At 67.6% G+C, this 54476-nt stretch carries 61 protein-coding genes and 1 riboswitch (1 of these 62 running past the window's edge); of the genes, 25 read left to right on the top strand and 36 right to left on the bottom strand.

All coding sequences use genetic code 11. From position 1 onward, the window contains the following. On the bottom strand, positions 1-361 hold the 5' end (the start) of the coding sequence (locus tag AC3IMC_RS04190) for an ATP-dependent helicase (protein ID WP_490917170.1). The gene continues 2939 nt to the left of window position 1, outside the view; only the first 361 of its 3300 coding nucleotides appear in the window; the start codon lies at positions 359-361; its stop codon lies off the left edge, out of view. Then, positions 358-774, bottom strand: coding sequence for an MGMT family protein (locus AC3IMC_RS04185; protein ID WP_490917169.1), 417 nt, complete (start codon positions 772-774; stop codon positions 358-360). Before AC3IMC_RS04185 ends, AC3IMC_RS04190 begins: the two co-directional genes overlap by 4 nt. A gap of 63 nt (positions 775-837) precedes the next feature. On the opposite strand from AC3IMC_RS04185, the gene AC3IMC_RS04180 reads away from it, so the two are divergent. The 4 genes from AC3IMC_RS04180 to AC3IMC_RS04165 all read left to right on the top strand — a co-directional run bounded on the left by AC3IMC_RS04180 (position 838) and on the right by AC3IMC_RS04165 (position 4343). Then, the gene (locus AC3IMC_RS04180) at positions 838-1548 is read left to right on the top strand and encodes a 3'-5' exonuclease (RefSeq protein WP_490917168.1); all 711 of its coding nucleotides are present in this window, start codon (positions 838-840) and stop codon (positions 1546-1548) included. A 333-nt stretch (positions 1549-1881) separates the two neighbouring features. Beyond that, the gene (locus tag AC3IMC_RS04175; RefSeq protein WP_454485092.1) at positions 1882-2832 is read left to right on the top strand and encodes an ABC transporter substrate-binding protein; all 951 of its coding nucleotides are present in this window, start codon (positions 1882-1884) and stop codon (positions 2830-2832) included. A 12-nt stretch (positions 2833-2844) separates the two neighbouring features. Then, positions 2845-3609 carry an amino acid ABC transporter permease gene (locus AC3IMC_RS04170; RefSeq protein ID WP_490917167.1) on the top strand — a complete coding sequence of 255 codons (765 nt, stop codon included), beginning with the start codon at positions 2845-2847 and terminating at the stop codon, positions 3607-3609. Continuing rightward, on the top strand, positions 3606-4343 hold the full coding sequence (locus tag AC3IMC_RS04165; RefSeq protein WP_490917166.1) for an amino acid ABC transporter ATP-binding protein: 738 nt from the start codon (positions 3606-3608) through the stop codon (positions 4341-4343). Before AC3IMC_RS04170 ends, AC3IMC_RS04165 begins: the two co-directional genes overlap by 4 nt. Positions 4344-4417: 74 nt before the next feature. Here the strand turns inward: AC3IMC_RS04165 and hemL are convergent, their stop codons facing one another. The 10 genes from hemL to hemE all read right to left on the bottom strand — a co-directional run bounded on the left by hemL (position 4418) and on the right by hemE (position 15378). Then, positions 4418-5749, bottom strand: a complete 1332-nt coding sequence (hemL, locus tag AC3IMC_RS04160; RefSeq protein ID WP_490917165.1) for a glutamate-1-semialdehyde 2,1-aminomutase — start codon at positions 5747-5749, stop codon at positions 4418-4420. A 35-nt stretch (positions 5750-5784) separates the two neighbouring features. Next, positions 5785-6858: an LLM class flavin-dependent oxidoreductase gene (locus AC3IMC_RS04155; protein WP_490917164.1), complete on the bottom strand. Its 1074-nt coding sequence runs from the start codon at positions 6856-6858 to the stop codon at positions 5785-5787. Beyond that, positions 6855-7838, bottom strand: coding sequence for a porphobilinogen synthase (hemB, locus tag AC3IMC_RS04150; protein ID WP_490917163.1), 984 nt, complete (start codon positions 7836-7838; stop codon positions 6855-6857). The genes AC3IMC_RS04155 and hemB overlap by 4 nt, the downstream gene beginning before the upstream one ends. Positions 7839-7902: 64 nt before the next feature. Then, a complete protein-coding gene (locus AC3IMC_RS04145) occupies positions 7903-8769 on the bottom strand; it encodes a uroporphyrinogen-III synthase (protein ID WP_490917162.1) in 867 nt (288 codons plus the stop codon). A gap of 7 nt (positions 8770-8776) precedes the next feature. Next, positions 8777-9775 carry a hydroxymethylbilane synthase gene (hemC, locus tag AC3IMC_RS04140; protein WP_490917161.1) on the bottom strand — a complete coding sequence of 333 codons (999 nt, stop codon included), beginning with the start codon at positions 9773-9775 and terminating at the stop codon, positions 8777-8779. Further along, positions 9772-11034 (bottom strand): ferrochelatase, encoded by a 1263-nt coding sequence (locus tag AC3IMC_RS04135; protein ID WP_490917160.1) that lies wholly within the window; start codon positions 11032-11034, stop codon positions 9772-9774. Before AC3IMC_RS04135 ends, hemC begins: the two co-directional genes overlap by 4 nt. Continuing rightward, entirely contained in the window at positions 11031-11732 is a 702-nt protein-coding gene (gene hemQ, locus AC3IMC_RS04130; protein ID WP_490917159.1) for a hydrogen peroxide-dependent heme synthase, read from the bottom strand. The genes AC3IMC_RS04135 and hemQ overlap by 4 nt, the downstream gene beginning before the upstream one ends. A 112-nt stretch (positions 11733-11844) precedes the next feature. Next, a complete protein-coding gene (locus tag AC3IMC_RS04125; protein ID WP_490917158.1) occupies positions 11845-12705 on the bottom strand; it encodes a hypothetical protein in 861 nt (286 codons plus the stop codon). Between the two features lie 113 nt (positions 12706-12818). After that, positions 12819-14279: a protoporphyrinogen oxidase gene (gene hemG, locus AC3IMC_RS04120; protein WP_490917157.1), complete on the bottom strand. Its 1461-nt coding sequence runs from the start codon at positions 14277-14279 to the stop codon at positions 12819-12821. A 4-nt stretch (positions 14280-14283) separates the two neighbouring features. Further along, a complete protein-coding gene (gene hemE / locus AC3IMC_RS04115) occupies positions 14284-15378 on the bottom strand; it encodes a uroporphyrinogen decarboxylase (protein ID WP_490917156.1) in 1095 nt (364 codons plus the stop codon). Between the two features lie 158 nt (positions 15379-15536). Between hemE and AC3IMC_RS04110 the strand changes: the two genes are divergently transcribed. Beyond that, the gene (locus AC3IMC_RS04110; protein ID WP_490917155.1) at positions 15537-16856 is read left to right on the top strand and encodes a glutamyl-tRNA reductase; all 1320 of its coding nucleotides are present in this window, start codon (positions 15537-15539) and stop codon (positions 16854-16856) included. Positions 16857-16929: 73 nt separating this feature from the next. On the opposite strand, the gene moeB is transcribed toward AC3IMC_RS04110, so the two are convergent. Beyond that, a complete protein-coding gene (moeB, locus tag AC3IMC_RS04105; protein WP_490917154.1) occupies positions 16930-18129 on the bottom strand; it encodes a molybdopterin-synthase adenylyltransferase MoeB in 1200 nt (399 codons plus the stop codon). Between the two features lie 84 nt (positions 18130-18213). On the opposite strand from moeB, the gene AC3IMC_RS04100 reads away from it, so the two are divergent. Genes AC3IMC_RS04100 through AC3IMC_RS04090 form a run of 3 tightly spaced genes read left to right on the top strand, consistent with a single transcriptional unit; the run spans position 18214 to position 19488 of the window. Then, complete coding sequence (locus AC3IMC_RS04100) at positions 18214-18879, top strand: TetR/AcrR family transcriptional regulator (protein WP_490917153.1); 666 nt, start codon at positions 18214-18216, stop codon at positions 18877-18879. A gap of 48 nt (positions 18880-18927) precedes the next feature. Next, entirely contained in the window at positions 18928-19152 is a 225-nt protein-coding gene (locus AC3IMC_RS04095) for a DUF3107 domain-containing protein (protein ID WP_490917152.1), read from the top strand. 33 nt (positions 19153-19185) lie between these two features. Next, a complete protein-coding gene (locus tag AC3IMC_RS04090) occupies positions 19186-19488 on the top strand; it encodes a hypothetical protein (protein ID WP_490917151.1) in 303 nt (100 codons plus the stop codon). Positions 19489-19551: 63 nt separating this feature from the next. Here the strand turns inward: AC3IMC_RS04090 and AC3IMC_RS04085 are convergent, their stop codons facing one another. From AC3IMC_RS04085 to thiO, 3 genes are all read right to left on the bottom strand, one after another. Then, a complete protein-coding gene (locus AC3IMC_RS04085; protein ID WP_490917150.1) occupies positions 19552-20367 on the bottom strand; it encodes a thiazole synthase in 816 nt (271 codons plus the stop codon). Positions 20368-20371: 4 nt separating this feature from the next. Continuing rightward, positions 20372-20608, bottom strand: coding sequence for a sulfur carrier protein ThiS (gene thiS / locus AC3IMC_RS04080; protein WP_490917149.1), 237 nt, complete (start codon positions 20606-20608; stop codon positions 20372-20374). Beyond that, positions 20605-21879 (bottom strand): glycine oxidase ThiO, encoded by a 1275-nt coding sequence (gene thiO, locus AC3IMC_RS04075; RefSeq protein ID WP_490917148.1) that lies wholly within the window; start codon positions 21877-21879, stop codon positions 20605-20607. The genes thiS and thiO overlap by 4 nt, the downstream gene beginning before the upstream one ends. Then, a riboswitch (TPP riboswitch) is annotated at positions 21872-21990 on the bottom strand. Its footprint overlaps the gene before it by 8 nt. A gap of 27 nt (positions 21991-22017) precedes the next feature. Between thiO and thiE the strand changes: the two genes are divergently transcribed. Both thiE and AC3IMC_RS04065 read left to right on the top strand, forming a co-directional pair. After that, a complete protein-coding gene (gene thiE, locus AC3IMC_RS04070) occupies positions 22018-22701 on the top strand; it encodes a thiamine phosphate synthase (RefSeq protein WP_490917147.1) in 684 nt (227 codons plus the stop codon). Between the two features lie 39 nt (positions 22702-22740). Further along, positions 22741-24213 (top strand): RNB domain-containing ribonuclease, encoded by a 1473-nt coding sequence (locus AC3IMC_RS04065; protein ID WP_490917146.1) that lies wholly within the window; start codon positions 22741-22743, stop codon positions 24211-24213. 4 nt (positions 24214-24217) lie between these two features. Here the strand turns inward: AC3IMC_RS04065 and AC3IMC_RS04060 are convergent, their stop codons facing one another. The 8 genes from AC3IMC_RS04060 to AC3IMC_RS04025 all read right to left on the bottom strand — a co-directional run bounded on the left by AC3IMC_RS04060 (position 24218) and on the right by AC3IMC_RS04025 (position 30024). Beyond that, the gene (locus AC3IMC_RS04060; protein WP_490917145.1) at positions 24218-25498 is read right to left on the bottom strand and encodes an MFS transporter; all 1281 of its coding nucleotides are present in this window, start codon (positions 25496-25498) and stop codon (positions 24218-24220) included. Positions 25499-25615: 117 nt separating this feature from the next. After that, positions 25616-27016, bottom strand: coding sequence for an MBL fold metallo-hydrolase (locus tag AC3IMC_RS04055; protein ID WP_490917144.1), 1401 nt, complete (start codon positions 27014-27016; stop codon positions 25616-25618). A gap of 98 nt (positions 27017-27114) precedes the next feature. Then, a complete protein-coding gene (locus tag AC3IMC_RS04050) occupies positions 27115-27489 on the bottom strand; it encodes a rhodanese-like domain-containing protein (protein ID WP_490917143.1) in 375 nt (124 codons plus the stop codon). 31 nt (positions 27490-27520) lie between these two features. Next, positions 27521-27883: a thioredoxin gene (gene trxA / locus AC3IMC_RS04045; protein ID WP_490917142.1), complete on the bottom strand. Its 363-nt coding sequence runs from the start codon at positions 27881-27883 to the stop codon at positions 27521-27523. Positions 27884-27943: 60 nt separating this feature from the next. Then, entirely contained in the window at positions 27944-28240 is a 297-nt protein-coding gene (locus AC3IMC_RS04040) for a rhodanese-like domain-containing protein (RefSeq protein WP_490917141.1), read from the bottom strand. A 47-nt stretch (positions 28241-28287) separates the two neighbouring features. After that, a complete protein-coding gene (locus tag AC3IMC_RS04035; protein WP_490917140.1) occupies positions 28288-28629 on the bottom strand; it encodes a rhodanese-like domain-containing protein in 342 nt (113 codons plus the stop codon). Between the two features lie 22 nt (positions 28630-28651). Continuing rightward, positions 28652-29410, bottom strand: a complete 759-nt coding sequence (locus tag AC3IMC_RS04030) for a sulfite exporter TauE/SafE family protein (RefSeq protein ID WP_490917139.1) — start codon at positions 29408-29410, stop codon at positions 28652-28654. Beyond that, positions 29407-30024: a rhodanese-like domain-containing protein gene (locus AC3IMC_RS04025; protein ID WP_490917138.1), complete on the bottom strand. Its 618-nt coding sequence runs from the start codon at positions 30022-30024 to the stop codon at positions 29407-29409. The genes AC3IMC_RS04030 and AC3IMC_RS04025 overlap by 4 nt, the downstream gene beginning before the upstream one ends. 122 nt (positions 30025-30146) lie before the next feature. On the opposite strand from AC3IMC_RS04025, the gene AC3IMC_RS04020 reads away from it, so the two are divergent. From AC3IMC_RS04020 to AC3IMC_RS04005, 4 genes are all read left to right on the top strand, one after another. Then, positions 30147-30404, top strand: a complete 258-nt coding sequence (locus AC3IMC_RS04020; protein WP_043452296.1) for a metal-sensitive transcriptional regulator — start codon at positions 30147-30149, stop codon at positions 30402-30404. Positions 30405-30486: 82 nt separating this feature from the next. Continuing rightward, entirely contained in the window at positions 30487-30894 is a 408-nt protein-coding gene (locus tag AC3IMC_RS04015) for a DUF302 domain-containing protein (protein WP_490917137.1), read from the top strand. Positions 30895-31226: 332 nt separating this feature from the next. Next, entirely contained in the window at positions 31227-32912 is a 1686-nt protein-coding gene (locus AC3IMC_RS04010; protein WP_490917136.1) for a DEAD/DEAH box helicase, read from the top strand. Between the two features lie 9 nt (positions 32913-32921). Continuing rightward, positions 32922-33794, top strand: coding sequence for a DNA-methyltransferase (locus tag AC3IMC_RS04005; RefSeq protein WP_490917135.1), 873 nt, complete (start codon positions 32922-32924; stop codon positions 33792-33794). Between the two features lie 12 nt (positions 33795-33806). Here the strand turns inward: AC3IMC_RS04005 and AC3IMC_RS04000 are convergent, their stop codons facing one another. After that, positions 33807-34655, bottom strand: coding sequence for a PHP domain-containing protein (locus AC3IMC_RS04000; RefSeq protein WP_490917134.1), 849 nt, complete (start codon positions 34653-34655; stop codon positions 33807-33809). 80 nt (positions 34656-34735) lie between these two features. On the opposite strand from AC3IMC_RS04000, the gene AC3IMC_RS03995 reads away from it, so the two are divergent. After that, the gene (locus tag AC3IMC_RS03995) at positions 34736-36310 is read left to right on the top strand and encodes an aminopeptidase P family protein (RefSeq protein ID WP_490917133.1); all 1575 of its coding nucleotides are present in this window, start codon (positions 34736-34738) and stop codon (positions 36308-36310) included. Between the two features lie 89 nt (positions 36311-36399). On the opposite strand, the gene AC3IMC_RS03990 is transcribed toward AC3IMC_RS03995, so the two are convergent. Then, complete coding sequence (locus AC3IMC_RS03990) at positions 36400-37383, bottom strand: YflT domain-containing protein (protein WP_490917132.1); 984 nt, start codon at positions 37381-37383, stop codon at positions 36400-36402. 77 nt (positions 37384-37460) lie between these two features. Between AC3IMC_RS03990 and AC3IMC_RS03985 the strand changes: the two genes are divergently transcribed. From AC3IMC_RS03985 to AC3IMC_RS03975, 3 genes are all read left to right on the top strand, one after another. Continuing rightward, positions 37461-38744 (top strand): magnesium transporter MgtE N-terminal domain-containing protein, encoded by a 1284-nt coding sequence (locus AC3IMC_RS03985; RefSeq protein WP_490917131.1) that lies wholly within the window; start codon positions 37461-37463, stop codon positions 38742-38744. After that, positions 38728-39426, top strand: a complete 699-nt coding sequence (locus AC3IMC_RS03980; RefSeq protein WP_490917130.1) for a DUF1003 domain-containing protein — start codon at positions 38728-38730, stop codon at positions 39424-39426. Before AC3IMC_RS03985 ends, AC3IMC_RS03980 begins: the two co-directional genes overlap by 17 nt. 61 nt (positions 39427-39487) lie before the next feature. Further along, on the top strand, positions 39488-40621 hold the full coding sequence (locus tag AC3IMC_RS03975) for an Mrp/NBP35 family ATP-binding protein (protein WP_490917129.1): 1134 nt from the start codon (positions 39488-39490) through the stop codon (positions 40619-40621). A gap of 6 nt (positions 40622-40627) precedes the next feature. Here the strand turns inward: AC3IMC_RS03975 and AC3IMC_RS03970 are convergent, their stop codons facing one another. The 3 genes from AC3IMC_RS03970 to sigE form a co-directional block, all read right to left on the bottom strand. Continuing rightward, entirely contained in the window at positions 40628-41029 is a 402-nt protein-coding gene (locus AC3IMC_RS03970) for a twin-arginine translocase TatA/TatE family subunit (RefSeq protein ID WP_490917128.1), read from the bottom strand. 69 nt (positions 41030-41098) lie between these two features. Beyond that, positions 41099-42001: an anti-sigma factor gene (locus AC3IMC_RS03965; protein WP_490917127.1), complete on the bottom strand. Its 903-nt coding sequence runs from the start codon at positions 41999-42001 to the stop codon at positions 41099-41101. 7 nt (positions 42002-42008) lie between these two features. Then, a complete protein-coding gene (gene sigE / locus AC3IMC_RS03960) occupies positions 42009-42623 on the bottom strand; it encodes an RNA polymerase sigma factor SigE (protein ID WP_454486670.1) in 615 nt (204 codons plus the stop codon). 228 nt (positions 42624-42851) lie between these two features. Between sigE and AC3IMC_RS03955 the strand changes: the two genes are divergently transcribed. Continuing rightward, a complete protein-coding gene (locus AC3IMC_RS03955; RefSeq protein ID WP_490917126.1) occupies positions 42852-43484 on the top strand; it encodes an O-methyltransferase in 633 nt (210 codons plus the stop codon). Positions 43485-43543: 59 nt separating this feature from the next. Here the strand turns inward: AC3IMC_RS03955 and AC3IMC_RS03950 are convergent, their stop codons facing one another. The 4 genes from AC3IMC_RS03950 to AC3IMC_RS03935 all read right to left on the bottom strand — a co-directional run bounded on the left by AC3IMC_RS03950 (position 43544) and on the right by AC3IMC_RS03935 (position 46451). Further along, a complete protein-coding gene (locus tag AC3IMC_RS03950) occupies positions 43544-43711 on the bottom strand; it encodes a DUF3117 domain-containing protein (RefSeq protein WP_102973820.1) in 168 nt (55 codons plus the stop codon). A gap of 232 nt (positions 43712-43943) precedes the next feature. Continuing rightward, the gene (locus tag AC3IMC_RS03945) at positions 43944-45203 is read right to left on the bottom strand and encodes a hypothetical protein (RefSeq protein ID WP_490917125.1); all 1260 of its coding nucleotides are present in this window, start codon (positions 45201-45203) and stop codon (positions 43944-43946) included. After that, entirely contained in the window at positions 45200-45637 is a 438-nt protein-coding gene (locus AC3IMC_RS03940) for a DivIVA domain-containing protein (RefSeq protein WP_490917124.1), read from the bottom strand. Before AC3IMC_RS03940 ends, AC3IMC_RS03945 begins: the two co-directional genes overlap by 4 nt. 31 nt (positions 45638-45668) lie before the next feature. Then, positions 45669-46451 carry an LOG family protein gene (locus tag AC3IMC_RS03935; protein ID WP_454486677.1) on the bottom strand — a complete coding sequence of 261 codons (783 nt, stop codon included), beginning with the start codon at positions 46449-46451 and terminating at the stop codon, positions 45669-45671. A 105-nt stretch (positions 46452-46556) separates the two neighbouring features. On the opposite strand from AC3IMC_RS03935, the gene AC3IMC_RS03930 reads away from it, so the two are divergent. The 4 genes from AC3IMC_RS03930 (at position 46557) to AC3IMC_RS03915 (ending at position 49839) form a co-directional block, all read left to right on the top strand. Next, on the top strand, positions 46557-47312 hold the full coding sequence (locus tag AC3IMC_RS03930; protein ID WP_026265670.1) for an amino acid ABC transporter ATP-binding protein: 756 nt from the start codon (positions 46557-46559) through the stop codon (positions 47310-47312). Between the two features lie 68 nt (positions 47313-47380). Then, a complete protein-coding gene (locus AC3IMC_RS03925) occupies positions 47381-48268 on the top strand; it encodes a glutamate ABC transporter substrate-binding protein (RefSeq protein ID WP_221386591.1) in 888 nt (295 codons plus the stop codon). Positions 48269-48352: 84 nt separating this feature from the next. Continuing rightward, a complete protein-coding gene (locus AC3IMC_RS03920; protein WP_221386590.1) occupies positions 48353-49003 on the top strand; it encodes an amino acid ABC transporter permease in 651 nt (216 codons plus the stop codon). Beyond that, complete coding sequence (locus AC3IMC_RS03915; protein ID WP_490917123.1) at positions 49000-49839, top strand: amino acid ABC transporter permease; 840 nt, start codon at positions 49000-49002, stop codon at positions 49837-49839. Before AC3IMC_RS03920 ends, AC3IMC_RS03915 begins: the two co-directional genes overlap by 4 nt. A 72-nt stretch (positions 49840-49911) precedes the next feature. Here the strand turns inward: AC3IMC_RS03915 and dapE are convergent, their stop codons facing one another. Further along, positions 49912-51048: a succinyl-diaminopimelate desuccinylase gene (dapE, locus tag AC3IMC_RS03910; RefSeq protein ID WP_490917122.1), complete on the bottom strand. Its 1137-nt coding sequence runs from the start codon at positions 51046-51048 to the stop codon at positions 49912-49914. A gap of 51 nt (positions 51049-51099) precedes the next feature. On the opposite strand from dapE, the gene dapD reads away from it, so the two are divergent. Beyond that, the gene (gene dapD, locus AC3IMC_RS03905) at positions 51100-52128 is read left to right on the top strand and encodes a 2,3,4,5-tetrahydropyridine-2,6-dicarboxylate N-succinyltransferase (RefSeq protein WP_490917121.1); all 1029 of its coding nucleotides are present in this window, start codon (positions 51100-51102) and stop codon (positions 52126-52128) included. A gap of 8 nt (positions 52129-52136) precedes the next feature. Next, complete coding sequence (locus tag AC3IMC_RS03900; RefSeq protein ID WP_490917120.1) at positions 52137-52994, top strand: transglycosylase SLT domain-containing protein; 858 nt, start codon at positions 52137-52139, stop codon at positions 52992-52994. A 29-nt stretch (positions 52995-53023) separates the two neighbouring features. Here AC3IMC_RS03900 and AC3IMC_RS03895 read toward each other — a convergent pair whose 3' ends face one another. Next, positions 53024-53635: a hypothetical protein gene (locus AC3IMC_RS03895; RefSeq protein WP_490917119.1), complete on the bottom strand. Its 612-nt coding sequence runs from the start codon at positions 53633-53635 to the stop codon at positions 53024-53026. A gap of 121 nt (positions 53636-53756) precedes the next feature. Beyond that, a complete protein-coding gene (locus AC3IMC_RS03890) occupies positions 53757-54365 on the bottom strand; it encodes a TetR/AcrR family transcriptional regulator (protein WP_490917408.1) in 609 nt (202 codons plus the stop codon). Between the last annotated feature and the right edge of the window lie 111 nt (positions 54366-54476).

Here is a 54476-nt window from a genome sequence, read left to right as displayed (position 1 = left end):
GGCTCCTGTCCAGGCGGGCGGTGAAACGGTCCCGCAGGAAATCCGCCGCAAGCCTGGTGGGCGCGAGGATCAGCATGCGTTCAGGGTCGACGCCGTCGCGGAAGACGCGCTGGACCGCTGCTTCGATCAGCACCGTGGTTTTTCCCGTTCCCGGCGCTCCGGGAACCATCACGGGGCCGGCGCCCTGGGGGACGTCAACGGCAGCCTGCTGGTCCGGCGTCAGCCTGACGCCCGCCGCATGGACCCGCCGCGGAGCCAGCAGCCGGAGGGCTGCTGCTGCTGTCCTCGCGCCCCCCGGGGTGGCAGGGCCGAAGGCCTGGTCCAGGTCCCGGGGACCTGTCAAAGGAAGAGTTACCGTCACAACGCCATTCCATCATCCGGCACCGACAATTGATGGAGCCCGCGCTCCAACCGGTCCGCTACCGCGTCGATACGGTCGAATTCATCGTCGGTGGGCGCCCAGCGTGCGGCTGCCAGGTCAACCCGCCACCTGCCTTCGCCCGTCCGGAGGCAAGACTCGAATGCACCCAGCAGCGGGGTGCCCTCATCAACGTACAGGAGCAGGGCCTGGGCTTCGTGTCCTTCGGGCGCATGGCCGCTCGCCTTCAGGACGCGCCACCAGGGGACACCGCCGCCGTAGTGGCTCATGACGGACCCCACCTGCCGGGGCCCCCCTGATCCCAGCAGCTCGGCAACATCCCCGTACGAGACCGCGGATCCCGCCGGTACCAGCCTCACAATGGCCAGGACCGCCTGCACGTACTCAATCCGCATTGATCCAATGTAGCCGCAGTGGCGTTCCCCGGAATTGTCGGAGCCTCCCCGTAGCGTGGAACCATGAGTACCTGGAACACCCTGCCACGAGCCGCATTCGACCTCGAAACCACGGGCCGGAACTCCCGCGCGGCGCGGATCGTCACCGCGTCGATCACAGTGGTGGACAACAGCGGTGAGGTTATCAAGGAGCACGAGTGGCTGGCAGATCCGGGCGTGGAAATTCCCACCGAAGCCAGCGACGTCCACGGCATCACCACTGAACAGGCAAGGCGGGACGGCCGGCCTGCCCAGGAGGTGACCGGTGAAGTTGCCGCCGTCCTCCAGGAGCTCTTCGACTCAGGCATCCCGGTGATCGCCTTCAATGCCAGCTACGACTTCACCGTCCTTGCCGCGGAGTCCGCGCGCTACGGCATTCCCCAGCTCACCCGGTTCCCGGTGCTGGATCCCTACATCATGAACAAGCAGGTGGACCGGTACCGGAAGGGCAAGCGCACCCTCACCGCGCTGTGCGAGGAATATGGTGTTGTCCTTGATAATGCGCATACGTCGGCGGCGGATGCCCTGGCCACGCTTCGGGTCCTGGACGCAATGGCCGGGAAGTTTCCCAAGCTGATGATGCCGGCCAGCCAGCTGCACCAGTTGCAGGTGGAATGGGCGGTCAGCCAGGCGGCGGATTTCCAGGGCTATCTGCGGAAGACCAAGCCGACGGCAGTGATTGAAGGGGACTGGCCCGTCCTTCCCCCGCAGGATGCCACCACCGGAGGGTTCTAGGTCCATCAGGGGCACCACGCCAGACATTGCGATGCATGTCACAGTCACGCTGCTTCACAAATAGTGCGCGAATCGCGCCACAGGGTTCGCCTCACAGCCCTACCACCTCCCGGTGCTGCATCCACAGTGGTCTTTTACGGAAGGATGTTCGCAAAAAGGCCGTGCACACCTCCTATGATTCGCAAATCGGCTGCAATTCACACTAGTGAGACAATAAAGTTTTGCGGTCGCCCCCTGCCCCCGGCCTGCTGGACCAGCGCCGGACAGGTGCCAGATGCCAGAGCGCAGCATTGCGGCCCGGTCGACTTATGACTCAATGAAAGTGACAAGCTGATGAAAATCAAAGCGTTGAAGTGGCTTACGACCGCTCCCGTTGCCCTGGCCCTCGCGGCATCCCTGGCAGCCTGCGGCGGCGGCTCCTCCCAGCCCAGCGGAACCCCCACCGACGCCCTCAAGGGCAGCGACCAGCAGACACTTGACAAGTACACCACCGCCGAGGTCACCCCGATCGACAAGATCGACAAGACCAAGCTCGGCCTCATCACCGAAGGCACCCTGCGCGTGGGCACCCTGTCCGACGCCCCGCCCAACATTTTCATCGATCCTTCCGGCAAATTCACCGGTTACGACAACGAGCTGCTGCGCGCCATCGGTGACAAGCTGGGCCTGAAGGTCGAGTTCGCCTCCACCGACTTCTCCGCACTGCTGTCCCAGGTCGCCAACAAGCAGTTCGACGTCGGATCCTCCTCGATCTCCACCACTGACGCCCGCCGCAAGACCGTTGGGTTCACTAACGGTTACGACTTCGGCTACATGGCGGTTGTCACCAAGAACGACGCGAAGGTCACCGGCTTTGCCGACCTCAAGGAAGGCGTCCGCATCGGCGTCGTCCAAGGCACGGTGCAGGACGACTACGTCACCAACACCCTCGGCCTGGAGCCCGTGCGTTTCCCCGACTACAACACCGTCTACGGGAACGTGAAGAACGGCCAGATCGATGCCTGGGTTGCCCCCTCGCAGCAGGCCACCGGCCAGGTCAAGGAAGGCGACAACACCAAGATCGCCGAAAAGGTCGTCAACACCCAGAACTTCACCGCCTACGCAGTGAACAAGGACAACCAGGCCCTGATCGATGCCCTGAACTCGGGCCTCGACGCAGTGATCGCGGACGGCACGTGGACCAAGCTGACCGCCGAGTGGTACAAGGACCGGCCCACCGCCGCCGAACAGACCCCGCAGGGCTGGAAGCCGGGCAGCAAGGCCGTCCAGATTCCCGCCAAGTAATCCCGGCGTTCCATGGATATCCTCAAGCAACTTGCTGACACCTTCCTCGACTGGAAGGCGATGGGCGAAGTCATCCCCAAGATGTTCGCCGTCGGTTTGCCGAACACCCTGGTGCTCGCCATCATTTCAGGAATCATCGGGACAGCCCTGGGAATGCTGCTCGCCCTGATGGGGATTTCCCGGAACGCAGCAGCCCGCTGGGTCGCACGTATCTACACGGACGTCCTGCGCGGCCTTCCGCCGGTACTGACCATCCTGGTCATCGGATTCGGTTTTGGACCCATCGTCCGTGAACTGACCGGCTCCACGAGCCCCTATCCGATGGCTATCGCCGCCCTGTCCCTGATGTCCGGTGCCTACATCGGCGAGATTTTCCGCTCCGGCATCCAGAGCGTGGACAAGGGACAGCTCGAGGCGTCGCGCGCCCTGGGGTTCGGCTACGGGGCGTCGATGCGCCTCGTCGTCGTCCCCCAGGGCATCCGCCGCGTCCTTCCGGCCCTGGTCAACCAGTTCATTGCGCTGATCAAGGAATCCTCCTTGGTGTTCCTTTTGGGCCTGCTGGCCAGCGAACGCGAGATCTTCCAGATCGGCAAGGACGCAGCCGCCACCACAGGCAACCTGTCGCCCTACGTTGCTGCGGCGGTCTTCTACCTGGTGCTCACCATCCCGTTGACGCACTTCGTCAACTACATCGACTCCCGGCTGCGCACCGGCCGGCCTGAAAAGAAGGAACCGGACGAGGCCGCGGCCGTCGTCGGGAAGGGAGCCCAGGCATGAGCGAGTTCGCGTCGGGAACGCTGAGCGCAAAGAACATCCACCTTTCCTTCGGTAGCAACCATGTCCTGCGGGGCATTGACCTGCATGTGCCCCAGGGCACCACGGCGTCGGTGATCGGCCCGTCCGGTTCCGGCAAGTCCACCCTGCTGCGGGTCATGAACCGGCTGATCGAACCGGACCAGGGCGACATCCTGCTGGATGGCCGTTCAGTCCTGAAGGACAACCCGGATGAACTCCGGCGCCGGATCGGCATGGTGTTCCAGCAGTTCAACCTGTTCCCGCACAAGACGGTGGAAGAGAACGTTTCCCTGGCCCTGCGGAAGCTGCGCAAGCTCCCCAAGGAGCAGGCGCGCAGCGAAGCGTTGGAGCAGCTGGACCTGGTCGGCCTGAAGCACAAGGCCGATTCCCGCCCGGCGAACCTCTCCGGCGGCCAGCAGCAGCGCGTGGCGATTGCCCGTGCGCTGGCCATGAAACCCGAGGTCATGTTCTTCGACGAGGCCACCTCCGCCTTGGACCCCGAGCTGGTTAAGGGAGTGCTGGCGCTCATGACGGACCTCGCCAAGGGCGGCATGACCATGGTGGTGGTGACCCACGAGATGGGCTTCTCGCGCAACGTCTCCGACGCCGTGACCTTCATGGACGCCGGCGTGGTGGTGGAGTCCGGCCCGCCCGAGCAGATCTTCACCGAGCCCCGGACGGACCGGCTGAAGGGCTTCCTGGCGGACGTCCTGTAGCACCTGGAACAGAAAAAGAATCCCCGCCTGCAGCCTGCAGGCGGGGATTCTTCGGTTAAAGCCCGACGGCGGGCCTAGCCCTGGGCGGCAGCGGCGGCCCTGGCGGCGGCAGGCAGCGCGTCGTAGATCCGGTTCATGGCGTCATCGTCGTGCGCGGCCGAGAGGAACCAGGCTTCGAAGACCGACGGCGGCAGGTATACCCCGGACTCCAGCATGGAGTGGAAGAACGGTGCGTAGCGGAACGCCTCCTGCGCCTGCGCGTCGGCGTAATTGTGGACGCCGTGCGCCGAGGTTCCGAACGCCACCGAGAAGAGGTTTCCGGCGAACTGGATGGAGTGGTCCACGCCTGCCGCGTCCAGGGCCGTGGAGACGGCGGAGGAGAGTTCCAGCGAGCGGACATCGATGAAGGAGTAGACGTCGCGGGTGGCGTTCGTCAGGGTGGCGACGCCCGCGGCCATGGCCACCGGGTTCCCGGACAGGGTGCCTGCCTGGTACACGGGACCGGTGGGTGCGAGGTAGTCCATGACGTCGGCACGTCCGCCCAGGGCCGCCGTCGGCATGCCGCCGCCGATGACCTTGCCGAAGGTGAGCAGGTCCGGGGTCCAGGGATCGTCGGAGTCCGGCGCGCCGCCGGTGAGGCCCCAGTAGCCGGAGTAGCCGGTACGGAAGCCGGTGAGGACTTCGTCGACGATGAGCAGGGCACCGTGTTCGCGGGTGATGCGGGAGAGGCCGGCGTTCAAGCCTTCTGCGGGGGTGACGACGCCCATGTTGGCGGGCGCGGCCTCGGTGATGACGGCCGCGATGTTGGGTCCGTGCGAGGCGAAGGCTTCCTTGACAGCCTCGAGGTCGTTGTAGGGCAGCACCAGCGTTTCGGCGGCGGTGGCCTCGGTGACGCCGGCGGACCCGGGCAGCGCGAGGGTGGCCACGCCCGAGCCGGCGGCGGCCAGCAGCCCATCCAGGTGCCCGTGGTAGCAGCCGGCGAACTTGATGATGAGGTTGCGGCCGGTGAAGCCGCGGGCCAGCCGGACGGCGGTCATGGTGGCCTCGGTGCCGGTGGAGACCATGCGGAGGCGTTCGACGGCGGGGACGCGTTCCTGGACGATGGCGGCCAGGTTGGCCTCGTCAGGGGTGGAGGCGCCGAAGGACAGGCCGCGGTCCACGGCGGCGTGCACGGCGTCGAGGACGGCCGGGTGGGCGTGTCCCAGGAGGGCCGGGCCCCACGAGCAGACGAGGTCCACGTATTCCTTGCCGTCGGCATCCGTCAGGTACGGCCCTTTCGCGGAGACCATGAAGCGCGGCGTTCCGCCGACGGACCCGAAGGCGCGCACCGGTGAGTTGACCCCGCCCGGCATCAGCTGGCGGGCGCGGTCGAAGAGTGCCTCGTTGCGAGGATTGCTGGAAGTCATGGTTCCTATTCTCTCAGGTAGCAGGACGGGCAGGGTTAGCCGGCCAGCAGTTCAGCCACGCGCGGGGCGACGGCGGTGCCGATCAGTTCGATCGAGCGCATCATGGCCGAATGCGGCAGGGGCCCGTTGCTGTATTTGAGGTCGAAGCGGTCCACCCCAAGGTCGCGCTTGAGCCGGACGATCTTTTGCGCCACCGTTTCCGGCGATCCGACATAAAGGGCGCCTTCCGGGGCGCACAGGGCATCGAATTCGCCCCGCCCGGCCGGACCCCAGCCGCGCTCGGCCCCGAGCTTGTTCCGCAGCTTCAGCCAGTGCGGGAACAGTTCCTCCCGGGCCTGCTCGTCGGTTTCGGCCACGTGGCCCGGCGAGTGGGTGGCGACCTGCTGCATCGGGTGGCCGTACTTGGCCATGGCTTCGCGGTACAGGTCCACCAGGGGCCGGAACCCGCGCGGCTGGCCGCCGATGATGGCGAAGATGATGGGGTAGCCGTAGTGGGCGCACCGCAGGACCGACTCGGGTGTCCCGCCAACCCCGATCCAGGTGGGCAGCAGGTGGTGCTCGAGCGGCGGGAAGACGCCCAGGCCATGCAGCGCCGGGCGGGTACGGCCCTCCCAGTGCACCGGCTTCTGCGCCCGCACCTTGTCGAACAGTTCCAGCTTCTCTTCGAACAGGACCTCGTAGTCGGCCAGGTCGAGGCCGAACAAGGGGAAGGATTCGATGAAAGATCCGCGGCCGAGCATGACTTCCGCCCGGCCGTTGGAAAGGGCGTCCACGGTGGAGAAGCGCTGGAACACCCGGATGGGATCGTCCGAGCTCAGCACCGTCACTGCCGAGCCCAGCCGGATGCGGGTGGTGCGCGCCGCGGCGGCGGCAAGGAACACCTCGGGCGCTGACACGGCGTAGTCCTTGCGGTGGTGCTCCCCCACTCCAAAGGCGTGGAGTCCGACGGCGTCGGCCAGCTGCGCCTGTTCCAGCAGCTGGCGCAGGACTTCAGCGGGCGACTGGGGGCTCCCGTCCGGTTTCTCGCCGATGTCACCGAAGGTGTTGAGGCCGATCAGGATCCGCCCGTCCCCCACCGGGGCGGTGGGGGACGCCGGCACGGTGGTCACCGGGTTTCCTTCAGCCAGCCGGCAAGCTCGGCCGCCCAGTAGGTCAGCACCGTGTGGGCGCCGGCCCTGCGGATCCCCAGGACCGACTCGGTGATGGCGGCGCGACGGTCGATCCAGCCGTTGGCCGCGGCCGCCTCGATCATCGCGTATTCACCGGAAATCTGGTACGCGGAAACGGGCACCGGGCTCATGGCGGCGACGTCCGCCACGATGTCCAGGTAGCTCATGGCGGGCTTGACCATGACGATGTCGGCGCCCTCCGCCAGGTCCAGTTCCACCTCGCGCAAGGCCTCGATGCGGTTGCCGGCGTCCATCTGGTACGTCCGGCGGTCGCCCTTGAGCTGTGAATCCACCGCTTCACGGAACGGGCCGTAGAACGCAGATGCGTACTTCGCGGCGTACGCGATGACGGAGGTGTTGACGTGGCCGGCCGCGTCCAGCGCCGACCTGATGGCGGCGATCTGGCCGTCCATCATGCCGGAGGGGCCGAGCATATGGGCGCCGGCCTCGGCCTGTGCCACGGCCATCCTGGCGTAGATCTCCACCGTGCGGTCGTTGTCCACGTAACCGTCAGGGTCGAGCACCCCGCAGTGGCCGTGGTCGGTGAATTCGTCGAGGCAGACGTCGCTCATCACCACCAGGTCATCCCCCACCTCCGCGCGGACGTCGCGGATGGCCTTGTTCAGGACGCCGTCCGGGTCGAGGGAAGCAGTGCCTTCGGCGTCGCGCGTTTCGGGGATGCCGAACAGCATGATGCCGCCCAGTCCCAGTTCCACGGCCTCGGCCGCGGCCCGTTTGAGGGTGTCGGTGGTGTGCTGGACCACGCCGGGCATCGACGTGATGGGGTTCGGTTCGGTGAGCCCCTCGCGGATGAAGGCGGGCAGGATGAGCTCGGCCGGTGACAGCCGGGTCTCGGAGGTCATCCGCCTCATGGCCGGGGTAGTGCGCAGGCGGCGGGGGCGTTGGCTGGGGAAAGTCATGGTCCTGTCCTTCGTGGTTCAGGGAATCGGGGATGGATTGCCATTGGATACTGCCTGCGCGTCGTCAGGGCGGGTTCAGGGCCTTGGCGACGGCGGCCACCAACCCTTCCGGCGTGGGCTCAGCCGCCACGGCGGCCACCGGAAGGCCAAGCGCGGCGGCCTGGTCCGCCGTCGAACGCCCTATGGCCACCAGCCTGCAGGCGGTGAGCGGGGCGAGGGCGGAGATGCGGCGCACGGCACTCGGCGAAGCGGCGATGACGGCGTTGATGCGGCCGGCCGCGATGTCCGCTGCCGCCGTTTCCGGCGTCACGAGGGAGTACGACGGCGGCCGGCGGCCGTCGTCCGGATCCTCCATGGGCACGGCGAGCCTCCGCTCCGCAGCCGCCGGGTAGTCCACCGTCCGGTAGGCGGTCACGGCGGTCACCGCGCTGCCGGCGGCTGCCATGCCCTCGGCCAGGGCGGGTGCGGCGATGTCGGCCTGCGGCAGGAGGACCTTGCCCCCGCCGGGCCAAACGGCGAGGAGCCCGGCGGCGGACTGTTCGCCGGGCGGGGTGAGCGCCACGGTGAGCCCCTCGGCTTCCAGCAGCCGTCGCGTGGCCGGTCCGATGGCGGCGATGCGCGTGGCGGCGGGAACCAGCCGGCCCAGGCCGAGGCCCCGTTCCTTGGCTTTGCCTGTCAGCACGTGGATGGTGGTGGCGCTGCTGGCCACCAGCCAGTCAAAGGCTCCCGCTGCCAGGGCGTCGCAGGCGACGTCCAGGGCGTGCTGGTCCGGGGCCCGCTCAAAGTCGATGAGCGGAAGCAGCACCGGCTGGGCGCCGGCCGCGGACAGCGCCTCCACCAGCGCTGCCGAACGCTCCGGACTGCGCGTGACCAGGACCCGGGCCCCCCTGAGCGGGGTGCCGGATCCGGGCCTGCGGGAAGGCTCTGTCATCGCCAGGTCAGGACGCCTGCAGGTCCGCGATGCCGGCAGCCCCGGCGGCCAGGAGGACTTCGGCCAGTTCGATGCCCAGGAGCGTGGCGCCTACTTCCGTCAGGCCATCCGTGGCGCGCTTGTCCCGGACCGTGGCGGTGCCGTCGACTGCGCACACCACGGCTTCAAGGTGGAGCATGCTGCCCTTGCGGTAGGCGTAGGCGCCCACCGGGGCGGCGCACCCCGCTTCCAGCCGCGCCAGCAGGGCACGCTCCGCCGTGACGGCCAGGCGCGTGTCGGAATCATCCAGCGCGGCCAGCGCCTGGGCGAGGACCCCGAGGGATCCTTCGGTGGAACCCGGCCTGGGGGGCGCATCCGCGGTGCGGCATTCGATCGCGAGCGATCCCTGGCCGGCGGCGGGAAGCATCACGTCGGTCTCCAGGTATTCACTCACGGCGTCCAGCCGGCCAATCCGCTCCAGGCCGGCGGCAGCCAGCACCACGGCATCCAGGTCACACGACTTGCCGGGCACCACATCGTCCGTGGTGTTGCCGGGGAGCCCGGGAACACGGCCGAGGCGGGTGTCCACGTTGCCGCGGATGTCCACGATGTCCAGGTCGGCGCGGGCAGCACGCAGCTGGGCTGCACGCCGGGGCGAGCCTGTGCCCACGCGGGCTCCGGCGGGCAGGCCGGCAAGCTTGAGCCCGTCCCGCGCGCAGAGGACGTCGCGCACGTCCACGCGTCGCGGCGTCGCGGCCAGGCTAAGGCCGACGGCGGCGCCCGTGGGCAGGTCCTTCAGGGAGTGGACGGCAACGTCGCACTCGTCACGCAGCAGTGCGTCGCGCAGGGCGGCGACGAAGACGCCGGTGCCGCCCATCTGGGACAGCGATCCGGTGAGGACGTCGCCGTCGGTCCTGATATGGACCAACTCGACCGGGAAACCACCCACGGCAGCCAACTGGTCGGCCGTCTGCTGGGTCTGGGTCAGCGCAAGCTTGCTGGCACGGGTACCAATCCGGACGGTCACGGCTGGACCGTCTCCCCGGCTGCGCCGGAGGGAGCACCTGTGCCGGCCGGGTAGGGATCATGGCCGGTGCCCACGGTGGTGTCGGCCCCCGCGATGGTGGGCTTCTCGCCGCGGAAGTTGGCGCAGCATCCGGGGCGGCAGACGTCATACCAGGGGCCGAGGCCGGTGACGGCGGGACGGTCGCTGATGTTGTTGGCCACCGTCCGCTCGCAGATGAGGTCCACCAGCCCGGTCACGAACTTGCGGTGCGTGCCAGGCGTGGGCACGCGGGTGGCAGCCAGGCCGAGGTTGGCGCAGGTCTCCATGGCTTCGGTGTCCAGGTCCCAGACGACTTCCATGTGGTCGCTGACGAAGCCGAGGGGAACGATGACGATGCCCTTGACTCCCTGGCCGGCCAGCTCCTCGATGGCGTCGTTGATGTCCGGCTCCAGCCACGGCACGTGCGGGGCACCCGAGCGGGACTGGTACACCAGGGACCACGGCGCGCCCAGCCCGGATTCCTCCTGGACCCGGTCGATGACCGCGGCGGCGTTGGCGAGGTGCTGCGCCACGTAGGCTGAGCCTTCCTCGAACTCGCGCGGCTCGCCCTCGGACCGGCCCGCAGCTTCTGCGTCGCGGGTGGGGATGGAATGGGTGGCGAACAGGATGTGCACGGGGGCGTCCGGCGTTCCGGCTTCGGCGAGCTTGGCGCGGACGTTGGCGAGCCCGGCAGCGGTTCCTTCGACGAACGGTTCCACGAAACCGGGGTGGTCGAAGTACTGGCGGACCTTGTCCACCTCCAGCTTGCCGTCCAGGCCTGTTTCCGTCAGCGCCATGCCGATGTCCTCGCGGTACTGGCGGCAGCTGGAGTAACAGGAGTAGGCACTCGTGGTGAGCATGAGCACCCGGCGGTGTCCGGCGTCGTACGCGTCCTGCAGTGTCTGCGGGATGTACGGGGCCCAGTTGCGGTTGCCCCACAGCACCGGCAGGTCGATGCCGCGGGCGGCCAGCTCGGCTTCCAGGGCTGCCTTGAGCTCCCTGTTCTGCTGGTTGATGGGGCTGATGCCGCCATTGGCACGGTAGTGGTGGGAAACTTCCTCAAGCCGCTCGTCCGGGATGCCCCGGCCGCGGGTGACATTGCGGAGGAACGGGATGACGTCCTCCTGGCCTTCCGGGCCGCCGAAGGAGGCGAGCAGGACGGCGTCGTAATCCTTGGGAGCCATGCGGCCTGCCTCGGTGACGGGGTTGACGGCCGGGGCCTGCGGGTCCAGCGGGCTCATGCGAGGACCTCGGCAACTTCGTCGGCGGTGATCCGGCGGCCGGTGTAGAAGGGGATTTCCTCGCGGACGTGGTTGCGCGCCTCCGTGGAACGCAGGTGCCGCATCAGGTCCACCAGGTCCACCAGCTCCGGTGCTTCGAGGCCCAGGATCCATTCCCAGTCCCCCAGCGCGAAGGAGGAGACGGTGTTGGAAATGACCTGCGGAAAGTCCCTGCCCAGCAGGCCGTGGTCGCGGAGCATCTTGCCGCGCTCGGCGTCGGGCAGGAGGTACCACTCGTAGGAACGGACGAACGGGTAGACGCACAGCCATTCCGCGGGGGTGACGCCACGGGAGAACGCCGGGGTGTGGTTCTTGGCGAACTCGGCCTCGCGGTGGACGCCCATGGCCGACCAAACGATCTCGGTGCCGGCGAACAGGCTGCTGCGGCGGATGTCCCGGATGGCCTGCTGCAGCGCCTCCGGCTTGGGTCCGTGGAGCCACACCATGACGTCGGCGTCGGCGCGCATGGCGGAAACGTCATAGCTGCCGCGGTGCGTCACGCCGGCCTCGGCGAGACGTGCCAGCAGCGCCTCGAAGTCGGCGGCAGCATCAGCGCTGCGGAGCACAGGCTCGGACCGCTTGAATACCGTCCACAGGGTAAAGAACTGCTCGGCTGATTCTTCGGTTTTAGTGACAGATTCGGCAGAAGTGTGGCTCATGGTTACAAGTTTGCCCCTTCGCTACCCTCAAGTCGAAACCGAAAACTTCTACAACTCGTAGAAGTGATTAAAGTCACTGCATTTCCGATTCGCCGCGCCAGCGCACGGCGCGTCACCAGGGCCTGCGCAGGCGGAAGAACACCAGGCCGGCGGCGGTTCCGATCCCCACCAGTCCAACCCCCAGCCACACCATGGCATCCGGCAGCCCGGCAATCGGTGCCGTGGATGAGGCGGCGCGGTGGCCGGCAGCCGGCACTCCGGCGGCCTGCGGGGTTCCGGCTGGATGCGGCTGCCGCGCGAACGCCGTCGGCAGGGCCGTGCTCGTAGTCCCCGGAACCGCCGGGGCGGCTGACCCTGCCCCGGCTGCCGTACCGGTTTCGTTGCCTTCGGACGGCGCTCCGGGGGCTGCCGTTGCCGGTCCCGCCTGCGTTCCACCCTCTGCCGGCACCGCAGGGCGGGGGACCGCGTCGCGCGGGGCCTGGGCCGCGCCGCCGGCTGCCGGCGGGGTGGCCTGGGCCGCCGCGGGAGGAGAGGGAGCGGTTGCCGGAGCCGGGGCTGCCGGTGCGGCGGAAGCCTGTGACGAGGTGGGCGCCGCAGTTGAGTCGCTGGGCGCGGAGGACGTGCTGGAGGGCGAGGGAAGCGGAAGGTTCGGAAGGGGCAGCGTGGCCGCCAGGGAGGACTCGGAGGCCGCGGAGGTGGCCTGGCCCGTCGTCGCACCGGCAGCGAGGGAAGCTTTGACCGCCGGAAGCAGCGGCGCTGGCACGGACAGGCTGGCGCGCGGGGCCGGCTGCGGCCTGCCGGAAGCCTGCGCCGCGGGACCGCGGGGCGGAGATGTTGGATCGTCGGCGAAGGACGCCGGAACGCCGGTTGAAAGAACCAGTACCGCCCCGACGGCCGCAGCTGCGGTGCCGCGTCGGAGCCCCCCATGGATACCGGTCCGGGACATGGAAAGCTCGGACCTGTGTTGAACCATAGTCATCGACACTATCCAGACCGCAGGCCCGATTGGAAACCGGCCAGCCCGCTTCAGGGGTCCTCCGGCACGGCCTGCAGCGCCGCATTCGTGCGGCTGACCTGCAGCGATGCTCAGCCGGCGAGCAGCCCCCGGATTTGTTCCCGTGTGTCAGCCACCACAGCGGCGAGGCCATTGCCGGCAACCCAGCCTCCGACGACGGCCAGGCTGCCGGCCGCCGTGCAGGCCCGGCGGATGTCCGCCACCCGGGCACGGTGTCCGACGGCGGCGAACGGCAGCGATCCGCGCCACCGCACGACGTCCCAGCCCACCACGTCTTCCCTGCCGAGTCGGACGTCCAGGAGCGCGGAAGCGTCCCGCAGCGCTGCCGTCAGCAGCTCATCGTCCGTTTCCGGGCCGCCGGCCTGGGCCGCGGCGCCGTCCACCCTCCCGTAGGAAAGCCGCACCACGTGGCGGCCCGGACCGGCCGCGGCTGTCAGCCAGTCCCACTTTCCGGTGGCATGCGTCAACGCCTTGGCTTCAATGCCGGGCGTCTGCGGCGCCACCAGGATGCCCGTCCCGCGCGGCCGCCGGTCCAGCTCGGGCTTGTCCATCACGAGGGTCACGAGCTTGACGTCCGGGCCCGGGGAGGGCTTCTTCCCTGCTATGGCGGGGACGGCAGCTTCCAGCAGTCCGACGGCGGCCGGGCCGTCGACGGCGACCACCAGCAGGGCGGCGTCGAACGCCTTTCCCGCGGCGGTGATGTGCCAGCCCGACGGGGTCCGCGTGGCCGACGTTGCCGCGGTTCCTGTCAGCAGCGTGACATCCCGGCGGCGAAGGTCCGCCACCAGGGCGCTGACCAGTGTGTGCATGCCGCCTTCAAGGCCCGCGACGGCGGAGCCGGCTTTGGCCGGCTGGCCCCCCGCGGCTGCGGGAGCGTTGGCTGCGGCCCCGGCAGGCCGGCGCCGTTGCGCGGACACGGCGGCAGCGAGGGAGCCGTGTTGCTGCAGCCCTGCGCGCAGGCCCGGTGCCACCATGTCGACGTCGAGCAGGGCCGGGTCGGCGGAATGGACGCCGCCCACCACGGGCGAGACCAGCCGTTCCAGCACGCGGGTTCCCATCCTCGCCCTGACCAGGGCGGAGACGCTGGTGACACCGGCGCCCGCTCCCACGGAGGCGGGCAGGATTCTGTCCACAGAGGCGCGCAATGCTCCCAGCAGGCCGAGGGAACGGCGGACCTCCGGATCCCAGGGGTTGGCGGGGATACCAAGGACTCCGGTCTTGGGAAGTTCCCGGGGGCCCTCGGGAAGCTGCACCCAGGCGCCGCCTGGGCGCGGAGGGACAATCTTGTCCGCAAGGCCCAGTTCGGCGGCAAGGCCGGAGACGGCGTCGGACCGCGTAGCGAAGGATTCGGCGCCACTGTCCAGCGTGAGGCCGGCCACCTCATGGCTTCCCACGCAGCCGCCCCACTCCGTGCCGGCCTCCAGCACCGTGACCTGATGGCCGGCGGCGGCGAGTTCGCGGGCGGACAGCAAACCGGAGATCCCGCCCCCCACAACGATTGCCGGGGTGGACCTGGCCGCGGAGGTGCCCATTGGACTACTCCGGCGAGATTGAGTGGATCAGTTCCACCACGCGCGTCAGCACGGCGGGGTCCGTTTCCGGCGGCACTCCGTGCCCGAGGTTCAGGACGTGGCCGGGAGCCCCGGAGCCGGCGGCGATGACGTCGCGGACGTGCGCTTCCAGGATGTCCCAGGGCGCGGCCAGCAAAGCGGGGTCGATGTTGCCTTGCAGCGGCACCGTCCCGCCCAGGCGGCGGTTTGCTTCGTCCAGCGGCAGCCGGTAGTCGACGCCAACGACGTCCACGCCGACGTCGCGCATGGCAACGAGCAGTTCCGAGGTGCCGGTGCCGAAGTGGACCAGCGGAGCACCCAGGCGCCGGACGTGGTCCAGGGCACGGGTGGACGCCGGTGCAACATACTTTGTGTAGTCGGCCAGGCCCAGCGAACCGGCCCAGGAGTCAAAGAGCTGTCCGGCGGACGCGCCGGCCTCCAGCTGCGCCTGCAGGAACATGCCCGATGCGTCGGCGGCCCAGTTGGCCAGGGCGGCCCAGGTCTCCGGGTCTGCGTGCATCATGGTGCGGGGACCCAGGTGGTCGCGGGACGGCTTGCCTTCCACCATGTACGCCGCAAGGGTGAACGGCGCTCCGGCGAACCCGATCAGCGGGGTCTTGCCCAGTTCAGCCACGGTCAGGCGGACCGCTTCGCGGATCGGCTCCAGCGCCTCCCATGTCGGCTGTGGCAGGGCTGCCACGTCCGCGGCGGTACGCACGGGCTTGTCCAGGACCGGCCCCACGCCCGGCACGATGTCCACACCGACGCCGGCAAGCTTCAGGGGAATGACGATGTCGGAGAAGAAGATGCCGGCATCCACGTCATGGCGGCGCACGGGTTGGAGCGTGATCTCCGAAGCGAGTTCCGGCCGGAGGCAGGAGTCCAGCATGGCAATGCCCTCGCGCACCTTCAGGTACTCCGGCAGCGACCGGCCGGCCTGCCGCATGAACCAGACGGGACGGCGGGAGGGCTTGCCCCCGCGGTAGGCCGTGATCAGCGGGGAATCCGCGGTGCGGCCATCCAGCAGCGGGTGGTCGGCGGCAAGGGTGCCGGCAGCGGAGACGGCGGGGCTAGGAGTCATGCTTTTGATTGTGCCGAAAAAGAGCTGCAAAAGATAACGACAACCTGTCTGCCCGGGCCTGCTCCGCGCACCCGTGGCGGGAATCACAGCCCTAACCGGCGGCCGGAGCGGCCGGGGGTTGTTCTACCAAGGTGCGAAAAAGCTATGATTGGTCTGCTGTGGTTCTTTTCTCATTGGTGGCTACACACGCCGACATCGACCTTGAAACCGTCGCTCAGTTGAGCAACGGTTCCTCCGGCATTGCCGCATCCGCGCTGACGGAATCCCCGGCAGTAGCGGGCGCTGTGGTCCTGGCCACCTGCAACCGCTACGAGATCTACGGGGAAGCCCGCAACCCGGACGACGTCGAGGCCGCCCGTGCGGCCCTCGTGGCCCGCATCAGCGAGGCCAGCGGACTGGCCGAGCCCCTCGTGTCGCGTTCCTTCAGTACCCGCACCGGCCCCGAAGTGACCCAGCACCTGTTCGCCGTGAGCGCGGGCCTGGACTCCGCCGTCGTGGGTGAACGCGAGATAGCCGGCCAGGTGCGGCGGGCCCTGATCAATGCCCAGCACGAAGGCACCGCGAGCTCCGGGCTGGTCCGGCTGTTCCAGGCCGCTTCCAAGACGGCCAAGGACGTCGGCGCGCAGACCGCCCTCGGTTCCCGCGGCCTTTCGATTGTTTCCGTGGCGCTGGACCTCGCAACCGATCTGTCCGAGAACGCCGACTGGTCCGCCAAGAAGGTGGTGGTCTTCGGGACCGGCGCCTACGCCGGAGCCACCATGGCGCTGCTGCGCGAACGCGGCTGCACGGACATCTCCGTCTTTTCCTCCTCCGGGCGGGCCGAAGGCTTCGTGGCAACCCGGGGCGGCACAGCCCTGGACACCGAGTCGCTGCGGCCCGCCGTCGCCGCCGCCGACGTCATGATCGGCTGCAGCGGTTCCGACACGCGGGTTGAGGCGGACGAACTGGCCCTGGTCCGCGCAAACTCCCCGCAGCCCCTGATAGCCATCGACCTCGCACTCACCCACGATTTCGACCCCGCGGTGGGCGAACTGGACGGCGTCGAGCTCCTTACCCTCGAGTCCGTGCGCCTGGCGGCGCCCCAGGAGCAGGCGGAATCCCTGGCCCAGGCAAGCGGCATCGTCAAGGGCGCCGCGAAGGCGTTCGAGCAGGAGCGCGAAGCCCGGTCCGTGGACTCTGCCATCGTTGCCCTGCGCCGCCACACGATGAACGTGCTGGACGCGGAGATGGAGAAGGTCCGTGCCCGCCACGGGTGCACCGCCGCTGCCGAGGAAGTCGAGTTCGCGCTGCGCCGGATGGTCAAGCAGTTGCTGCACGTGCCCACCGTGCGCGCCCGCGAACTGGCCGCCAACGGGCAGCAGGACGACTACGTGGCCGCCCTTGAGGCCCTGTACGGCATCACGGTGGAGCAGCCTGCTCCCTCCCCCGCCGCAGCGGCAGAATGCCCGGTGGACCACCGCGGCCTGGAAACCGCCTGACGCCGGTCACTTGCCCTATCAGATATGGCTGCCAAACCACCGGTTTGGGAGCCATATCTGATAGACCAACCGGTCAGTAGACGGGCTTCTGCGGCTCGACGTCGCGCACCCAGGCCAGGATGCCGCCGTCGAGATGGCTGACCCTTTCATAGCCGGCCTGGCGGGCCGCTGCCAGCACGTTCGCAGAGCGCGTGCCAGCCTTGCAGTGGAACACGATGTCACGGTCCTGCGGGAGTTCGTTCCACGCCTCCCCCGCCAGGATCCGCCCCTGCGGAATGAGCTTCGCGCCGTCGATCCGGACGATGTCATATTCGCCGGCTTCCCGGACGTCCACCAGCTCGAAGTCCTTCAGCCCGGCCTTCCGGGACGCCAGCATGGTGGCCAGCTGCGTGGCCGTCACGGTGTGTTCCTTGTCCGTGACGGCTTCCGGTGTGATCCCGCAGAACGCTTCGTAATCGGTCAGCGCGGTGATGGGTTCCGCGGCAGGGTCCTTGGCCACGCGGATCTCGCGCCAGCTGCCGCCCAGGGCGTCAAAAAGTGCCACCCGGCCCAGCAGGGAACGCCCGACGCCGGTGATCAGTTTCACTGCCTCGGTCACCATGAGTGATCCCACGGCGGCGCACAGCATGCCGAACACGCCACCCTCGCCGCAGGAGGGCACGGAACCGGCCGGTGGGGCCTCCGGGTACAGGTCGCGGTACGTGGGGCCGTGCTTTTCCCAGAACACGCTGACCTGGCCGTCGAAACGGAAGATGGAACCCCACACGTAGGGCTTGCCCAGGATGGCAGCGGCGTCATTGACCAGGTACCTGGTGGCAAAGTTGTCGGCCCCGTCGAGGATCAGGTCGTAGCCGGCGAACAGGTCCAGGGCGTTGGATGCGTCCAGCCGGACGTTGTGCAGGCGGACGTCCACCAGCGGGTTCAGCGCCGTGATGGCGTCGCGGGCAGATTCGATCTTGGGCCGGCCCACGTCGCTGACGCCGTGGATCACCTGGCGCTGCAGGTTGCTGAGGTCAACCGTGTCGTCGTCGACGATGCCAAGTGTTCCCACACCGGCTGCGGCAAGGTACAGGAGGGCCGGCGAGCCCAGACCGCCGGCGCCAATGACGAGCACTTTGGCGTTCTTGAGCCGCCGCTGGCCGAGCGCGCCGATTTCGGGAATGATCAGGTGCCGTGAATACCGCTCAACCTCTTCGGGGCTGAGCTCCCCGGCAGGTTCCACCAGCGGATCCAGGGACAGGGTTGAAACATTTGCGGTGAAAGACGAAGCCATACTTCAATGTATGCCCCGGGATACTGCCCGGTCATATTACCGCGCAGTAAAGTGAAGGTAACTGCAATGGAAAGAAGGATAACTGTGGTCCCTGAAGCACGGGCTGACCGCCCGCCCGCAGCCGAACCGCAAGCTCCCTCCCGCCCCGCAGGCCAACGGTCCGCCCGGCTCCCCCGGGACGAGCGGCGCGCGCAGCTTCTCTCCGCAGCGCAGGAGGTCTTCGTAGCCAACGGTTACCACGGTGCCGCGATGGACGAGATCGCCGAGACGGCGCATGTCAGCAAGCCCGTGCTGTACCAGCACTTCCCCTCCAAGCGCGAGCTGTACCTTGCCCTGTTGGAAAGCCACCTTGCCTCGCTCACCGAGCTGATGCTGGGGGCCCTGAACTCCACCACGGACAACGATGAACGCGTCCAGGCCGTCATGCGCGCCTACTTCCACTTCATTGCCAGCGATGACCAGGCGCACCGCCTGGTGTTCGAATCGGACCTGATCAACGATCCCGATGTCAGCTCGCGGCTGGAAACCTTCAACCGGACGTTTGCCGATGCCATTGCACGGGTGATCGCCGAGGACACCAAACTCCCGCACATCGAAGCCGAGCTTCTGGGCCGGGGCCTGGCCGGGATGGCGCAGGTCAGTGCCCGGTACTGGCTCGAAACGGACGGCAATCTCGACCTCGATGTGGCCAGCGACCTGATCTACCGTTTAGCTTGGCGCGGAATCTCTCGCTTCCCCAAAGAGTCCTAGACTACAAATAAGACATCATCAACCGAATTGACTGGCTGGGAGGCCCCCTTGGAAATTAAGATCGGCGTTCAGAATGTGGGCCGGGAAATCGTGCTGGAATCGACGCAGGACGCGGAGACAGTGGCCAAGGTTGTCGGCCACGCAATCACCGAAGGAAACGAACTGCGGCTGAAGGATGACAAAGGACGCCTGATCATTGTTCCGGGAAATGCCCTGGCATACGTGGAGATCGGTGCTGAAGAGGTCCGGCGCGTAGGTTTCGGCCAGTTCTAGTCCGGCTGCCGGCTCGTTCCTGCAAGGAGATCCATGCTTTCGCTGACCATTGTGGTGCTGGCCACCGTTGCCGCGGGTTTTATTGTCTGGGCCAATGACAGGCGGCATGCCAAGTACGGTGCGGGAGTTGCCGCCGGAGTCGCCGCAGGTGTCGCGGCGTTGACGTGGATCATCCTGATGGCGGCCGGATGTGGCTACCTGCCGGGATTGACCTGGCTGCCGTGGATCCTGCCCGTGGTGCTCGGCACAGCGGCTTCCATCGGTGCCGTTGCCTACCTTGGACGCACCCGTGCGCGCCATGACATGGAGCGGCTTACTGCCATCCTCCGCCGCTGAACAGGCTACAACTGGCTGTGGCCACCACCCTCACGGGGTGGTGGCCACAGCCAGTTAAGGCGTTCAGAGGAACTCGGCGCGGCCTTCCATGGCCGACGACGCCAGGGCGTGTTCGCGGCGCGGGATGCGGCCGGCTGCCTTTGCCATCCGCCCGGCGACCACCGCGTGCTTGAATGCCTCGCCCATTAGGGCGGGGTTCTGGGCCCGGGTGACGGCGGTGGCCAGCAACACGGCGTCGCAGCCCAGCTCCATGGCAAGCGCGGCATCGGAGGCCGTGCCGATGCCGGCGTCCAGGACCACCGGCACCGAAGCGCGGGAAACGATGAGCTCGATGTTGTGCGGGTTCAGGATCCCCAGGCCGGTGCCGATCGGCGCGCCCAGCGGCATCACCGCAGTGGCGCCAAGGTTTTCCAGCCGCAGTGCGAGCACCGGATCATCGTTGGTGTAGGCAAAGACCTTGAAGCCGCGGTTGACCAGTTGTTCGGTTGCCTCCACGAGTTCGACGGCGTCGGGCAGGAGGGTCTGTTCGTCGGCGATGACCTCCAGCTTCACCCAGTCGGTCTCCAGCGCCTCCCGGGCCAGCTCCGCGGTGAGGACGGCGTCCCGGGCCGTGAAGCAGCCGGCGGTGTTGGGCAGCACCCGGATGTTGTGGTCCACGAGCAGCTGGAACAGCGAGCCGGTCTCAGCAGTTGAGTAGCGCCGCATCGCCACTGTTGTCAGGGCGGTCCCGGACGCCAGCAGTGCGGCGCCGAGGCCGTCCAGGCTCGGCGCGCCGCCGGTGCCCATGATCAGCCGGGACGCCAGTTCAACGCCGTCGATCACCAGGGCGTCGCCCGGACCGGCCTGGCCGGCGGGGTTGATGGTGCTGGTTTCGGTCATGGTGTCAGCCTCCCTGTACTGCGGTCACGAGTTCGATGTCGTCGCCGTCTGCGAGCGCCGTGGCGAACCATTGGCTGCGGGGCACCACCTGGGCATTATGCGCGACGGCGACACCCAGCTTCCTGCCATCGGTCGCCTGGCCGTCGGCCGCGAGCGGACGGCCGGTGACCTGGCTGACGAGCACGGTGATGGAAGCGCCGTCCGCTACGGTGTGCGGGTTTCCGTTGAGGATGATGTTCATGCTGTCTCCTTGATGTGGGTGCCAGCGGCCGCCAGTGGCCGCGAGAACCGGTCCGGACTGAACGGCGACCAGCGGGGATCGGCGGTGCCGTCCAGAAGGTCCCGGCAGATGGCCGCTGCCGCGGGGGTGAGCAGGACGCCGTGGCGGAAGAATCCGGTGGCGATAATGAGGCCGGGAATGGGCGCACCGGACCCGTCGGGCACAGGCACCCGACCCAGCAGCGGGGCGTTGTCCGGCGTTCCGGGACGGGCACGGGCTGTGCATTCGAGCAGTTCCAGTTCGGCGACGGCCGGCACCAGCGCCTGGGCGTCCCGGAGCAGTTGGTACACGCCGCCGGCGCTCACGGCGTCGGAGAGCGCATCCTCCCGCTGGGTGGCTCCAATCACCACGGTTCCGTCCTGGCGCGGAACGATATATACGGGAAGCCCGTGGACCATGCCCCGCACCGTCGAGGTCACCAGCGGCCGGAGGTGCTGGGGGACGGCGAGGCGGAGGATGTCCCCGTGCACGGGGCGGAGGGGCAGGCGCAGCCCATCGGGCAGTCCCCCGAGTCCAGGAGCCTGCAGACCGTTGGCCACCACCGTTTCGGTGGCACGGATGGTGCCGCCGCCTGCAAGGCGGACCCCGGCAACCGTTCCGCCTTCCCACAGCAGCCCGGCGGCCCGGTCCTGCACCGCAAAGCCGTCGGCGGCTCCGTCAACCGCAAGTTCGGGGGTCCGGCCAGCGGCACCGGCAAGGGCCAGCCGGAGGGAGGCCACAAGCCGCCGCGGATCCACCTGGTGGTCGGCCGGGGTGTCCAAGGCGCAGGAAATGCCGGGGCTGAGCAGGGGCTCGCGCCGGCGCGCCTCGCGCACGGTAAGGGGTTCCACTTCCAGGCCGTTGGCCCGCTGCACCCCGCGCAGGTCCATCAGCGCCGCGCGGTCGGCGGCGTCGGCACCCACGGCGAGGGTCGGCGTCGTCAGGTATCCGGAATCCGCACCCGTTGCGGCGGCAACGCCGGCAGCGAAGCCTGGCCACAGCGATGATGACTCGAGCATGAGTTCCAGGAGGTCCTCCTCCTGGTAGTGCAGTTCGCTCACCGGTGCCAGCATGCCCGCAGCGGCCCAGCTGGCGCCGCTTCCCGGTGCGTCATCCACCAGTACCACCGACCGCCCGGAGCGCTGCGCCTCCCAGGCGATGCCGTGCCCCACTACTCCCCCGCCGATGACGGCAACGCCGGCATGGATGTGGGGATCTTCGGACCCGGATGAATTGTTGTGGGAAATGCCCATCTGTTTCCTTCCCTACGCCGGCATTAACCGGATCAGGTCAAGCGGTCGGCTCTGACGCCCTCTCAGCCCGGCGCTTTATGACAGCTGCCGCAGGCTCCCGCAGTACCTGCCCAGTTTAGAGGAACTAGGCTTGCACGCATGAATCAGTCCCCCTCATTAATTCCTGCCCTCGACACCGCCCGCCTGTACCTCTGCACGGACGCGCGCCGGGACCGCGGCGACTTCGCGGAGTTCGTGGACGCCGCGTTTGCCGGCGGTGTGGACATCATCCAGCTGCGTGACAAGGGCATCGAAGCCGCGGAGGAACTGGACCTCCTGGCGGTGCTGAAGGAGGCCGCACTGCGGCACGGCAGGCTGTGGGCGGTGAACGACCGGGCGGACATCGCGGTGCTGTCCGGGGCGCCGGTGTTCCATATCGGCCAAAAGGACCTTCCGCTAGCCGCTGCCCGCACCCTGGTCAACGGCAACGCCGCCATCGGGCTCTCCAGCCACACCCCCGGCCAGGTGGACGCCGCCCTCGCCGCCACGGGCGGCCCTTCGGGCCTGGACTACTTCTGCGTTGGCCCGATCTGGGCCACGCCCACCAAACCCGGCCGGGCCGCCGTCGGCCCTGACCTGGTGAAGTACGCCGCCCAAGCCTCAGGCGACGCCGGGGACCCGGTGCCTTGGTTCGCCATTGGGGGCATCGACCACGGCAACGTGCACCAGGTGGTGGAAGCCGGCGCCCGCAGGATCGTCGTGGTCCGCGCGATCACGGAGGCTGCCGATCCTGCCGCCGCAGCGGCCGCCCTGCTCGACGCGCTGGACAGCGCCACGTCCTGAGCCTGCGCTATCGGCGTACTTGGAGATACGCTGAGTTTTGTGTCACACCATCGGCTCGCCCCCAACGTCCACGACCACAAGAATGCCCTTGAGGAAGCGTTGGGTGCGCTCCGGACGGAACTGGAGCTGCCCGGCCCGTACCCGGCAGAAGCCGTCGAAGACGCCGAAGCAGCGGTGGCGTCGCTGCAGCTGCCCTCCTACGACCTGACCGGCGTCGAATTCGTGACCATCGACCCGGCCTCGTCCACGGACCTGGACCAGGCGGTGTTCATCGAACAGGAGGGCACCGGCTACCGGGTGCTGTATGCGATCGCGGACGTGCCGGCATTCGTTGCCCCGGGGGGTCCGCTCGATGCCGAGACGCGCCGCCGGGGCCAGACCTTCTATGCGCCGGACGGCCGCATCCCGCTCCATCCGGAGGTCATCAGCGAGGGGGCCGGCAGCCTGCTGCCCGGCCAGGAATGCTCCGCTTTCGTCTGGCATTTCGTGCTCGACGGCGACGCCGAGGTTTCCTCCGTCGGCGTCAGGCGTGCGCGGGTCCGCAGCCGCGAGAAGCTCAGTTACAAAGGTGCGCAGGCAGCCCTCGACGACGGCAACGCCCACCCCGTGCTGCACCTGCTCCGCGAGGTGGGCCTCAAGCGGGTCCAACTCGAGCGGGCACGCAATGGCGCCAGCCTGAACATGCCGGAGCAGGAGATCGTCCAGTTGCCCGACGGCGGCTTCCGGATTGACGCCGTCCCGCAGCTTCCCGTCGAGGACTGGAATGCGCAGATTTCGCTGATGACCGGCATGGCCGCGGCGCAGATGATGCTTGCCGGCAAGGTGGGCATCCTGCGCACCATGCCCGCGCCGGATGAGCGGTCCCTGCGGCACTTCCGGCTGCAAACCGAGGTGCTGGGCAGGCCGTGGGATGGGGAAATGAGCTACGGCGAGTACCTGCGGTCCCTGGACCCCAGGGACCCGCGCCAACTGGCCATCATGCATTCGGCCGGCATGCTGTTCCGGGGTGCCTCCTATACCGCCTTCGACGGGACCGTCCCGGAAGACGCCGTCCAGTCCGCGATTGGTGCCGCATATGCCCACACCACCGCCCCGTTGCGCCGTCTGGTGGACCGCTTTGTGCTGGTGATTTGTGAGGCGTTGAGCAACGGCGGGGATGTGCCCGCCTGGGCCCGTGAGGCCCTTCCGCTGTTGCCGGGGATCATGGCAGGTTCAGACCAGCTGGCGTCACGGATGGAGCGGCTGGCCCTGGACACGGTGGAGGCCGCGCTCCTGGTGAACCACATCGGGCAGGAGTTCGATGCCATCGTGATCTCCGGCTCCAAGCCGCAAAACGGGAACGGCAACGGGAAGGGCGGGAACGGCAACGGCAGTTCGGGGATCATCCAGGTTGCTGAGCCGGCGGTGACCGCCCGCTGCGCCGGCGAGCTGGAGTCAGGGACCAAGGTCCGGGTCCGGCTGCTGGCTTCGGACATCACGGCGCGGCAGGTCCACTTCGAACTCGTTCCCTAGGCGGTCAGCTGCCACCGTGGTGGTCGGTACCGCGCATGCGCACTGCGACCACCATGCCGGACGCAGCGGTAAGGAGGGCGACGGCGGCAGTGGCGGCGGGTATCCCGAAGGCGTCCGCGAGCACTCCAGACAGCAAGGCACCCACGGCGAATCCGCCGTCGCGCCACAGCCTGTAGATGCCCACGGAGCGTGCCCGCCAGGCGGGATGTGCCACATCCCCAATGGCGGCGAGCAGGGTGGGGTACACCATGGCCGTACCTGCGCCGAGCAGGATGACGGCGGCGAGCCAGGTGCCAAAGTCCGTGCCGGCGGCCACCAACCCCAGCGCTGCGGCTTGAACCAGCATGCCCGCGGTGATCAGGGTTTTCCGCCCGTACCTGTCCGACAGTGCACCGGTGACGAGCTGGCCGGCGCCCCACACAGCCGGATAGACGGCGGCGAGGATGCCGATCTCGCCCAGGCCCAGCCCGGCCGCGGCGAACAGGACCGGGAAGAGGCCCCAGGCCAGGCCGTCATTGAGGTTGTTAACGAGTCCGGCCTGGCTCGCGGCGGAGAGGGAGCGGTCCTTGAAGCTGGTGAGGGCGAACACCTGACCCGTGGTAAGCCCCGAGCCCGCATGACGGTGCGGCCCGGAATGCCGGGCGGCTTCGGTTTTCGCATGGTCGTGGGTCTCCCGCACCGCCAGCACAGTCAGTCCGAGGCCCAGTGCAATGTAGGCGGCGCCGAGGAGGAAGGGTGCGGGGCGAAGGCCGTAGGTGGAGGCGAGGTACCCGGTGGCCAGCGCGGTGACGGCGACGCCCAGGTAACCGGCAGCCTCGTTGAAACCCATGGCGAGGCCGCGCTGCCTGGGGCCGACGAGGTCCATTTTCATGATCACGGCGGTGGACCAGGTGAGGCCCTGGCTGATGCCCAGCAGCACGTTGGCCGCGACAATCCAGCCCCAGGATGGGGCGAGGATGAGCATCAGCGGGACGGGGATCGCCGCAAGCCAGCCCGCCACGAGGACGGGTTTGCGGCCGTGCCGGTCGGACAGGGTGCCTGCGAAGTAGTTAGTCACAGCCTTGGCCAGGCCGAAGGCGAGGATGTACGTCAGCGCCCCGGTGTACAGGTCAAGGTGGAAGGCCTCGGAGGCGAGCAGGGGCAGGACCGTGCGTTCCTGCCCGAGGGTTCCACCTACCAGGGCGTTGACCGCCACCAGAAGCATGAACTGGGCCAGGTTCTCCCGCAGGCCCAATATTGCTCCGGCAGGTCCCGCAGTGTGTTGCGGTGGGTTGCCATGTGGCATCGGGGTGCTCCGTCCTGGTCGTTGGGCATGAGGATGGCCCGGGCGCGCGGGGGACGCGCCCGGGCCGGGAGCCCGGGCAGGAGGGGGGTCCTGCCCGGGCGGTCTTTGGCCGGCTGGCTAGGCGGCGGGGACGCTGTTCTGGAACGCGTTCCATGCGGCGTAGCTGCCGTCGAGTTCGACGACGTCGTACCCGGCGCGGCGCAGGGCGCTGGCGGCTACGGAGTTCCGCACGCCTGACTGGCAGTAGGTGACGATGGTGCCGCCGGCCGGCAGCTCGTCGAGGTGCCACATGACGCGGCCACCGCTGAGCTGGTACGAGCCCGGCACGTGGCCGGCCTTGTGCTCGGTCTTGTTGCGGACGTCCAGGACCATGGCGGCGTCGAAGCCCTCGAGGTCCCCGGGCTGGATCAGCTTGGGGGTGAAGGTGGGCAGCCCCTCGATGCTGGTGAGGTAACCGGCCACGTTGTCGATGCCGACGCGGACCAGGTGGTCCCACATGTCCTGGGCCTGTTCCTGGTTGTTGGCCAGGAGCACCAGGGGGTTCTTGTCGGTTTCGGGGTTGACCACCCAGGCGCCGTAGCTGGCCACGGATTTGCCGGCAGGTACGTTCAGGGACCGGACCACGGTGCCTTCGTGGACCTCGCTGTTGGAGCGGGTGTCGATGAAGGTCAGGGCGTCTTCTGCCAGGCCCTTGGCGACCTCTGCGGTGGCCAGTTCCTTCAGCGGTGCACGCTCGCCCATGACGTCGGGTCCGACGCGGTTTTCGCGCTTCATGCGGCCGAAGTAGGCGTGGGCGTCGGGCTGGCCGTCGAGGAGTTCGTCGATGAAGCCCTGCTCGTCGTTGGCTGCGAGGTAGGGGCCCCACCAGGCGTAGAGGCGTTCGTAGCCGACCGTGGAGGACGGGATGGCGCCCAGGGCCTTGCCGCAGGCGCTGCCGGCGCCGTGGGCCGGGTGGACCTGCACGTAGTCGGGCAGGGTGAGGAACTTGTCGCGCAGGCTGGCGAAGAGCTGCTTGGCGCCCTCGAAGCGGGTGTCGATGCCGCCGGCTGCCTCGTCCAGCAGGTCCGGACGGCCCAGATCTCCGGAGAAGACGAAGTCTCCGGAGAGCAGGTAGCCGGGCTGGTCGCTGAACGCGCCATCGGTGACCAGGAAGGACAGGTGCTCGGGGGTGTGGCCCGGGGTGTGGAGGACCTTGATGCTGATGTTGCCCAGGGTGATGGTGTCGCCGTCGTAGAGCCGCTCGCCCTCGAACCCGTACTGCCAGTCGGGCCCGCCCTCGCCGGAGACGTAGATCTTCGCGCCGGTGGCGGCGGCCAGTTCGCGGGTGCCGGAGAGGTAGTCGGCGTGGATGTGGGTTTCGGTGACTGCCACGATCTTCATGCCGTTCTTCGCGGCAAGGTCCTGGTACACGGCGATGTCACGGCGGCCGTCCACCACGATGGCTTCTCCCTTGGCCTGGCAGCCAATGACATAGCTGGCCTGGGCGAGGTCTTCGTCGTAAATGCGCTCGATAAGCATGTGGTGCTCTCCTTCAGTTGAAAGGGGATGTGGGGTGTTCTGAATCCAGTATAGATACCCCCAGGGGTATCCTGCAAGCGGACTGCGGCCTGGGTGTTTTACCTGTTGGCCAGTCGTTGAAGGAACCTGCGGAGGCGTGCCGGCGCGGCGCCGGGGCCCTGCCTGGGCGGCTCTTCGGGGGCTTGTTGATAGGTGACGGGGTGGCCTCCCCGGTACCACTCCGTGATTCCGCCGGCCACGTTGACCACGGTGTATCCGCGGTCGATGAGGATGCGGGCGGCCTGGCTGCTGCGCTTTCCCGACCCGCATAGCAGGTGGATGGAGGTGTTGGGCAGGTCGTTGAGCCGGGAGGCCAGTTCATCCAGGGGGATGTTCAGGCTGCCCGGCACATGCGCGATGCCGTGTTCCTCCCGGCTCCGGACGTCCACGAGCGTGGCGCGGGGCCACACGGCGGCGAGTTCATCTGCCGTCACTGTGCGGAACGTTCGTTGGCCCGGCACTGGATCAGGCGTGCTGGTGCGCTGCCTCTGCGCGGGCCTTCTCCACGTCCAGGTCCTTCACGGCCTGGATGACTTCCTCCAGGCCGGTGGCGTTGAGGGCTCCGGGCTGTGAGAAGACAAGGGTCTTGTCCTTGAACGCCATCAAGGTGGGGATGGCCGTGATGTTGGCTGCGGCGGCCAGTGCCTGCTCGGCTTCGGTGTCAACCTTGGCGAACGTGATGTCCGGGTGGCGTTCTGCGGCTGCACTGAAAATTGGTGCGAACATGCGGCAGGGGCCGCACCAGGCTGCCCAGAAGTCGACGAAGACGATGTCGTTCTCCTCCAGGGCCTGGGCGAAGGATTGTTCGGTGATGTCGATGGCTGGCATGGTTTGCGTGTCCTTTCGGGCGGGGAGCTTGTTGGTTGCCCCGGGAAGGGCGGGGCGGGCTTAAGCGGTGGGGAGTCCGGCGCGGGTCCAGGCGGTCATGCCGCCGGCCATGGTGTCTGCCTTGTAGCCGACACCATTGAGGGCATCGGCGACGGCGGCGCTGCGGTTTCCGCTGCGGCAGACAGCGATCACGGGCACGGCCGGGTCGAGCTCGCCCAGGCGGGCCTGCAGCTGGCCCATCGGGATATGCACTGCGCCCGGGATCATGCCCTCGGCAACCTCGAAGTCCTCGCGGACGTCCAGGATCCGGGCAGTGGAGCGGCGCTGGTTGGTTTCGGTGATGGTGATTTCAGCCATGGGAGTTCTCCTTTGACATGGGTTTGCGGCTGGTGGGTGGAGCTGGGTTAGCGGACGGGTTCGCCGGCCTGGCGCCAGGCGGCCATGCCGCCGCGCACCGAGTAGGCGTCATATCCCTGGGCGGCAAGGAGCCTCGCCGCCGAAGCGGAGCGCACGCCGGAGGCGCACACGGCGATCACCGGGCGGCTCTTCTGGAGTCCGGCAGTGCCGCCCTGCAGGCGGTCCAGTGGGAGGTGCCTGGCCTGCGGAGCCCTGCCGGTACGCCATTCCTGGGCAGACCTGACGTCGATGAGCGTGGCGCCCGAACCCAGGAGCTCCTTGGCGTCCGCCACTGAAATCGTCTTATAGGGCTTGCTGAAGGCCTTCTTGAGGGAGTCGAGAAGTCCCATGGTGTTCTCCTGTTGGTAGGGGTCAGGCGGTGACGGTGCCGGCGGTGACCCATGCGGCGACGGCGAAGATGAGCACTGCGAATGAGATGCGGATGTGTTTGTCGTGCAGGCGGCGGGCGAGGCGTGCGGCGATGAGGGAGCCGAGGATGGCCGGGACCGCGAAGGCGAGGGTGGTGGCCCAGTCGATGGTGTAGCCGGTGGCATGGGCACTGAAGCCGGCGGCGGAGTTGACCACGATGATCGCCAGGGAGGTTCCGACAGCCTGCTTCATGCGCAGGCCCAGGAAGATGGTGAGCGCTGGGGTGATGAGGAACCCGCCGCCCACGCCGAGCAGGCCGGTGAGGAACCCGACGAGCAGGCCCACGCCTACCGCTTTTGGCGCGCAGGTGCGGAAGGCCCGGTGTGGGCCGGTGCTGCAGGAGCCTTCGGTTTCACGGGGTTTCCTGAGCATCCGGATGCCGGCGGCGACCATGATCGCGGCGAACGCGAGCATCAGGATGTTCGGGTCCAGCAGCCTGCCGACGGCGGCGCCGGCCCAGGCTGCCGGGATGCCGGCCCCGCCGACCAGCGCGATGACGGGCCAGTTCAGGCCTTCCCTGACCCTGGGCAGCAGGGCGGCCAGCGAGGACACGCCGACCACCAACAGTGACGTCGGGATCGCCTGGGCCGGGCTCATGCCCACCCCGTAGACGAGGGCCGGGACGGCGATGATTGACCCGCCGCCGCCCACCACGCCCAGGACGATGCCGACGACGAGCCCCAGGGCCAGGGCAGGGATCATGCCGCTGCGTCCTCGCCGGTGGCCTGCACGGGAAGCTGCAGGATGGCGCTTTCGCGGGTGGGTTCCTTGGCGGCCTTGTTCCACGGCATGGCCGAGAGGGCCTTGCCCATGGCGCAGGTGTTGGTCGCGGCCGAGAACGTCAGCCCGGTGCCGATGGCGCCGGCGAGCATGCGGACCTTGGGTGAGACAAACTTGCCTCCGGCCAGGCCCAGCATTACCAGGGAGCCTGCGGCGAGGCGGACCTGGCGTTCGAGGTCCCAGCGGTCCTTGCCCTTGACCACGCCACCGCCGGCGGCGGCGAAGCCGGGAACCCCGCCGGTGAGCACGTAGGCGGTGTCCAGGCCAACGGTGGCCATGCGCTGGCGGGCCTGCTCGGCGCGGACGCCGGACTGGCAGACCAGGACCACCCGCGAGCCCAGCCGCGCGGCGAGCTCGTCGGTGTGCTCCGACAGCAGCGGCAGCGGCACGTTGTAGGAGCCGCGGATATGCATGGACTCGAATTCGGCGGCCGAACGGACGTCAATCACCACCAGGTCCTGGTGCTCTTTGATCCAGGTCTGCAGCGTCTGGGGAGCGAGTGCGGTCACGGCGGTTGCCTTGGAAGGGGAAGTCATAAGTGGCCTCTCTGGAAGTATCGGGGGAATACCCCACCGAGTATTACAGATACCCCCGGGGGTAGTCAAAACACCCGTGGGGGTATATAGTTGACGCAGGAACTTACCGATGGAGACCCCTCATGGAACTGAACCCCACCGAACTCACCCCCGTGATCAACCGCCTCAAGCGCGCGCAGGGCCAGCTCGCCGCAGTCACCCGGATGCTTGAAGAAGGCCGCGACTGCAAGGACGTCGTCACCCAGCTGGCCGCCGTATCCAAGGCCCTTGACCGCGCCGGCTTCGCCATCATCGCCACCGGGCTGGAGCAGTGCATCGTCCAGAAGGACGAAACCATGGACCGCAAAGACCTGGAAAAGCTCTTCCTCTCCCTCGCCTGAGAGCCAAACTGCCAGACAGCCCAAACCGCCTGACAGCCTGACCCCCAGCGGCCCGAACTGCAGCCCAACCAAGGAGTCTGACATGGGTTACACCAACAGCGTCACCGTCCCCATCGCCTGGGACGAAGCAGTCCAGCGCACCCGCGACGCCCTGGCGGCGGAGGGTTTCGGCATCCTGACGGAAATCAACGTCCGGAACACTTTCCAAGCCAAGCTCGGCGCCGAGGCCGCTGCCGCCGTCGGGGATTACATCATCCTCGGCGCCTGCAACCCCGCCCTCGCCAGCCGTGCCCTGGCGGCCGAACCCGAAATGGGCGCCCTGCTGCCCTGCAACGTCGTGGTCCGGAGGGCCCCGGGCGCGGGCGAAACAACCATCGAGGCCATTGACCCCCAGACCATGGTCCAGCTCAGCGGCGCCCCTTCCGTCAAAGAAGTGGCGGACGACGCCGACGCCCGCCTCCGCCGGGCCCTGGACGCGATCGCGGGGTAGCGACTGCGGCCCTCCGTCCCGCTGCGGCGGGTGGGACTGCTGGGCCGCCTGCGTGCACGCCGGCGCCGAAACCGTGTTTTCGGCTCCTTGCGGCTAGACTGAACACGTAGAAACGGATGCCCGGTCGTTGATTTCCATGTTTTGAAACCAACAAGCCCGCCCCTACGCGATCTTGAGATTCACCCGCTGGTCGCCAGTGCCAGCATTTAGATAGCCCGCGATCGGCTTCCACTGGAACTGCGTGTGCGCCCGAGCGTGCTCCGGAACGGCCAGCCCCGGCCGGCCCGTCGAGCAGGCAGCGCCATTGCCCAAATGAATAAGGAAACTCCCCTGTGAGTGAATTGCATACCCACCAGCTTTTGACCGATGCGTCCGGCACGGAGACGATCGAGCCGGAAGAGACCATCATCTCGGACGAGACGCCGCATGAAATCGCGGAAAAGTCCTTCGCCGACTACAACGTCCGTGCGGACATCGTCGAGTCCCTGTCCGATGCCGGGATCACCCACCCCTTCCCCATCCAGGCCATGACCCTCCCGGTGGCATTGTCCGGCCACGACATCATTGGCCAGGCAAAGACCGGCACGGGCAAGACCCTGGGCTTCGGCATCCCCGCGCTGCAGCGGGTCATCGGGCAGGACGACCCCGGCTACGCGAAGCTGGCCGTTCCCGGCGCACCGCAGGCCCTGGTGGTGGTCCCCACCCGTGAACTCGCGGTCCAGGTGGCCAACGACCTCCAGACCGCATCGACCAAGCGGAACGCGAGGATCGCTACGATCTACGGCGGCCGCGCCTATGAGCCCCAGGTGGAGTCCCTGAAGCAGGGCGTTGAGGTGGTCGTGGGCACGCCCGGCCGGCTGATCGACCTCTACAGGCAGAAGCACCTGAGCCTGAAGAACGTCAAGATCGTCGTGCTGGACGAAGCCGACGAAATGCTGGACCTCGGCTTCCTGCCGGACGTGGAGACCCTCATCGCGGCCACTCCCGCCGTCCGCCAGACCCTCCTGTTCTCCGCCACGATGCCTGGGCCCGTCATCGCCATGGCGCGCCGCTACATGACCCAGCCCACGCACATCCGTGCGGCTGACCCCGAGGATGAGGGCCTGACCAAGCGGGACATCCGCCAGCTGATCTACCGCGCGCACAGCATGGACAAGACCGAAGTGGTGGCCCGCATCCTGCAGTCCCGCGGCCGTGGGCGCACCATCATCTTCACCAAGACCAAGCGCACCGCCGCGAAGGTGGCCGAGGAACTGGTGGACCGCGGATTCGCCGCCGCCGCCATCCACGGCGACCTGGGCCAGGGTGCCCGCGAACAGGCGCTGCGGGCGTTCCGCAACAACAAGGTGGACGTCCTGGTGGCCACCGACGTCGCCGCGCGTGGCATCGACGTGGAGGATGTCACCCACGTCATCAACTACCAGTGCGTGGAAGACGAAAAGATCTACCTGCACCGCGTGGGCCGCACCGGACGTGCCGGCAACAAGGGCACGGCCGTCACATTCGTCGACTGGGACGATGTTCCCCGCTGGGCGCTGATCAACAAGGCACTGGGGCTCAACGTGCCCGAGCCGGTGGAGACCTACTCCTCCTCGCCGCACCTCTACACGGACCTGGACATTCCCGAGGGAACCAAGGGCCGCCTGCCGCGCGACAAGCGGACGCTTGCCGGCGTCGACGCCGAGGTGCTCGAGGACCTGGGCGAGACCGGCAAGAAGAACAGCCGCGGTGGCAGGGACCGGGACGGCCGGGGCCGCACCCGCAGCAGCGGCAGCCGCGAAGGCGGGCGCAGCAGTGAAGGCGGGCGCAGCAGCGACTCGGCGTCCCGCTCAGGCCAGCGCCGCCGTCGTACGTCCGACTCTGCCACCACCGCTGCCGCCGGCGAGGCCGCCGCTCCCGCAACAGAGGGAGAACAGCCTGCGCGTGCCCGGCGTACCCGCACCCGTACACGCCGCCGCAACGGCGAAGTGGTAGCCGGTGCCGACAAGGGCACGCAGCCTGGCACCTCCGAGGGCTAACTGCCGGAGATGACTGACACTGTTTGGGCGCCGGACGGCGGCAGCCTGGTGGTGCACGCAGATAATGCGGCGTACCTCCCGACGCTGCCGGACGGCGCCTTCACACTGATTTACGTGGATCCGCCCTTCAACACCGGCCGGCCGCAGCAGCGCCAGGAAACCAGGATGGTGGCCAACGCCGGGGGCACAGGCGACCGCGTGGGCTTCAAGGGCCGCTCCTACGACACCGTCAAGGGTGCCCTGCACCGCTACGATGACGCGTTCAGCGACTACTGGTCGTTCCTGGAGCCGCGGCTCGTGGAGGCGTGGCGGCTGCTGGCCGAGGACGGCACCCTGTACCTGCACCTGGACTACCGCGAAGTGCACTACGCCAAGGTGATGCTCGATGCCATCTTCGGCCGCGAATGCTTCCTGAACGAAATCATCTGGGCCTACGACTACGGCGCCCGCGCTAAAAACCGCTGGCCCACCAAGCACGACAACATCCTGGTGTACGTCAAGAACCCGGCGAAGTACCACTTCGACAGTGCCGAAGTGGACCGGGAGCCGTACATGGCGCCCGGACTGGTCACACCCGCCAAGCGGGAGCTGGGCAAGCTGCCCACCGATGTCTGGTGGCATACCATCGTCTCCCCCACCGGCAAGGAAAAGACGGGCTACCCCACGCAAAAGCCGGAGGGCCTGGTCCGCCGGGTTGTTGCGGCCTCAAGCCGGCCGGGCGACTGGTGCCTGGACTTCTTCGCCGGCTCCGGCACCCTCGGTGCGGTCGCCGCCAAGCTCGGCCGGAAATTCGTCGTGGTGGACCAGAACCAGCCAGCCATCGACATCATGGCCAAGCGGTTGGGTGCGCACGCGACAGTTACATCGTTCCCGGCCACGTGAACCGCTGGAGGGTCAGGGCCGGATGACGGCCGAACCGGTGCCCAGCGCCTCAATCCGTGCCAGCACTTCCGGGGTGGTGACGTTCTCGCCGAGCAGGTTGGGCTTGCCGGTCCCGTGATAGTCCGAGGAACCTGTCACCAGCAGGTCATGCCGGGCGGCGAGCCGGCGCAGGAAGCTGCGCCCCTCTTCCGGGTTGTCACGGTGGTCGATCTCCAGGCCCGCCAGGCCGGCGTCGATCATCTCCCGGTAGGTGCGCTCCCCCACGATCCTTCCCCGCGCCGATGCCACGGGATGGGCGAAGACCGGCACTCCACCGGCCGCACAGACAAGTTCGACGGCGGTGGCCGGGTCGGGTGCGTAGTGGGGGATGAAGTACCGCGAGCGTGAGGTGAGGATGGAGGCGAAGGCTTCCGAACGGTCCTCCACCACACCCGCCGCAACGAGGGCATCGGCAATGTGCGGGCGGCCCAGGGTCGCCCCCGGTGCGACGTGGTGGATCACGTCGTCCCACGTCAGCGGGTAGTCCTCGGCCAGCAGCGTGACCATGCGTTCGGCCCGGGTCAGGCGGGAATCCTTGGCCTTGGTGATCTCTTCGAGGAGGCCCGGGTGCGTGGGGTCGTGCAGGTAGCTGAGCAGGTGCACGCTGATGCCCTCGTCCGTCCGGCACGAGACCTCCATGCCGGGCACCAGCGCCACGCCGCATGCCACCGCGGCCGCGGCAGCCTCGGCCCACCCCGCCGTTGAGTCATGGTCGGTCAGCGCCACAGCGTCCAGGCCCGCACGGGCAGCTGAGGCCATGACGCCGGCCGGGGTCTCGGTGCCGTCGGAGACGTTGGAGTGGGCATGCAGGTCAATCCTCACTTGTCCAGCCTAGTGGACGGCGGATCCGGGGTGCCGAAGGGCTGTTCGCGCAGCCGCGACGCTGGTGAGACGATGGTCCCGTGAACGATGCCGAAAACACCCCCAACTCTGCTTCCCAGCCACTGGAGGAGCGTGTCAACAACCGCTCACAGCGGCCCAGCTCCGACGCCTTCAAGGCTTTCATGGCCAGCAACTGGGCACCTTCGAGCCAGGAGACCCCCGAGCGCGATGCCGTAGCCGCCTACGCGGCGCGCCGGCGCAAAGCCATCTCCGCCCAGTTCATGGGCGAACGCCTGGTCATCCCCGCCGGCCCGCTCAAGGTGCGCTCCAACGACTGCGACTACCGCTTCCGCCCCCATTCCGGGTTCGCCCACCTCACCGGCCTGGGCCTGGACCATGAGCCTGACGCCGTCCTGATCCTGGAACCGGTGGGGGAAGGAAAGGGCGACGACGGCGCCAACCACCGCGCCACGCTCTACTTCCGGCCGCTGGCAGGCAGGGACACGGAACAGTTCTACGCAGATGCGCGGTCAGGCGAATTCTGGATCGGCGCCCGTCCCACCCTGGCGGAGTTCGAAGCCCGGCTTGGCCTGGCCACGGCCCACATTGACCAGCTGGAAACCGCCATCACGAAGGATGTCGGGGCCCCGGAAATCGGCGGCATCTCCATCCGCCTGGTCCGCAAGGTGGACGAAAACATAGACGCCCTGGTGGACACCGCACGCTACAACACTGCCAGGGACCCGGAAAACCTGGACCTCGAGGCCCTTGACGCCCTCGATGAGAAGCTCAGTGAGGCGCTCTCCGAACTGCGCCTGCTCAAGGATGAGTGGGAAATCGAGCAGATGAAACTTGCCGTGGCAGCCACGGTGGAGGGCTTCGAAGAGGTGGTCAAGGCCCTCCCCCGGGCGCTCACCCATGCCCGCGGCGAGCGCGTAGTGGAGGGCGCCTTCTTCGCCCGCGCACGCGAAGTGGGCAACGAGCTGGGCTACGACACCATCGCCGCTTCAGGCAACAACGCCACCGTGCTGCACTGGACCCGCAACACTGGCCGGATCCACTCCGGCGACCTGCTGCTGCTCGACGCCGGCGTTGAGGTGGACTCGCTGTACACAGCCGATGTCACCCGCACCCTTCCGGCGGGCGGCACGTTCAGCGACGTCCAGCGCAAGGTCTATGAGGCGGTCCTCGACGCAGCTGATGCTGGGTTCGCCGCCGCACAGCCCGGCACCAAATTCCGTGACATCCACACGGCGGCAACGACGGTCCTGGCAGAGCGCCTTGCCGAGTGGGGCCTGCTGCCCGTCAGCGTGGAGGAGGCCATTAGCAGCGAGGGCCAGCAGCACCGCCGCTGGATGCCGCACGGCACCAGCCACCACCTGGGCCTCGATGTCCACGACTGCGCCCAGGCAAAGCGGGAGCTGTACCTGGACGGCGTCCTCACCGAGGGCATGGTGTTCACCATCGAGCCGGGGCTGTACTTCAAGAAAGAAGACCTTGCGATCCCCGAGGAGTTCCGGGGCATCGGCGTCCGCATCGAGGACGACGTCCTGATGACGGCCGACGGACCTGTCAACCTCAGCGCCGCCCTGCCGCGGAAGGCAACGGACGTTGAGGACTGGATGGCCGGAATCTACCGGACCGAAGACGCCTGATACCTACTGTTACCAAAGGGGGGCCGCCGGATTCCTTCCGGCGGCCCCGCTTTGCGCCTGCCTTCCGGCAGCTTTGGTTTCCTGGCAGCCTACGGCCGCGGGTCACCCCGGTGCTGGTCGTCCTCCACGCCGTAGTGTTCCCCGCCGGTCTGCGAAGCGGCATCGTGGCCGGCCTCGTGGCCCGGCGCGTGTTCCGGTGCCGCTGGTTCCTGGCCGGGATGCTGCGGGGCGCCGGAACCGGGCCCCTGCGGCAGGCGGACGCCGTACTGCGGCCGGCCATCGGGCAGGTCCGGGTAGCGGACTGAGCGGACCGGCTGCTGGTGCTGGCCGCCGTCGTACTGCTCGCCATAGTGCTGCGGACCGCCCTGCTGCTGGGCCCCCTGCTGCTGGCCGCTGTCGGGGTAGCCCTGGCTGTCCTGCGCGGAAGATCCGGAGGAGCGCTGGCCGTAGGGGTCATTCCAGCCGGCGGGGCGGGCAGGGCCCTGGCCCTGCTGGTCCTGGTGCTGGTACGGCTGGTTGTAGTAGTCGTGCTGGGTGTACGGGCCGTGGCCTGAAGCTGCGTCGGACCGCGTCATGGGCAGCTGCTGCAGGAGGCGCCGTGCCTCGTGGGCCGCTTCGGGTGCCACGATGACGTCATAGTTGGTGGCCACCACCTGGCTGGTGGAGGTGAAGTCCCGCTTGCCGCGCTGCATTGCGTACGTGACGATGCCGAAAAGCATGAAGAAAGCCGCGCCCATGAGCACGGAAGTCAGTATGGAGAAGTATCCCGGCGACGGCGCGAAGAAGGACAGCATGACCCCTACGAAGAGGCCGAACCACATGCCGCTCAGTGCCCCGGAGAGTGCCACCCGGGGATAGCTCAGGCGCCCGGTGACCCGCTCCACCATCTTCAGTTCGTTGCCCACGATCGACACCATCTGGACCGGGAACTGCTGGTCCGCCAGGTAGTCGACAGCCTTCTGGGCGTCGAGGTAGGAGTTGTAGGAGCCAACGGTGTCACCGGTGGGAACAGCCCGGGCGTCGTCCGGACCGTTCGCGGCGCCGGCCTTGGGTGCACCAAAAATGTTCGACATAAATCCATTCTTGCCCATGCAGGTGGGTACTGCCTGTAAATTCAGCTAAAAGTGAGCAGACTCGGTAGCCTGTAGGAGTGAGCACAACACCTACCCGCGTCTTCGTGGCGCGCCTTTTGGGACTCGACGTCTTCGACCCGCTGGGCGACCGGCTGGGCCGCCTGCGCGACGTCGTTGTGCTCTCCCGCGGCACCCAAGGGGCCCCGCACGTGGTGGGTATCGTGGTGGAAGTTCCGGGGAAGAAGCGCGTTTTCGTGCCCATGACGCGCATCACCTCGATCGACCAGACCCAGATCATCTGCACAGGCCTGGTGAACCTCCGCCGCTTTGAACAGCGCGGCGCCGAAACGCTGGTGGTGGCCGAGATGTTCGACCGCCGGGTCACCCTCCGCGACGGCAGCGGCGACGCCACCATTGAGGACATCGCCATTGACCAGCACAGGTCCCGTGACTGGTTCGTCAGCAAGCTCTTTGTCCGGCGCGGGCACTCGCTCTCGCCGTTGAGCCGGCTGCGCCGCAACGAGACCCTGATTATCGACTGGGCGGACGCCCAGCAAGGCCAGAAGACCGAGCCGCAGGCCGCAACCCAGTTCGTGGCCAACCACGAGGACCTCAAACCCGCTGACTTCGCCGAGGCTCTCCAGGAGATGAGCGATAAACGCCGCTTTGAGGTGGCCAGCGAACTGCAGGACGAACGTCTCGCGGACGTCCTCCAGGAGCTCCCGGAAGACGATCAGGTGGAGATCCTCTCGGCCCTGGACGTCCAGCGTGCAGCCGATGTCCTGGAGGAGATGGATCCGGACGACGCTGCAGACCTCCTGGGAGAGCTGCCCTCCGCCCAGGCGGAGGAACTGCTGCAGCTGATGGAGCCCGAAGGCGCCGAGGACGTCCGCCGCCTGCTGGAATACGACGAGGACACCGCCGGCGGCCTGATGACCCCCGTGCCGGTGATCCTTCCGCCGGAGGCCACCGTCGCCGAAGCCCTGGCCCACGTCCGGCGCGAGGAGCTCTCCCCCGCCCTGGCGTCGTCGATCTTCATTGCCCGGCCGCCTCTGGAAACACCGACGGGTCGCTTCCTTGGCGTGGTGCACATCCAGCAACTGCTGCGTTTCCCGCCGTTCGAGGCACTGGGCAACCTGGTGGACAAGAACCTTGAGCCGCTGTCCGACCAGGCCCACATCAGCGAAGTGGCGCGGACGCTGGCCACCTACAACCTGAACTCACTTCCGGTGGTCAATGACGCCGGCCGGCTGGTGGGGGCGGTGACTGTTGATGACGTATTGGATCATTTGTTGCCGGACGACTGGCGCGCCCATGATGGCGAAGCCCCGATAAGAAGGCTCGGTGGCCGCATTGGCTGATATCAGTGCTCCGAAGAACCCCAACCAGCGGAACTTGGCCAAAGCGGAATCAAAAGGCAGCCTCGACACGCCCCTGAGCGGCAGGCAACGGATCCTGCCCACCTTCCGTCCGGACCCGGACGCGTTCGGGCACGCCACCGAGGCCTTTGCCCGGTTCATGGGCACGCCCCAGTTCCTGGTCTACATGACCGTGTTCTGCATCTTCTGGCTGGGCTGGAACACCTGGGCCCCCGCGGAATGGCAGTTCGACTCCAGAGACCTCGGATTCACCCTGCTGACCCTGATGCTGTCCCTGCAGGCTTCCTATGCGGCTCCGCTGCTGCTGCTGGCCCAGAACCGGCAGGATGACCGCGACCGCGTCTCGCTCCAGCAGGACCGCCAGCGTGCCGAACGGAACCTTTCCGACACCGAGTACCTCACCCGCGAACTCGCCTCGCTGCGCATTGCCCTGCGCGAAGTGGCCACCCGCGACTACGTCCGGGCCGAGCTGCGTTCGCTCCTTGAGGACCTGCTCGAAGCCCAGGAAGAGCTTCGAACGCATGACACCTCGGCTCCGGGGTCGCACGAGTCCCCGCGGGACAAAGTCAAGGACAAACTGCGTGACCAGCGGGACCGGCAACGGAACCCGCGCACCCAGCAGATTCCCCGGGTCAAGCCTGGCCACTCCACCCCCGACCGCTAGCCCCCAGCACCTGCACCCGAAAGCCGGTTCCCAGCCAATGAGCTCCCCCCTGGATACTCCGATGCCCTCCGGATCCCCGCTGGCTCAGGCAGTCAATGCTGCCCTGGCCACGGTCATCGACCCCGAGCTCCGCCGCCCGATCACCGAGCTCGGCATGGTGGACTCCGTACAGGTTTCCGACGACGGCCGGGTCACCCTGGCGGTGCTGCTCACCATCGCCGGTTGCCCGCTGCGGGACACCATCACCGCCGATTCCGAAAAGGCACTGTTCGCCGTCCCCGGCGTGAGCGCCGTCGACGTTGAGCTCAAGGTGATGGACCAAGCCCAGCGGGACGCCCTCAAGGAGAAGCTCCGCGGTGCGGGCGCCCAGCGCACCATCCCCTTCAACCAGCCCGGCTCACTGACCAAGGTGTACGCAGTCGCCAGCGGCAAAGGCGGGGTGGGAAAGTCCTCGGTCACCGTCAACCTGGCCGCCGCCCTGGCAGCCCAGGGTCTGCGCGTTGGCATCGTGGACGCCGACGTCTACGGCTTCTCGGTGCCGGCGCTGATGGGAATCACCCAGGCACCCACGCAGGTGGACGACATGATCCTTCCGCCTGTCGCCTACGGCGTGAAGGTCATCTCCATCGGCATGTTCGTCACCGGCAACCAGCCCGTGGCCTGGCGCGGTCCCATGCTGCACCGCGCCTTGGAACAGTTCCTGACCGACGTCTACTTCGGCGACCTCGACGCCCTGTTCCTGGACCTGCCGCCGGGTACCGGAGACATTGCCATCTCCGTGGCGCAGCTGCTCCCGGGCGCTGAAATCCTGGTGGTCACCACGCCCCAGGCCGCGGCCGCGGACGTCGCCGAACGAGCCGGCGCCATCGCCACCCAGACAGGACAGAAGCTGGCAGGCGTCATTGAGAACATGTCCTACCTGGAGTTGCCCGATGGCGGCCGGATGGAATTGTTCGGCAGCGGGGGCGGCGAAGTCCTGGCGGAGAGGCTGACCGCCACCGTGGGCACGGAGGTGCCGCTGCTGGGCCAGATTCCGTTGGACATCCAGCTCCGGGAAGGCGGGGACACCGGCCTTCCGATCGTGCTGGGCCAGCCGGGTACGCCCGCAGCAGCGGCACTGGCGAAGATTGCCGGCCGCCTCGCCACGAAGCCACGCGGCCTCGCCGGCATGAAACTCGGTTTGCAGCCCCGCTGAGCAGTCCTACGTGGCTTCCGTGTCGAACGGGGCGGCTTCGCCTGCAGGGAGCCGCTCCACTACCCGTTCGGGCCGGGCGGGAGTGCTGGCGACGGCGGCCGCACCGGAGACTGCTGCCACCGCGGCGGGGGCATTGGCGCTGACGGGCTTGGCGTCGTCGTCGAGCAGCGCTTCCTTGATGATGCGCCGGGGATCGTACTGGCGGGGATCGTACTTCTTCCAGTCGACATCGTCGATGTCGATGCCCACTTCTTCCTTGATCTGCTCGCGGGCGCCGGAGGCCATGCGGCGCAGTTCCTTGACCAGGTTCGCCAGCTTTTGGGTATATTCGGGCAGCCTCTGGGGGCCGATCACCAGCACACCGATGATCAGCAGAAGGATAAACTCCGGGCCGTTGATACCAAACACTTTAGGAAGATTACCCTCTCCGGGCTGCCAGCGACGATTCCCGGCCGGGTGGATGGGAAACAGTCTGTGTCACGGGGCGAACAGCGCCGCGATCTTGTTGATTCCGCGCTCCAGCCGCATTTCCAGGGGTTCCCCCGGCGCTACGGATGGTGCCGGCTGGATGGACGCGTCCACGCCTTCCGAGGCGGTCTCGGCCAGGCGCCGGAGGATGGGCACGGCGTCGTCGGCCTGGTCCGCCGGAAGGTCCGAGCGGTAGGTGAAGGTCCGCCCCACCGCACGGTAGGTTGCAGACCAGGGCGAGGTGCTCCAGACCTGGAGGAGCCCGCTTTCGGGGTTGCCGTCGCCGGATGATGCACCACCGCCCGGCTCCATGGCTCCAGGAGCCGGCGTCCCGGGGCTTAGGGGGTGCTGTTCGGTGATGGTTGCATGATGGGAGCCGTCACTGAGCCGCAGCTCTACAGCGGGCTGCCCCTCAACCACCAGCGCCTTGGCTGCCTCCAGGTGGAACCCCATGGCTTCCAGTTCAGGGCACGCCCAGCCCTCGGAGCGTAGCCGGCCCACCTGCTCGGCATTCAAGGTCCTGCCGTCAGCGGGCGTTTGCGACGAGACATGCGAGAAAGCGGCCGTGCTTCCGGCTGCGTTGGCGGCCAGGGGATCCCCCGCTGCGGCGAAAGCCCCGACCGCCAGCACTCCGGCCGCGGCAACCGTTCCACCGGTGGCCATGGCCAGCGCCCGGGCAGCAGTACGTGAGGGCCCGCCGTTATGGGCCGGAAGGGGTGCCTGGGCGGCGAGTTCGGAGGTGCGTGAAAGCAGCCGCTCGGTCAGGTCCTGGCTGGCCGGCGGAATGGGAGCCTCGCGGAGGCGTTCCAGGTATTGCCGCTCCCGGCGCACGGTGGCGGCACATTCGTGGCACGCCTGGAGGTGGCTGCTGGTGCGCTGATGCCTGCCGCCGAAGGGGAACTGGGGCTTCATGCGCCGATCAGAGGATCCCGGCGATGCGCGGCATCGAGAGTTTGCGGCGGGTCTGCTGCGGGCGGGGGTCCCGGTGGGCGAGCTTTTCCCGGAGCATGGTCCGCCCGCGGTGGATGCGGGACCGGACCGTCCCGAGCTTAACGCCAAGGGCCTCCGCCACCTCGTCATAGGACAGCCCCTCCAGGTCGCACAGCACCACCGCCGCGCGGAAATCCGGCGGAAGTTCCTCCAGTGCCGCCTGGACGTCCAGGTCAAGGTTGTTCAACTCAAAGCTCTGCTCGGGTCCGGGCTCACGGCCGGGCAGCCGGGACTCGGCGTCCTCGGCAAGGGCGTCGAACCTGATGCGGGTCTTGCGGCGCGCCTGGTCAAGGAAGAGGTTGGTGGTGATCCGGTGCAGCCAGCCGTCGAGCGTTCCGGGCTTGAAGTTCTCCAGCGACCGGAAGACGCGGACGAATACCTCCTGGGTGAGGTCCTCGGCGTCGAACTTGTTTCCGGTCAGGCGGTAAGCCAGCCGGTAGACCTTCGCCGAATGGTTGGTGACCACTTCTTCCCAGGTGGGGCGGACCCACTCATCGTCGGGATTGTTGACTGCAGGGACAGGTGCCACAACTGAAGATGACATCGTCCACTCCCCTCGTGGAATGCTAACGCCCGGATACTGTTGACATCTCTGATTCGGCGCCGGTCACCTTTTGGATGAGCGGATAATCATCATGTCAAACTTGGCTGGGAATTTCCTGACTGCGGGCGGACTTCAGCCTTGGGCGCAACGGCTGCTTCCACGGCGGGCCCGCCTGGACACAGTAGGCTTGGGGAGAAACTCCCCCTTCCGCCCAGAAAGCGATGATTCATGAGCGCCGACAAGTCCAGCAGCTGGTCCTATGCAGAAGATCTGCCCGCTGAGGATGAGGTCATGCTCCGGGCCAGGGAGCGCTCCTTTGAACTGGGGGTCAGCGCCATCAGCCCCGGCGTGGGCGCCGTCCTCACGGTCCTCGCGGCCGCTTCCAAGGCCCAGACCGCCGTCGAAATCGGCACCGGCGCCGGAGTGTCCGGCGTGTGCCTCCTGCGGGGCCTTGGCCCCCAGGCTGTCCTGACCACCATCGACGTGGACGTGGAGCACCTGCGGGCGGCGCGCGAGGCGTTTGCCGAGGCCGGCAGCCCCGCCAACCGGACCCGGACCATTTCCGGCCGCGCCGGTGACGTGCTGCCGCGGCTGACGGACGGCGCCTATGACCTCGTGTTCATCGATGCGGACAAGCCCGGACTGCCGGGCTATGTGGAGCAGGCCATCCGCCTGCTCAAGCGTTCGGGCCTGCTGGTCATCAATGACGCGCTGGACAAGGATAAGGTGGCCAACCCGGCGGGACGCGAGCCCAACACGGTCACCCTGCGCCAAGTGGGCAAGGCAATCCGCGACGACGAGCGGCTGGCATCAGCTATGCTGCCCACCGGGGACGGCCTGCTGGTGGCCGTCAAGAAGTAGGCGCGGCCGGATACAGGACAGGGCCCGCAGCCCCAGGCCGCGGACCCTGTCCGGCACAATTACTCGGTGACGCCTACGAGGCAGTCCTTCAGGTTGGCTGCCTCGGCAGCGTTCAGTTCGACCACAAGACGCCCGCCGCCTTCGAGCGGGACGCGCATGATCAGGCTGCGGCCCTCCTTGGTGACTTCCATAGGGCCGTCGCCGGTGCGTGGTTTCATCGCCGCCATGAGGAATTTCCCTCCATTGTGTCCCAGGACCAATCAGCCCGGGCGGGCTGCGTCCGCATGTCGATCAGGCTGCGATGGCGGGGTGCATTCCCACCGCCAGGGCTGCGCGTTTTCTTAATGCTTATGTCCTTGCTTACCTATCATTATCGCGGAATTACCCGCCCGTAGCTAATCGATGGACATTTCCGGCAACCGGTGATTCCCGGCCTGACCTGCGCCGAAGCTTCCTTTCCTAGGGCGGATAGTCCCCTCCGCCGGGCAGCTGCGCCCAGGCCCACAACCACACGATCCAGACGATCTGCAGCAGCAGGAACATGGTGACCACGGCCCCCCGGTACGCCCTGGACCGGGAGAGCAGCGCCGCGCCCAGGGCCAGCGGAAACAGTGGCAGGAGCATCCTGAACGTGCTGGTCTGCGGGTGCAGGAACACCAGCAGGTAGCCCATGTAGCAGGCGCACCATATGCGCAGTTCGACGCCGAGGCGCACCACCGGCGGCACGAACAGCAGCGCCGCGAAGAGACCCGCGAAGACCAGGGGTGCCAGGATGCCCAGCACGGGGCCGAAGAGGTCGACGCCGGCATCGAACCAGGGCTTGAACGGCACCAGGTCGTGGCCCCGCCACACGGTTTCAGTCTTGGTGTAGGCGAGCGGGTCACCGGTGGCAGCCCACGCCGCCGCCGGCCACGCCAGGGCTGACAGGCCCGCGACGGCGGTAAGCCCGGCCAGGCCCGCGAGGTCCGCGAGGGAATGGGCTTCTTCGCCGGGAGCACTCCCCCGCTCACCCCTGAACCGCGCCACGGCACGCAACACGAGCAGCAGCCCCAGGCAGGCAGCAAAGGGAACGCCCACCGGCCGGGAAAGGCACAGGAGGACCACCACGGGGATGGCCCACAGGTATTGCCGCCGCACCACCAGCAGCAGTGCCGCTGCCAGGAGCAGGAGTGACAGGGGCTCGGCGTACGGAACCTGCAGGACGGCCGAGACCGGGAAGGTCGCGAAGAACGTCACCCCCCACATCGCCGGTGCATGCGCGGCTTTGCGCCGGAAGAGCGCGTAAACCACCAGCGCGGCGCCCCAGCCGGCCAGCATGGCGATGAGGGTCAGCGAGGCGGCCGGCTTCAACCCGGTGAGGCTGCTCAGTCCGCCGGCCAGTGCCGGGAAGAGGGGGTAGAACGCCCACGTGTTCTCCTGGACGTTGCCGGCAGCATCCGTGGGCAGGACCGACGGATACCCGCCGGCGATGACCTGCCCGTACCAGCGGGCATCCCAGATGTTGATGAAGTTCCAGTAGTCCGGCTTCGGTGCGAACCAGGGGTTGGCGCCCTGGTGCAGGGCCGCGGCCATGAAGATGAAGGCGCTGGCCAGGCGCGCGCTGCCATAGACGGCGGTGACCTGCAGCCACCAGGGCCATCGGCGGACAGCCGATGCCGTCCGCTGGGCCAGCACTGCGGCGGATGCCAGGGGTGCCCGGCGCCCCGTCACCGTGCTCACTGTCCGCCCTTCCCGGCAGGCGCGCCTTCGCGGCCGTCCGCGGCAGGACTTTCGGAAATTGGCTGCTGGGCAGGACCTTCACCCGTGGCCGACCCGCCGTCGGACGCAATCCGCAGCGCCGCCACCTGCCCGCGCAACTCCGCAATGTCCGCATCCCTGGCGGCCAGTTGGTCCCGCAGCTCATCGAGTACCTGGTCCACCTGGTCCATCCGGTATCCGCGCAGGCCGAGCGAAAAGCGCACCCGGTTCACGTCCTCCGGGCCGGCATGCGACGGCAGCAGCACGGGAGGCAGATTGGCGGGAGGCTCGTCAAAGCCGCCGTCCAGCAGCACGGGCAGCGGCGAACCGCCCTCCTTGCGGGACCGTCGGCCCAGGCCGGCCCAGAGAACCGCCGCGACCAGCACCACGGCGAGGAAAACCAGAAAGAAACTCACGGTTCCATCGTGCCAGACCGGACGCCGTCGCCTACTCCGGCCGCTGCTCGCCGTTCAGCGCCGGAGTGATGGCCTCGTGCAGGACGCGGTCCACGGCTTCGGCGGGGTCGTCCACAAGCTGGATGAGGTCAAGGTCCTTTTCCGAAACCATGCCTTCAGCCACCAGGGTGCCCTTGATCCATTCGATCATCGGGCCCCAGAAGTCCACGCCGAGGAGCACGATCGGGAAGGAGGTGACCTTCCGCGTCTGCACCAGCACCATGGCTTCGAACAGCTCGTCGAGCGTTCCCAGGCCTCCGGGCAGCACAATGAAGCCCTGGGCGTACTTGACGAACATCGTCTTGCGGGCAAAGAAGTAGCGGAAGTTGATGCCCAGGTCCACCCACTGGTTCAGGCCCTGTTCGAACGGCAACTCGATGCCCAGGCCAACCGACACTCCGTTGCCTTCGACGGTGCCGCGGTTGGCCGCTTCCATGGAGCCGGGACCGCCGCCGGTGATGACCGCTACTCCCGCTTCGGCAAGCTTGCGGCCAACTTCCACGCCCATTTCGTAGTAGGTGCTGCCGGGTTTCGTGCGGGCGGAGCCGAACACGCTGACCGCTTTTCCAATGTCCGCGAGCGCGCCGAAGCCTTCGACAAATTCGCTCTGGATCCGCAGGACGCGCCACGGGTCGGTGTGCACGAACTGGCCGGGGCCCTTGGTATCAAGCAGATGTTGGTCCGACATTTCCACCGCGGCCTGTTTGCGGCGCAGCTCAAGGGGACCTTTACGGCGCGGCTGGGAATTCTTGGCCGGATCTGCATTGATACTCATTCCCCTAGGCTAACCTCCAACTCCAGGTATCTCTTGAATCACGATCAGCAGGAACTTGGGGTGATTGGGGTCATAAGGCTGCGTTGTTCAACTAGATTCTTTCCTATGACTACTCATGTGCCCGGCGATGCTCTCGTCTCCCTGAACGCCGTTAACAAGCATTACGGCCAGCTGCACGTTTTGAAGGACATCAACCTGCAGGTCCGCAAGGGCGAGGTTGTTGTGGTCATCGGGCCCTCCGGCTCCGGTAAGTCCACCCTCTGCCGGGCCATCAACCGCCTGGAAACCATCGAGGGCGGAACCATCAGCATCGACGGCAAGGTGCTGCCCGAGGAAGGCAAGGAGCTCGCCCAGCTGCGCGCCGACGTCGGAATGGTCTTCCAGTCCTTCAACCTGTTCGCCCACAAAACCATCCTCGAGAACGTGACACTGGGCCCCATCAAGGTCAAGGGTGTTTCCAAGGCCGCCGCGGAGAAGGATGCCATGGCGCTCCTGGAACGCGTCGGCGTGGGCCACCAGGCACCCAAGCTGCCGGCCCAGCTTTCCGGCGGCCAGCAGCAGCGTGTTGCGATCGCCCGTGCCTTGGCAATGAAGCCCAAGGTCATGCTGTTCGATGAGCCCACGTCCGCCCTCGACCCCGAAATGATCAACGAGGTCCTTGATGTCATGGTCCAGCTCGCCAAGGAGGGCATGACCATGATCGTGGTGACGCACGAGATGGGCTTCGCCCGCAAGGCCGCGGACCGCGTGGTCTTCATGGCGGACGGCCAGATCGTCGAGGACGCCACTCCCGAGGAGTTCTTCACCAACCCGAAGAGCGACCGCGCCAAGGACTTCCTGTCCAAGCTCCTCACCCACTGACCACCCGAACACCACACTTCAGTTCGCATCCAGGCCGGAAACCCACGGCCATCAATGAAAGGAATGTCATGAAGGCATTTATGTCCCGGCGGAAGTCCTTCGTCGTGGCGGCTACCGCTGCCCTCGCCCTGTCCCTGAGCGCCTGCGGCGGCGGCGACTCCGGAGGCTCCAGCAACCCGAGCCCGGTCGAGAAGCCGACGTTCGCTGCCGGAACCACCATGGCGAAGCTCTCCTCTGCCGGAACCATCAAGATCGGCACCAAGTTTGACCAGCCGCTGTTCGGCCAGGTGGGCCTGGACGGCAAGCCCGTCGGTTTCGACGTTGAAATCGGCAAGCTGATCGCCGCCAAGCTGGGCATCGCAGCAGACAAGATCGAATGGTCCGAGACCGTTTCCGCCAACCGCGAGCCCTTCATCGAGCAGGGCAAGGTGGACATCGTCATCGCTACCTACACCATCAGCGACAAGCGCAAGCAGGTTGTCGACTTCGCCGGCCCGTACTACGAAGCCGGCCAGGCCCTGATGGTGAACAAGGACAACGACACCATCAAGAAGCCCGAAGACGTCAAGGGCAAGAAGGTCTGCTCCGTCACCGGCTCCACCCCGGCCGCCACGATCGTGGACAAGTACGGCGCCGAACTGGTCCCTGCCGCCACCTACTCCGCCTGCCTGGAGCCGCTGCGCAACAAGCAGGTTGAAGCCGTCACTACGGACAACGTGATCCTCGCCGGCTTCGTCGACAAGGAACCTGACGCCTTCAAGCTGGCCTCCGACGAAACCTTCACCAAGGAGCCGTACGGCATCGGCCTGAAGAAGGGTGACACCGAGTTCCGCAACTGGATCAACGACCAGCTGGAATCCTTCGAAAAGGACGGCTCCTACAAGAAGGCCTGGGAGGCAACTGCCGGTTCGGTCATCAAGACCGCACCCAGCCTGCCCGCCATCAACCGTTACTAAGTAGCGTCCGCAACGCTGCCGGGGCTGCACAACGGCCCCGGCAGCACCGCCTTCATCCGTCCACGCATACAGTCGAAGGATCTTATGGACGTCATCATTGAAAACCTGCCCCTGTATTGGAATGGTTTTCTCCGCACACTCTTTCTGTCCGCTGTTTCCGGAATTTTCGCTCTGATCCTCGGCACCCTGCTTGCCGCGGCGCGCGTTTCCCCGGTTGCGGCGCTCCGCGGTTTCAGCACCGTCTACGTGGAAGTCCTCCGCAACACTCCGCTGACCATCGCCTTCTTCTTCGCAGCCGTCGTGCTCCCCCGGATCGGGGTCAAATTCGAGCAGTTCGAGATCGCCGCGATCATCGCCCTGAGTACCTACACCGCCGCGTTCATCGCCGAAGCTGTCCGCTCGGGTGTCAACAGCGTCCCCGTCGGCCAGGCCGAGGCGGCGCGCAGCATCGGCATGAAATTCGGCCAGGTGCTTTCGCTCATCATCCTCCCGCAGGCGCTGCGGACCGTGATCCCGCCGCTGATCAACATCCTGATCGCCCTGGTCAAGAACTCCTCGGTGGCCGGCGCCTTCTTCGTCCTGGAATTGTTCGGTTACGGCCGCCAGATGGCCAATGCCAACGGTGATGCCGTCATCGCCGTCCTGCTGGGCACCGCGTTCTTCTATCTGCTCCTCACCGTTCCGCTGGGAATCCTTGCCAACACGGTGGAACGAAAGGTGGCGATTGCCCGATGAGTTCCGTCCTTTACGACGTCCCCGGCCCCAAGGCGCGCCGTATCTCCCTGATCGCCTCCATCGTCGGCGGCCTGCTGATCCTTGGCCTCCTGGCCTGGATCGTCATGACCCTCGGGCAGCAGGGCATCTTCGAAGCACGCCGGTGGCAGATCTTCACCCGCGCCGACGTGTGGCGGCTGCTGGGCAACGGCCTCGGCTCCACCCTTTCGGCGGCGGCACTCGCGGCGGTCATCGCGTTCCCGCTGGGCCTGCTGCTGTGCCTGCTGCGTATTTCGGACGCCGCCGCGATCCGGGTCCCCATGAGGGTCATCCTTGAGTTCCTCCGCGGCATGCCGGTGGTCCTGATGATGCTCTTCATCCTGCTGGGGTTCGGCACGTCCGCGTTCATCGCCGTCGTGGCAGGCCTGGTGCTCTACAACGCGGCAGTGTTCGCCGAGATCATCCGCGCCGGCATCCAGTCCCTCCCCCGGGGGCAGCGCGAGGCAGGCCTGGCCATCGGGCTGACCAGCTACAAATCACGCATGCTGATCGAGTTGCCCCAGGCGATCCGGCGCATGATGCCCTCGCTCGTGGCGCAGATGGTGGTCCTCCTGAAGGACACCTCGCTGGGCTACATCGTGGCCTATGGCGAACTCCTGCGCGCAGTCCAGGTCATGGCGGACTTCCTGGGCACGCAGTACCTCTTCCCGATCTTCTTCGTGGCCGCGGCGATCTACATCGCCATCAACATCTCGGTCTCGCGGCTCGCCGTGTGGATCGAGCGGCGCGGCTCCAAGAAGGCCGCCGGCGGTACGGCCAAGGCCGAACCCGATGTCCTGGAGGCAGCGGCTCCATAACCTTGGCGGCCACTGACGACAAAAGGTCCGGAATTCCCGCGGGAATTCCGGACCTTTTCTTTGGCAGGCTGCTCAGGCAGCAAGCCAGCTTCGCAGTGCGGCGAGGCAGTTGCGGATGGCGTCGGCGTGGACGTGCTCGTTGTCCTTGTGCGCCAGCAGTGCATCGCCGGGACCGAAGTTCACCGCCGGGATACCCAGCTCACTGAAGCGGGCGACGTCGGTCCATCCGTATTTGGGCTTGGGCTCGGCTCCCACGGCGGCGACGAAGGAGGCAGCAGCCGGGTGCTGCAGCCCGGGCCGTGCTCCCGCCGCTGCATCGGTGCGGACGACGTCAAAACCCTCCAGCAGCTCCCGCACGTGGGCTTCAGCCTGGTCCGGGGTCTTGTCCGGGGCGAACCGGTAATTGATCTCCACCACACAGCGGTCCGGGATGACATTGCCGGCGGTGCCGCCGTTGATCTTCACCGCGTTGAGGCTTTCCCGGTAATCCAGGCCGTCGACGTTGACGGTGCGGGGTTCGTAGGCGGCCAGGCGGGCCAGGATGGGTGCTGCGGCATGGATGGCGTTGCTGCCCATCCAGGCCCGCGCGGAGTGCGCAGCCTCCCCGGCGGTGCTCACCTCGAACCTGCTGGTGCCGTTGCAGCCCCCCTCCACGGTGCCGTCCGTCGGCTCGAGCAGGATGGCGAAGTCCCCCTGCAGCAGGTCCCCATGGTTCCGGACCAGGCGTCCCAGGCCGCTCTTGACGGCTTCCACTTCCTCATGGTCGTAGAAGACGAAGGTGACGTCGCGCCTTGGCTGCGCGCCGCCGTCGAACAGGCCCGCCGCCAGCGCAAGCTGGACCGCCACGCCGCCCTTCATGTCCGTGGCGCCGCGGCCGTAGAGGACTCCCTCCCCCGGCACGCCGGACTCCCAGCTGGAGGGGACGGTGCCTTTGGAGCCTTCAGTCAGCGGAAGCGGCACCGTGTCCAGGTGGCCGGCGAGGATGACGCGTTCACTGCGGCCCAGTTCGGTGCGGGCAATGATGGCATCGCCGTCGCGCACCACGTTGAGCTCCGGGATGGCCAGCAGGGCCTGCTCCACGGCATCGGCGAGGGCGCGCTCATTGCCGGAGACGCTTTCGATATCCATGATGGCTGCGGTCAGCAGTGCCACGTCCTGGCGGAGGTCAAGGGTATGCACGGACGGTTGGGGCGCGGTTTCGGCAGTCACGAAGCAAGTCTAGTTCGAACCGGCCACCCGGCCCTCGATAGACTGGGCAACATGACTGAGACCGCTTCTTCCGCCGTGCCCGAAACCTTGAACACCGCCCCTGGCGAACGCTCCGCGTATGGCTTTGGCCTGGCCACCATCTCCACGGCCGGCAGCGACGCCACTGTCCTCGACGTCTGGTTCCCCGCCCCCGCGCTCGGTGTAGCGGCCGAGAACCTCCGCTCGGTGGAAAAAGCCGACGAAGCCCTTACCCGCCTCGCCGAGGGTGGCGCTGATGAGGACCGCGGCACGGAGCAGAAAGTGGTGTTCGTCCAGATCAACCTGGACGAGGCCCCTGCCGACACGGCAGACGCCTACCTGCGCCTCCACCTGCTCTCCCACCGGCTGGTCCGGCCCAACACGATCAACCTGGACGGCATCTTCGGCAAGCTGCCCAACGTCGTCTGGACCAACTTCGGCCCGGCCGCCGTCGAAGGCTTCGAACTGACCCGTGCCAGGCTGCGCCGCCGGGGAGCTGTCACCGTCTACGGCGTGGACAAGTTCCCGCGCATGGTGGACTACGTTGTCCCCAGCGGTGTGCGGATCGCCGACGCCGACCGGGTCCGCCTGGGTGCGCACCTGGCCGAAGGCACCACCGTGATGCACGAGGGCTTCGTGAACTTCAACGCGGGCACCCTCGGCACGTCCATGGTTGAAGGCCGCATTTCGGCCGGCGTCGTCACCGGCAACGGCAGCGACGTCGGCGGCGGCGCCTCGATCATGGGCACCCTCTCCGGCGGCGGCAAGGAGAAAATCACCATCGGCGAACGCGTCCTGCTGGGCGCAAACTCCGGCGTCGGCATCAGCATCGGCGACGATTCCGTGGTGGAGGCAGGCCTCTACGTCACGGCCGGCACCCGTGTGCGCGTGCCCGGCCCCAAGGACGACGACGGCGAGGACACCACCAAGGTGGTCAAGGCAGCCGAACTCTCCGGCGTGCCCAACCTGCTGTTCCGCCGCAACTCCACCACCGGAGCGGTGGAAGTCCTGGCGCGGAAGGGCCAGACGGTCGAACTGAACGACGCCCTGCACGCCAACTGAATCCATTAGTGGCACGCAGACGCAGCCTGCGCCGCCTGGTGGTGCTGGTGCTGGCCCTCGCACTCGTGGCCGGCGGCATCTACACGGCAGTGTTCTTCGTGCAGCGTTCCGAAACCCTGGTTTCGGAACGCTGCACCGCTACGGCGGGCAACCGGACGGCAGAACTGGCGCCGGACCAGGCGGTGTACGCCGCCCTCATCACTGCCGTGGCGGTACGGCGGGGACTGCCTCCACGGGCGGCGAGCATCGCCCTGGCCACGGCCATGCAGGAATCCAAGCTCCGCAACATCGAACACGGTGACCAGGCTGGACCCGATTCCCGCGGACTGTTCCAGCAGCGGCCCTCCCAGGGCTGGGGAACAGAGGCCCAGATCATGGACCCGTACTACGCCGTGAACGCCTTCTACGACGCCCTGGTGAAGATCCCCGGCTACGAGACGCTCGACATTACTGACGCTGCCCAGCGTGTCCAGCGTTCCGCCCACCCCCAGGCCTACGCCCAGCACGAGGACATGGGCCGCGCCTTCGCCTCCGGCCTGACGGGGCAGACGCCGGAGGCCGTGCAGTGCACCCTCCGCTCTGCCACGGCCGCCGGTGACGCCGCCACGGTGGCCTCGGAACTGGACCTCGCCTATGGCGGCGTGGACGCCGAAGCAGCGGGAGGCAACCTGGTGGTGGAAGCCGGCGGAACCGAGGCCTGGTCGATTGCGCAATGGGCCGTGGCCAACGCCAAGGAACTCGCCGTCACCCAGGTGGACGTGGCAGGCCGGACCTGGCAGCGCAGCGGCGGGGACGGATGGCGGGAATCGGGGGCACCAGACGGCCAGGTGCGCATCACCGTCAGGCAGGACGACGGCGGCAGCTGAGGGCCGCCGTCGTCCTGCCGGGCGTGGGCCTAGACCAGGATTTCCAGCACCGGCTGGACGTAGCTGCGGAACAGGTCGGGCTGGCCCATGAGTTGCTGGCTCATGATGATCTTGTCCGGTTCCAGGTACCAGGCACGTTGTTCGTCCAGCGGAAGTTCGATGATGGTCAGCGTGAAGTCCCGGGCATCCCGGCCCACTTCCAGCAGCCGGTCATCCACCATGTCCTTCAGCTGCTGATCCGTTCCGGTGGCCACACGTTCGGCTTCCAGTTCGGCGTACTCGCTCCGGCGTTCACGGGCCCAGGTGAGGGCCGAACCGAAATGCGCCTGCAGGACCCGCTGAAGGGCAGGGGAGTTGCCGAAGGCTTCAAAACCGGGCGGGGACAGCTCCGGGGACGTTTGCGGATGGGCCTTGAGAAGCTGCTCCCACCAGGCCTCCCATTCGGTTTTCAGCGCACCCAGGCCGCCAACGTCCGACGTCAGGTGTGTGTGGTCTGCGGGGCGGACCTTGGGTGCGGCATGGGACAGCATGGGCCGCCCTACGCCATTCAGGCCGGCCGCGTCCCGGACGTACAGGGCAATCATCATCGGCCCGGACGTGTCCGTGGTGATATGCCACCCTGAACCGCTTGCGTGCTGCATCCGAAGTCCTTCCCTGGCCTGTTTATGCCGGGTGTCGTGGTCCGGTCCCGTGTACCCGGTTATCAGTCTATTCCCGCAGGAGATTCGCGGTAGTGCAGGACAGGCCATTGAGCTGGACCACCTACCGTGCCAGGCCGTCCAGGTGGCGCTCCAGCACGTCACGGCACATCTGCGCGGTCATCCAGCCCGGCTGCAGCAAAGCGTGCAGGCACAGCCCGTCAAGGGTTGCCAGGAGCCGCTCCGCTTCAAGCACCAGGCTCTCCTGCGGTTCGTCCTCCGGCAACAGGGAAGCGACAACGCCCCCGACGATGGCCGCCACTTCCCGGTGGCTGCGGTCGGCCCCGGCGGAAAGAAAAACCTTGATCCGCGCGGCGTTCTTGAACGCCAGCCACGCGCAAACCTCCACCGCGCTCTCCTCGTCCAGGGGCAGCATGCCACCCAGAAGGGTTAAAACGGCCTCCCGCTGGCCGGCACTCTCCCGTGCCGCGCCGTGCACCGCCGGCAACAGCCTTCCCAGCCGGGCCAGGACGCGGTCCACCACGGTGGCGAAGGAGAAGGCAAGCAGCTCGTCACTGCCGGCGAAGTAGTGCCGCACGGATCCCACGGCCAGGCCTGCTTCGTCCGCTACTTCCCGCAGCGACGCCCGTTCCAGCCCGTCAACCGCAATGATGCGGAGCACGGCATCGACCACGTCCTGCCGCCGGACGTCTGCATCAACAATTTTGGGCACCATCCTTATTAGCACACTCGTGCTTCCATTGCCGTGTCACACGGCGCCCGGGATCCGGAACGCGGGGGCGGCGAAGACGTGCCGTGGGATAGCGTTGGGGCATGAAAATCT

The organism is Arthrobacter sp. E70 (assembly GCF_058266945.1).
Note: the sequence above shows the minus strand (reverse complement) of the source record. Positions and strands in the feature narration are given on the sequence as shown.

Excerpts from the sequence above, each read along its gene's own strand:
- AC3IMC_RS04185 (WP_490917169.1), bottom strand. The coding sequence starts at position 774 with ATGCGGATTGAGTACGTGCAGGCGGTCCTGGCCATTGTGAGGCTGGTA.
- AC3IMC_RS04180 (WP_490917168.1), top strand. The coding sequence starts at position 838 with ATGAGTACCTGGAACACCCTGCCACGAGCCGCATTCGACCTCGAAACC.
- AC3IMC_RS04175 (WP_454485092.1), top strand. The coding sequence starts at position 1,882 with ATGAAAATCAAAGCGTTGAAGTGGCTTACGACCGCTCCCGTTGCCCTG.
- AC3IMC_RS04170 (WP_490917167.1), top strand. The coding sequence starts at position 2,845 with ATGGATATCCTCAAGCAACTTGCTGACACCTTCCTCGACTGGAAGGCG.
- AC3IMC_RS04165 (WP_490917166.1), top strand. The coding sequence starts at position 3,606 with ATGAGCGAGTTCGCGTCGGGAACGCTGAGCGCAAAGAACATCCACCTT.
- hemL (WP_490917165.1), bottom strand. The coding sequence starts at position 5,749 with ATGACTTCCAGCAATCCTCGCAACGAGGCACTCTTCGACCGCGCCCGC.
- hemB (WP_490917163.1), bottom strand. The coding sequence starts at position 7,838 with ATGACTTTCCCCAGCCAACGCCCCCGCCGCCTGCGCACTACCCCGGCC.
- AC3IMC_RS04145 (WP_490917162.1), bottom strand. The coding sequence starts at position 8,769 with ATGACAGAGCCTTCCCGCAGGCCCGGATCCGGCACCCCGCTCAGGGGG.
- AC3IMC_RS04135 (WP_490917160.1), bottom strand. The coding sequence starts at position 11,034 with ATGAGCCCGCTGGACCCGCAGGCCCCGGCCGTCAACCCCGTCACCGAG.
- hemQ (WP_490917159.1), bottom strand. The coding sequence starts at position 11,732 with ATGAGCCACACTTCTGCCGAATCTGTCACTAAAACCGAAGAATCAGCC.
- AC3IMC_RS04125 (WP_490917158.1), bottom strand. The coding sequence starts at position 12,705 with ATGGTTCAACACAGGTCCGAGCTTTCCATGTCCCGGACCGGTATCCAT.
- hemG (WP_490917157.1), bottom strand. The coding sequence starts at position 14,279 with ATGGGCACCTCCGCGGCCAGGTCCACCCCGGCAATCGTTGTGGGGGGC.
- hemE (WP_490917156.1), bottom strand. The coding sequence starts at position 15,378 with ATGACTCCTAGCCCCGCCGTCTCCGCTGCCGGCACCCTTGCCGCCGAC.
- moeB (WP_490917154.1), bottom strand. The coding sequence starts at position 18,129 with ATGGCTTCGTCTTTCACCGCAAATGTTTCAACCCTGTCCCTGGATCCG.
- AC3IMC_RS04090 (WP_490917151.1), top strand. The coding sequence starts at position 19,186 with ATGCTTTCGCTGACCATTGTGGTGCTGGCCACCGTTGCCGCGGGTTTT.
- AC3IMC_RS04085 (WP_490917150.1), bottom strand. The coding sequence starts at position 20,367 with ATGACCGAAACCAGCACCATCAACCCCGCCGGCCAGGCCGGTCCGGGC.
- thiS (WP_490917149.1), bottom strand. The coding sequence starts at position 20,608 with ATGAACATCATCCTCAACGGAAACCCGCACACCGTAGCGGACGGCGCT.
- thiO (WP_490917148.1), bottom strand. The coding sequence starts at position 21,879 with ATGGGCATTTCCCACAACAATTCATCCGGGTCCGAAGATCCCCACATC.
- thiE (WP_490917147.1), top strand. The coding sequence starts at position 22,018 with ATGAATCAGTCCCCCTCATTAATTCCTGCCCTCGACACCGCCCGCCTG.
- AC3IMC_RS04060 (WP_490917145.1), bottom strand. The coding sequence starts at position 25,498 with ATGCCACATGGCAACCCACCGCAACACACTGCGGGACCTGCCGGAGCA.
- AC3IMC_RS04055 (WP_490917144.1), bottom strand. The coding sequence starts at position 27,016 with ATGCTTATCGAGCGCATTTACGACGAAGACCTCGCCCAGGCCAGCTAT.
- trxA (WP_490917142.1), bottom strand. The coding sequence starts at position 27,883 with ATGCCAGCCATCGACATCACCGAACAATCCTTCGCCCAGGCCCTGGAG.
- AC3IMC_RS04040 (WP_490917141.1), bottom strand. The coding sequence starts at position 28,240 with ATGGCTGAAATCACCATCACCGAAACCAACCAGCGCCGCTCCACTGCC.
- AC3IMC_RS04035 (WP_490917140.1), bottom strand. The coding sequence starts at position 28,629 with ATGGGACTTCTCGACTCCCTCAAGAAGGCCTTCAGCAAGCCCTATAAG.
- AC3IMC_RS04030 (WP_490917139.1), bottom strand. The coding sequence starts at position 29,410 with ATGATCCCTGCCCTGGCCCTGGGGCTCGTCGTCGGCATCGTCCTGGGC.
- AC3IMC_RS04025 (WP_490917138.1), bottom strand. The coding sequence starts at position 30,024 with ATGACTTCCCCTTCCAAGGCAACCGCCGTGACCGCACTCGCTCCCCAG.
- AC3IMC_RS04020 (WP_043452296.1), top strand. The coding sequence starts at position 30,147 with ATGGAACTGAACCCCACCGAACTCACCCCCGTGATCAACCGCCTCAAG.
- AC3IMC_RS04015 (WP_490917137.1), top strand. The coding sequence starts at position 30,487 with ATGGGTTACACCAACAGCGTCACCGTCCCCATCGCCTGGGACGAAGCA.
- AC3IMC_RS04005 (WP_490917135.1), top strand. The coding sequence starts at position 32,922 with ATGACTGACACTGTTTGGGCGCCGGACGGCGGCAGCCTGGTGGTGCAC.
- AC3IMC_RS03990 (WP_490917132.1), bottom strand. The coding sequence starts at position 37,383 with ATGTCGAACATTTTTGGTGCACCCAAGGCCGGCGCCGCGAACGGTCCG.
- AC3IMC_RS03975 (WP_490917129.1), top strand. The coding sequence starts at position 39,488 with ATGCCCTCCGGATCCCCGCTGGCTCAGGCAGTCAATGCTGCCCTGGCC.
- AC3IMC_RS03965 (WP_490917127.1), bottom strand. The coding sequence starts at position 42,001 with ATGAAGCCCCAGTTCCCCTTCGGCGGCAGGCATCAGCGCACCAGCAGC.
- sigE (WP_454486670.1), bottom strand. The coding sequence starts at position 42,623 with ATGTCATCTTCAGTTGTGGCACCTGTCCCTGCAGTCAACAATCCCGAC.
- AC3IMC_RS03955 (WP_490917126.1), top strand. The coding sequence starts at position 42,852 with ATGAGCGCCGACAAGTCCAGCAGCTGGTCCTATGCAGAAGATCTGCCC.
- AC3IMC_RS03950 (WP_102973820.1), bottom strand. The coding sequence starts at position 43,711 with ATGGCGGCGATGAAACCACGCACCGGCGACGGCCCTATGGAAGTCACC.
- AC3IMC_RS03935 (WP_454486677.1), bottom strand. The coding sequence starts at position 46,451 with ATGAGTATCAATGCAGATCCGGCCAAGAATTCCCAGCCGCGCCGTAAA.
- AC3IMC_RS03930 (WP_026265670.1), top strand. The coding sequence starts at position 46,557 with ATGACTACTCATGTGCCCGGCGATGCTCTCGTCTCCCTGAACGCCGTT.
- AC3IMC_RS03925 (WP_221386591.1), top strand. The coding sequence starts at position 47,381 with ATGAAGGCATTTATGTCCCGGCGGAAGTCCTTCGTCGTGGCGGCTACC.
- AC3IMC_RS03920 (WP_221386590.1), top strand. The coding sequence starts at position 48,353 with ATGGACGTCATCATTGAAAACCTGCCCCTGTATTGGAATGGTTTTCTC.
- AC3IMC_RS03915 (WP_490917123.1), top strand. The coding sequence starts at position 49,000 with ATGAGTTCCGTCCTTTACGACGTCCCCGGCCCCAAGGCGCGCCGTATC.
- dapD (WP_490917121.1), top strand. The coding sequence starts at position 51,100 with ATGACTGAGACCGCTTCTTCCGCCGTGCCCGAAACCTTGAACACCGCC.
- AC3IMC_RS03895 (WP_490917119.1), bottom strand. The coding sequence starts at position 53,635 with ATGCAGCACGCAAGCGGTTCAGGGTGGCATATCACCACGGACACGTCC.